The following is a 55876-nucleotide window of genomic DNA, read 5'->3' on the forward strand; positions in this document are numbered from 1 at the left end:
CACAGGACCCGCGCGGCTTCGGCCCGCTGCACCTGGCCGCGCTGCACGGCCTGCTGCGCGTGGTGCAGAAGCTGCTGCACGCCGGCGCCGACCCCGACCAGCGCGACACCCTCAACCGCAGCGCGCGCGAGATCGCGGTGATGCGCGGCTTCATCGACATCGCCGCCGAGTTCACCCCGGCCGCGCCGGGCAACCACGTGTCGATGGCGCGCTTCCTGCGCGAGCAGCGCTAGCGCGTTGCACGCACGGCTCTTGTAGATCCGAGCCCGCTCGGATCGCTTCTGCGCCTTCCGAGGCGATTCGCGCAGGCGCAGATCTACAGATCGGCTTCGCGCCGGATCCACCTGCACCACCAGAACGGATACTCGTCGATCCGTTGAACCAAACCACGCCGCAGCGGATTGGCGACGATGTAGCGGGCCTGCGCAGGCAGGTCGTCATCATTTCGTAGTCGATGATCGTAGAAGCCGGCTTGCCAGAGTGGCTCGCACGAGCCTGCGCTTGCCCTGATGGTTCGTGAGCTGCGCGACTTCATGGCTTGCACGCATCCACTCAAGGTTCCGAGCCGCAACTGGAACAACCAATGCACATGGTCCGGCATCACGACCCATGCGAGCGATTCTGCGCCTTTGCATGCAGCCAGCTCTGCAATTACCGGGCGTGCCTGATCGACATTGCCCAAGTACGGTTTGTGCCGATGGGTCACCATTGTCACGGCGTAATAGGCGCCTATTTCCGACATGCGGCCACGGCGAAGTGTGGGATTGGTCATGCCGACAGCTTCGACCGGGCGCCGGGTTGGCGGGATCGGCGCAGTCCAGCAGCGGCCGTAGGAAAACGCCCAACCCTGTAGATCCGAGCCTGCTCGGATCGCTTTACTTCAACAACGGCGAGGCAATCCGAGCAGGCTCGGATCTACAAGATCAAGGGCCAGTGGGCGTCGCGCCATTCGTTGCCGCGATCTCGCCGAGCACGCCCTCGCCTTGGTCGGCGTTGAACAGTTCCTCCAGTTCGCGGCGTGCGTCCTGGCTCGACTGCAGCAGCGCGTCGTCGTCGTCGTGCACCAGGTACTGCGCGTCGAGCAGGCGCTGGTCGTGCTCGCGGAAGCGCTCGGCGTGGTCGCGCGCAACGTCCGCCGGCAGTCCCAGTTCGGCCAGCACCGCCTCGCCCAGACGCAGGCTGCTGTGGAACGTCTCGCGCATGGCCTTCACGCCCAGGTCCATCAGCTGCCACGCGTGGCGGCGATCGCGCGCGCGCGCGAACACGCTGGCGTCCGGGTACAGCCGGCGGATCACGCGCACGGTGCGCAGGTTTTCCTCGACCCCGCCGATCGCGACCACGAACACCTTGACCTGCGCCGCGCCGGCCGAGCGCAGCAGCTCCGGCCGCGCCGGGTCGCCGTAGTACACCGGGTTGCCGAAGCGGCGCACGAAATCGACCTGATCGGCGCTGTGCTCGATCGCGATGAACGGCGTCTTCTGCGCGACCAGCAGGCGCGCGACGATCTGGCCGAAGCGGCCGAAGCCGGCGATCAGCACCTGCGGGTGGTGGTCGGGGATCGCGTCGAACGCGCGCGGCGGTTTCGGCGCGGGATTGGCGGCGAGCAGCCGCGCGATCGCGATCAGCAGCAGCGGCGTCAGCGCCATCGATACGCCGACCACCGCCACCAGCCGGTCGCGCATCGCATCGTCGATCAGCCCGGCGCTCAGCGCCTCGCCGAACACCACAAATGCGAACTCGCCGCCCAGCGCCAGCACCGCGCCCAGTTGCAGCGCTTCGCGCCGGTCGAGCCCGCCCGGGCGCAGCCCGACCGCGAACAGGATCGCGAACTTCACGCCCATCAGCACCACCACCAGCGCGGCGATCAGCCCCGGTTCGGACAGCACCCGCTGCAGGTCGATGCTCATGCCCACGGCCATGAAGAACAGACCCAGCAGCAGGCCCTTGAACGGGTCGATCTGCGCCTCGAGCTCGTGGCGGAATTCCGAATCGGCCAGCAGCACGCCGGCCAGGAACGCGCCCAGGCCGGCCGACAACCCGGCCAGCTGCATGATCCAGGCCGCGCCGAGCACGGTCAGCAGCGCCGCGCCGGTGAACACCTCGGGCATCTGGGTGCGCGCGACCGCGCGGAACACCTGGCGCAGCACGATCCGGCCGCCGACCACCACCACCGCGATCGCGCCCAGCGCCTTGGCCACCGCCTCCCAGCCCAGGCCGCCGCCCTCGGCCGAATGCGCCTGGCCGAGCAGCGGGATCGCCGCCAGCAGCGGGATCGCGGCCAGGTCCTGGAACAGCAGGATCGCGAACGCCAGCCGCCCGTGATCGGTGGTCAGGGATTTGCGTTCGGACAGCAACTGCAGGCCGACCGCGGTCGACGACAGCGCGAGGCCGAGCCCGACCACCAGCGCCGCTTTCCAGCCCAGCGCCTCGGTCGACAGCACACCGCCGAACATCGCCAGCGCCCCGAGCGCGAGCGCGCTGAGCAGCACCTGCGCGCCGCCGGCGCCGAACACAGGCTTGCGCATCACCTTCAGGCGCGCCGGCGACAGCTCCAGGCCGATCACGAACAGCATCATCACCACGCCGATCTCGGACGCGGCCAGCACCGGCTCGGCGTTGCGCACCACGCGCAAGCCGTACGGCCCCAGCACCACGCCCGCGGCCAGGTAGCCGAGCACCGCGCCCAGCCCGAAGCGCCGGAACACCGGCACCGCGATCACCGCGGCGAGCAAAAACACCAAAGCCAGTTCGAGACCGCCGCCGTGCATGCACCACCTCCGTGGCCGCGATTATGGTCCCTGTCGCCGGCCGCGACCGGCTCGCGGTGCAGATCGTGCCCGGCTATGCTCCGCCGACATCACCACAGGGAAACGTGTCATGGGGAAGCGGTTGTGGATGGGACTGGTACTGGCCTGCTGCGCCGGCGCTGCGTGGGCCAATGGACCGGCCGCGGTGCGCAAGCAGATCGAGTCGAGCCTGTTGGTCGAAGGTTCGATCGACATCAACGCCGACGGCAGCGTCGCCGGGTACGCGCTTGAGCGCGAAGCGGAGTTGCCCAAGGGCGTGGTCGGGGTGATCGGCGCGGCGGTGCCGCACTGGCGCTTCGAGCCGGTCGCGCTGGGCGACGGCAAGGTTCGCGCGCGCACCAACATGAGCCTGCGGCTGGTGGCGAAGCAGCTCGACAAGGACAGCTTCACCCTGCAAATTCGCGGCGCGCAGTTCGCACAGCCGGAACGTCCAGGCGAGTTCGTCAGCAGCAATGGGCTGCCACCGCCGGTGTACCCGTCGGAGCTCGGTGGCCGTGGCATTGGCGGCGTCGTCTACGTGGTGGCGAAAGTCGGGCGCGATGGGCGCGTCGACGACGTGGTGTCTGAGCAGGTGAACCTGTTCACCATCGGCAACGTTCGCGAGATGGCCCATTGGCGCGAGCTGCTGGTGCGCGCCACGCTCACCGGCGCGCGGCGCTGGACATTCAATCCGCCGACCAGGGGCGAAGATGCGGATGACTCACATTGGCTGGTGCGGGTCCCGGTCAGCTACACCCCCTATGGGCATCGCGAGCCCAAGTACGGCGAGTGGCAGGCCTACATTCCCGGGCCGCACATGGGCAACCCGTGGCACAGCGAAAAGTCCGGCATCAGCGCCGATGCGGTTGCCGGCGGCGGTGTCTACCCGCTCGACGGCGGTCCCCGCCTGCTGACGCCGCTGGGTGGCAGCTGATCTGCACATGGGACGGGGAACGCCTTCGGCTCAATCCTCCCCGCAAAGAAAAACGCCCCGCATTCGCGGGGCGTTTTTGTTACGGCGCTTGAACGCGCCTAGCGCTTCATCGAGCTGAAGAACTCGTCGTTCGACTTGGTCGCCTTCATCTTGTCGAGAAGGAATTCCATCGCGCCGATCTCGTCCATGCCGTGCAGCAGCTTGCGCAGGATCCAGATCTTCTGCAGCAACTCCGGCTCGATCAGGTAGTCCTCGCGGCGGGTGCCGGAGCGGTTGATGTCGATCGCCGGGTAGACGCGCTTCTCGGCGATGCGGCGGTTGAGGTGCACTTCCGAGTTGCCGGTGCCCTTGAACTCCTCGTAGATCACCTCGTCCATCTTGCTGCCGGTGTCGATCAGCGCGGTGGCGATGATGGTCAGGCTGCCGCCTTCCTCGACGTTGCGGGCCGCGCCGAAGAAGCGCTTCGGCCGGTGCAGCGCGTTGGCGTCGACGCCGCCGGACAGCACCTTGCCCGAGCTGGGCAGGACGTTGTTGTAGGCGCGCGCGAGGCGGGTGATCGAGTCGAGCAGGATCACCACGTCGCGCTTGTGCTCGACCAGGCGCTTGGCGCGCTCGATCACCATCTCGGCGACCTGCACGTGGCGGCCGGCGGGCTCGTCGAACGTCGAGCTGATCACCTCGCCGCGCACGGTGCGCTGCATGTCGGTGACTTCCTCGGGACGCTCGTCGATCAGCAGCACGATCAGGTGCACGTCGGGATGGTTGTGGGTGATGGCGGTGGCCATCTGCTGCATCATCATCGTCTTGCCGGCTTTCGGCGGCGACACGATCAGCGCGCGCTGGCCCTTGCCCTGCGGCGCCATCAGGTCGAGGATGCGGCCGGTGATGTCCTCGGTCGACCCGTCGGCGCGCTCAAGCTTGAACTTGCGGCGCGGGAACAGCGCGGTCAGGTTCTCGAACAGCACCTTGTTCTTCGACGCCTCGATCGGCTCGCCGTTGATGGTGTCGACGATCGACAGCGCGAAGTAGCGCTCGCCGTCCTTCGGGAAGCGGATGCGGCCGGACAGGTGGTCGCCGGTGCGCAGGTTGAAGCGGCGGATCTGGCTCGGCGAGATGTAGGTGTCGTCCGGGCCGGCCAGGTAGGACGCCTCGGCCGCGCGCAGGAAGCCGAAGCCGTCGGGCAGGATCTCCAGCACGCCGTCGGCGGCGACGCCTTCGCCGTGACGCGTGAGCACCTTCAGCACGGCAAAGATCACGTCCTGCTTGCGGGCGCGGGCGACGCCTTCGTGGATCTGCAGCTGCTCGGCGATGTCGAGCAGCTTGGCCGCCGGCATCCGCTTGAGGTCGCCTAGCGAGTAGACCGGGAAGCCCTCGGGCACGTTCGGGTGCGGGCGCGGGATGAACGGCTCGTTGCCGGCGTCGTCCTGCATGCCGCCTTCGCGCGGGCGGCCACCACCGCCACCGCCGCCGCGTTCGCGGTCACGGCGGTTGCGGAAGCGGTCGCGTTTGCTGTTGCCGCCGCCGCCGCGGTCGAAGCCGCCGTCGCGCGGGGCGTCGCCGCCTTCGCCGGCCTGGGCGTTGCCGCCGGGCTGGCGGTCAGCCTGGTTTCGATCGGCCTGGTTGCGGTCGGGTTGCTGGCGATCGGCCTGCTGGCGATCCGGATTGCCGCCGTTGCGCGGCTGGCCGCCGGGCTGGCCGCCTTGCGGGTTGCCGGCCGGGGCGGGCGCGTTGCCTACGCTCTGCGAGGGTGCGGGTGCGGGTGCGCTCGGTGCCGGCGGTGCGGCCGGTGCCGAAGGCGCGTGAGATTCGGAGCTGGCGGCCGGAGCGGCGTCGCGCTTGGCGACGCGCGGCTTGCGCACGCGCTTCTCGGCGATATCGCCAGCGTCGGGGGTGTTATCGGACAAGCGGGAATTCCTCGCTAAGCGGCGAGCGCTCGCGTCAGGCGAGCGGGACGTCTGGGGACGTGGTTATCAAGAGGGGCGCGGCGCCGAGTGGACCACCGGGGGCGCCGGGTAGCGCGAAACTAGCATCGCCACCGCGCCGCGGCAAGCGCGACCGGCAAGTCTGTTCACGTTGCCACGCGGGCCTTGCAGAGGATTTGTCGCCCGCCACCGCGGCGGGCGACAAACCCGGGTGGCGCTCAGAGCGCCTTGTCGATCATCTGGCTCAACTGGGCCTTGCCGACCGCGCCGATCTGGGTGTCCTGCACCTGGCCGCCCTTGAACAGCAGCAGCATCGGGATCGAGCGCACGTGGTACTTCATCGCGGTGGCGCGGTTGTGGTCGACGTTGACCTTCACGATCTTCGCCTTGCCGTGGTACGCCTCGGCCAGCTCGTCCAGTGCCGGCGCGATCATCTTGCACGGGCCGCACCATTCGGCCCAGAAGTCGACCAGGACCGGCTCGGCCGACTGCAGCACGGCGGCGTCGAAATCGGCATCGCCGACATGCATCACTTTTTCGCTCACGGGGGGCTCCTGCGTGTGGCGGGTGGGGTGCGACCGCCGGGCGGCGGGCGCCGCGGGCGATGGCGTGGGAATACGGGATGGGGATAAGGGTAAACTGGGGCGTTTCGCGGCGGCTTCAATGGGCGCTGCGCCTGTGGTCAGGACGAAACTGACCGACCCCGGCAGTCTGCATTTGCCGACGCCACCCACGCAAGCGCGGCCCCACATTGACATGTGCTGCGCGCGGGCCCCCAGTAAAAAGATGAATGACCGCATGAGCGACAAGCCCCTAACCGACATCACCTTCGACTCGTTCGGCCTGCACCCGAGCCTGCTCGCCGGCCTCGAAGCCGCCGGCTTCACTCGCACCACCCCGATCCAGGCGCTGACCCTGCCGCTGGCGCTGAACGGCCGCGATGTCGCCGGCCAGGCCCAGACCGGCACCGGCAAGACCCTCGCGTTCCTGGTGGCGGTGATCAACCGCCTGCTGACCCAGCCGGCGCTGGCCGACCGCAAGCCCGAGGACCCGCGCGCGCTGATCCTGGCGCCGACCCGCGAGCTGGCGATTCAGATCCACAAGGACGCGGTCAAGTTCGGCAGCCAGCTCGGCCTGAAGTTCTCGCTGGTCTACGGCGGCGTCGACTACGACAAGCAGCGCGAGCTGCTGCAGCAGGGCGCCGACGTCATCATCGCCACCCCCGGCCGCCTGATCGACTACGTCAAGCAGCACAAGGTCGTCTCGCTGCACGCCTGCGAGATGTGCGTGCTCGACGAGGCCGACCGCATGTTCGACCTGGGCTTCATCAAGGACATCCGCTTCTTGTTGCGGCGGATGCCGATCCGCACCGAGCGCCAGACCCTGCTGTTCTCGGCTACCCTCAGCCACCGCGTGCTCGAGCTCGCCTACGAGCACATGAACGAGCCCGAGAAGCTGGTGGTCGAGTCCGAGTACATCACCAACTCGACCGTGCGCCAGCTGATGTACTACCCGTCGGACGAGGAGAAGCTGCCGCTGCTGCTCGGCCTGCTGTCGCGCAGCGAAGGCGCGCGCACGATGGTGTTCGTCAACACCAAGGCCTGGGTCGAGCGCGTCGCGCGCGCGCTGGAGCGCGGCGGTTACCGGGTCGGCGTGCTCAGCGGCGACGTGCCGCAGAAGAAGCGCGAGTCGCTGCTGGCCAAGTTCCAGAAGGGCCAGCTCGAGATCCTGGTCGCCACCGACGTCGCCGCGCGCGGCCTGCACATCGACGGCGTGTCGCACGTCTACAACTACGACCTGCCGTTCGATGCCGAGGACTACGTGCACCGCATCGGCCGCACCGCGCGCCTGGGCGCCGAGGGCGACGCGATCAGCTTCGCCTGCGAGCGCTACGCGATGAGCCTGCCGGACATCGAGGCCTACATCGAGCAGAAGCTGCCGCGCGCGAACGTGGAACCCGAGCTGCTGGTGTCGTTGCCGCGCAAGCCGCGCGAGCTGCCGGAAGGCGCGGAAGGCGCCGAGCCCGAGGAAAGCATCGGCGCGATCTTCAAGGAAGCGCGCGAACAGAAGGCCGCCGACGACGCGCGTCGCGGCGGCGGCAGTGGCCGCTCCGGCAGCGGCCCGAGCCGCAGCGGCGGCCGCAGCGACGGCGCCCGCCGCAGCGAAGGTGGCCCGCGCAGCGAGCGCCCGCGGCGCGCGCCGGCCGCGAGCAGTGCCCCGGCAGCTGCGGACGCGGCGATCGCCGCGCCGGCAGTCCCGCGCCCGCCGCGCGCGGTGGCCGATCCGGCGGCGCCCCACGCCGGCAGTCCCGCGCTCGAGGGCGAGCACGCCCCGCGCAAGCGCCGTCGCCGTCGTGGCGGCAAGCGCATCGAAGGCGCCGACACGGCGGTACCGCTGGCCGGCAACGCGGTCGCCGCGGCAGCCAAGCCGAACGTGCCGGGCAAGACCACCCAGGTCGCTGCCAACAAGCCGGCCGCGAACAAGCCCGCTGCGCGCGCGACGGATCACGCGTCGTCGGCGGACGCCAAGCCGGGCCTGTTCGGACGCATCGGCCGCGGCCTGAAGTCGCTGGTCACGCGCGCGCCGCGTTCGCAGCACTGAGGTTCGCCGCACCACTGCGGTGATTCCGAGCGCGGGGAACCTGCTGGCTGCGTGCAAGCTGCAAAGCAGGTCCCTCGCGTTGCTGGGGTGGCAGTGGATGGAACCTCGGGCTGAACACGCTCCCGCCAGCCCCTGTCCCCAAGGGGGCCTATTTCGCGGCGTCTGACTGGTCCTGCTTCTCGGCCCCCGACCGGACTTGCCACGCGGCGTAGGAGCGGCTTCAGCCGCGAGCTTTTGGCGTCGATCCGCCGATTGGAAGGGCTCGCGGCTGAAGCCGCTCCTACAGAGCAGCGGCTCGCCGTGGTGATCCTTCGCAAGCGTTTCGATCGACGAATGGCCTGCGCCATTGCGCAATGCCGACTCGTCGCGCTGGCCATCGCCGCCGCCGCCGCCGATACTTGCCCGCAACCTCCACGGCCCGGTCATCGATGAGCGTCCTGCGCTTCGACAATGTCAGCAAGCGGTACTACGGTGGCCACGACGCGCTCAGCGAAGTGAGCTTCGCCGTCGCGCCGGGCGAGATGCTGTTCGTGACCGGCCATTCCGGCGCCGGCAAGAGCACGCTGCTGAAGCTGATCCACCTCAGCGAGCGGCCCAGCCGCGGCGCGGTACTGTTCGGCGAGAAGAACCTGCTCAAGGTGCGCGGCCGCCGCGTCGCGCTGCACCGCCGCGACGTCGGCGTGGTATTCCAGGACCACCGCCTGCTCGCCGACCGCAGCGTCGAGGACAACGTCGGCCTGCCGCTGCTGCTGCGCGGCCTGCGTCGCGGCGACATCGCCAAGCGCGTGCGGGTCACGCTCGACAAGGTCGGGCTGGGCGCGCGCGCGCGCGCCTTGCCCACGCAACTCTCCGCCGGTGAACAGCAACGCGTCGGGATCGCGCGCGCGATCGTCGGCGAGCCGCGCCTGCTGGTCGCCGACGAACCCACCGGCAACCTCGACCCGACCCTGTCGGCGGAGATCCTGGCGCTGTTCGAATCGCTGCCGGGCCTGGGCACCAGCGTGCTGGTGGCCAGCCACGACCTGGCGCTGGTCAAGCGCATGAAGAAGCGCGTGCTGGTGCTCAACCAAGGTCGCCTGGTCGACGACATCGCGCCACAGGACCTGGCCGGATGAACCGCGCAACCGACAACCCGATGCCGTCCCTTGCCGACACCGAGGTTTCGCCGATACCGCCACCGCGCCGAGGTCGATCGGAGCGCCCGCAATCGCGGCTGGGCACCTGGTTCGACCACCACGTCTACAGCCTGGTCGCGAGCCTCGGGCGGATGCTGCGCAAGCCGTGGGCGACCGCGCTGACGGTCGGGGTGATGGCGGTTGCGATCGCGTTGCCGCTGGGGCTGTGGGCGGCGCTTTCCAACGTGCAGCGGTTTGCCGGCGACGTGCAGCAGGCACGCCAGATCAGCGTGTTCCTGAAGCCGCAGGTCGCACTCGACCGCGCGCGCGTGCTCGCCGACACGCTGCGCGCGCGCGCCGACATCGCCCAGGTGGAGCTGCGCACGCCCGAGCAGGGCCTGCTCGAGCTGCGCCAGGCCAGTGGCCTGGGCGAGGCGATCTCGACGCTCGACGGCAACCCGCTGCCGAGCCTGCTGGTGGTCACCCCCAAGGGCGACGAAGCCTTGCTGGCCGCGTCGCTGCAGACCCTGCCCGAGGCCGACCTGGTGCAGCACGACGCCGACTGGCGCGCGCGCCTGGACGGCTGGCTGCGCTTCGGCACGCGCCTGGCGTGGGTGCTGGCGGCGTTGCTCGGACTCGGCGCGCTGCTGGTGGTCGGCAACACCGTGCGCGCCGACATCCAGTCGCGGCGCGAGGAGATCGGCGTGCTGCAGCTGCTCGGCGCGACCGACGGCTTCATCCGTCGGCCGTTCCTGTACCTGGGCGCCTGCTACGGCCTGGTCGCCGGCGCGCTCGCGTTGGGCCTGCTGACCGCGGCCGACGCCGCGCTGCGCGAGCCGCTGCTCGAACTGGCGCGCAGCTACGGCAGCGGTTTCGTGCTGCGCGGCTTCGACCTGCTGCGCGCGGGTGGGGTGGTACTGGGCGCGGGCGCGCTCGGCTGGCTCGGCGCCGGCGTCGTCACCGGCCACTACCTGCGCCAGACCCGGCCGACCCAGACGTGAGCGTTTTGATTCTCACCGTGACCACATCCCCATGACGATCGGCAGCCAGGACCTGCGTCACCTCGCCAACGCCGCGCCGCGGGTGATGGTCGTCGACGGCTCCAAGCTGGTGCGCAAGCTGATCGGCGATGTGGTCGCGCGCGAGGTCGCCAACGTCGTGGTCGTGCAATGCGGCAGCATCGCCGAGGCGCGCGAGGCGCTCGCGCAGGGCGCGGTCGACCTGGTCACCACCGCGTTGGCGTTGCCCGACGGCGACGGCATCGCCTTGGCGCGCGTGGTGCGCGAGGCCTCGGGCCAGGCCTACGTGCCGGTGATCGTGGTCTCCGGCGATGCCCAGGCGCACCTCGAGGCGCGCCGCTTCACCGAGGACGTCACCGACTACTTCGACAAGGCGCTCGGCCACAGCGCGCTGGCCGCGTTCATCCGCGGCTACGTGCAGCCGCAGGCGATACCCGGCGCGCGCGTGCTGTACGTCGAGGACAGCCGCGTGGTCGCGCTGGCGACCAAGCGCATGCTCGAGCGCCACCAGGTCAACGTGATGCACTTCGTCGGGGTCGAGGAGGCGCTTGAGTACCTGGAGAGTCATCGCGGCCAGGACGACCCGGGCGCCGACCTGGTGCTGACCGACGTCTACCTCAAGGGCGAACTCAGCGGCCACGACCTGCTCGACCGGCTGCGCAACAATTTCGGCTACGGCAAGCGCCGCCTGCCGGTGCTGGTGATGACCGGCGACGCCAACCCCGACAACCAGAGCGAGCTGCTGCGCGCCGGCGCCAACGACCTGGTGCTCAAGCCGATCGAGGAGCGGCTGCTGGTGACCAAGACGCTGTTCCAGCTGCGGTTGTCGCGCCTGCCCGAGCAGCGCAACCTGGATACCTGAGCGATGCGCGCCTGCAGGGCCGGGCCTGCTCGGCTCGTTGTCGCCACCGCCGAGCGAACTCGGCTTCACAGCGGGACGAGTGATGCCTGACGAGCGCATCAGGCTCGAGCCGTCGTGGAAGGCGCGCGTCGGCGACTACCTCGCGCGCGACGACATGCAGGGGCTGGCCGCGTTCCTGCGCCAGCGCAAGGCCGCGGGCGCGCAGGTCTACCCGCCCGCGGCACGGATCTTCGCCGCGTTCGAGGCCACGCCGTTCGAGGCGACCCAGGTGGTGATCCTCGGCCAGGACCCGTACCACGGCCCCGGCCAGGCGCATGGCCTGTGCTTCTCGGTGCCGCCCGGTGTCGCGGTACCGCCGTCGCTGCTCAACATCTACAAGGAGATCGAGCGCGACCTGGGCATCGCTCGCCCGGACCACGGCTGCCTGCTGCCGTGGGCGCAGCGCGGCGTGCTGCTGCTCAACGCCGTGCTCACGGTCGAGGCCGGCCAGCCCGGCGCGCACCAGGGAAAGGGCTGGGAGGGCTTCACCGACCACGTCGTCGAGACCCTGAACCGCGAGCGCGAGGGCCTGGTGTTCCTGCTCTGGGGCAGCTACGCGCAGGCCAAGGGTCGAGTCATCGATCAGCAAAAGCACCGCGTGCTCAAGGCGCCGCACCCCTCGCCGCTGTCGGCGCACCGCGGTTTCCTCGGCTGCGGGCACTTCTCGGCGGCCAACCAGTACCTGGCCCGCCGCGGCCAGCGGCCGATCGACTGGTCGCTGCCGCCCAGCGCCGCATTGACCCGGCCCTGACAGCGGAACTGCGACGATCTGGTCCCGGTACGCCGGGCCCCGGCGTTCCATGAACGCAACACTGCGGAACTTCCCGACTATTTAGCAGTCATATGGCGCGACTGCTAAGATGACGACCATGACCCAGATTGCCCTTACCAACGCCCTGATCCCCAACAACCTGCCGGTGCCGAGCGCGCTCGGGTCGCTGGACGCGTACATCGGCGCGGTGCACCGCATCCCGGTGTTGAGCGCCGAGGACGAGCAGGCCCTGGCCCGCCGTTTCCACGCCGAGGAAGACCTCAACGCCGCCCGCGAGCTGGTGCATTCGCACCTGCGCTTCGTGGTGCACGTCGCGCGCGGCTACAGCGGCTACGGCCTGCAGATCGGCGACCTGATCCAGGAAGGCAACATCGGCCTGATGAAGGCGGTCAAGCGCTTCGACCCCGACCAGGGCGTGCGCCTGGTGTCGTTCGCGGTGCACTGGATCCGCGCCGAGATGCACGAGTTCATCCTCAAGAACTGGCGCATCGTCAAGGTCGCCACCACCAAGGCGCAGCGCAAGCTGTTCTTCAACCTGCGCCGCAGCAAGAAGCGCCTGGGCTGGATGAACGACGCCGAGGTGACCGCGGTCGCCGCCGACCTCAACGTCTCCAAGCGCGAAGTGCTGGAGATGGAGTCGCGCCTGTCCGGCCGCGACATCGGCTTCGACGCGCCGTCCGACGAGGATGACGACCACGCCCCGCCGTCGCCGGCCGCGTACCTGCGCGCGCACGACGAGGACCCGTCGCAGATGTACGAGCGCGAAGACCAGGAAGACAGCCAGCTGGCACTGCTGCGCGAGGGCCTCTCCGGCCTGGACGCGCGTTCGCGCGACATCGTCAAGCGCCGCTGGCTCGATGCTGACAGCAAGATCACGCTGCAGGAGCTGGCCGACGAGTACGGCGTCAGCGCCGAGCGCATCCGCCAGATCGAGGCGAACGCGCTGAAGAAGATGCGCGCGTTGTTCGCGGCGTAAGCCGGCTGCGGTGGCACACACGCACGGCCCGGGCAACCGGGCCGTTTGCGTTTGCGGCGCGCGGACCGCGTAGGGCGGGTTTCAACCCGCCGTCGCCATACACGGTGCCCGGGAGGGCCGGGTGTCGATCCGTAAATGCGATTCCTCGCAATCTGGCGGCGGCGGGCCGGCAGGCTAAAACCGGCCCTACGGTTCGTCCGCTGCCTCGCGGCCCAGGATGATCCGCGCGTGGCGCTGGTAGCTCCAGTACGCCCAGGTCCAGTTGATCAGCACGATCAGGCGGTTGCGGAAGCCGATCAGGAAGAACACGTGCGCGATCAGCCAGAACCACCATGCCAGCACGCCGGACAGTCTGACGCCGCGCACGTCGACGACCGCGGCCATGCGGCCGATGGTGGCGAGGTTGCCGAAGTCGCGATAGCGGAACGCCGGCGCCGGTTGCCCCGCGAGCCGCGCGCGAACGGCGTGGGCGACGTGCGCGCCCATCTGCTTGGCCGCTGGCGCGACCCCGGGCACCGGCCGGCCGTCCTGCTGCACGCTGGCGAGGTCGCCGGCGACGAACACCTCGGGATGATTAGGGACGCTGAGGTCGGCGCCGACCTGCACGCGCCCGGCGCGGTCGCGTGGGGCATCGAGCAGCGCGCCCAACGGTGATGCGGCCACGCCCGCCGCCCACACCACCGTGCGCGCCGGCACCGGCATGCCATCGCCGAGCACATAGCCGCGGCCGTCGATCGCGCTAACCGGGGTGCCGGTGACCACCTCGACGCCGAGCCGCTCCAATTGCCGCCGCGCCTTGGCCGAGAGCGACTCCGGGAACGAGGCCAGCACCCGCGGCCCGGCTTCGAGCAGGCGGACCCGGGCCTGCGCCGGATCAATGTTGCGGAACTCGTGCTTGAGCGTGTGCCGCGCGATCTCGGCCAGGGTGCCGGCCAGCTCGACCCCGGTCGGGCCGCCGCCGACCACGGCGAAGCTCAGCCACGCCGCGCGCTCGGCCGGGTCGTCGCTGGCCTCGGCGCGTTCGAACGCGAGCAGCAGGCGCCGGCGCAGGGTCAGCGCATCGTCGAGCGTCTTCAGGCCGGGCGCGTGCGCGGCCCATTCGTCGTGGCCGAAGTAGGCGTGGGTCGCGCCGCTGGCGAGCAGCAGATAGTCGTAATCCAGATGGCTGGGGTTCGCGTCAGCGGCCTCCGCCAGCGTGATGCGGCGCGCTGGCGCATCGATCGCGGTGGCCTCGGCCAGCCGCACCTCGACATTGCGCTGCTTGCGCAGGATGTGGCGCAGCGGCGCGGCGATGTCGGGCGCCGACAGGCCCGCGGTCGCGACCTGGTACAGCAGCGGCTGGAACAGGTGGTGGTTGTGGCGGTCGACCAGGGTGATGCGCACCGGCGCGGTGGCCAGCGCGCGCGTCGCCCACAGGCCGGCGAAGCCGCCGCCGACGATGACGACATGGGGAATGACGGCGTCGCCATGCGTTGGATTCAAGCTCACACCCGCGTTGCAAGGCCGAAGCCGGAAGCGCAGATTGTCGCGCATCAGCGAGGAAGGACGGCATGCCACTCGCACGATGGCGCAGGCGGATCGCAGGGGGCGTGGCGGTGCTGGCGGGCACGTTGCTCGTGCTTGCCGGGGTGGCGCTCGGGCCGATGAACCGGGTGCTGCGCGACCGCGATCGCAACGTGGTCCTGCTGGCCTGGGACGACCAGGCAGCGCGGCTGGTGGTGAACGAATCGGTGCACGCGCCGCTGCAGCTGGATGGGCCCTACGTGCGCCGCCTCCGACCCGGGTACGTGGAAGTCATGCGGGTCGTGCGGGGCGGTGACGGCTGGGATGCGGAGCGACGGCTCCTGCACGAGTCGGCGGCCGTTGCAGTCGAGGTCGACAATCCGCCGCGCACGCGCTTCGAGGTCGCGCTGCGCGCGCCGGCGGTGCCGCCGCCGGACGTGGTCGCGCAGCCGGCGAGCCTGCTGCTGCTGTCGGATCTGGACGGCGACTTCGATGCATGGACGGGCCTGCTGCGCGCGCAGGGAGTGATCGACGATCGCCTGCATTGGCGATTCGGTGCCGGCCATGTCGCGATCGCCGGCGACTTCATGGACGAGGGGCCCAACATCCTCCCCCTGCTGTGGCTGCTGTATCGCCTGCAAGGCGAGGCGGAGCAAGCGGGCGGGCGCGTGCACCTGGTGCTGGGCAACCACGAACTGCTGTTGCTCGCCGGCCGCTTCAGGGACGCGCCGCAGCGGCTGTTTGCCAGCCGCGATGCGTTCTTCGACGGCGACAGCCGACGCATGTTCGCCGTCGACACCGTGCTCGGCCAATGGCTGCGTGCGCAGCCGGTGGCGCTCAAGCTGGGCGACACGCTGCTGGTGCACGGCGGGGTCAGCGAGGTGTTTCTCGACGCCGGGCTCGACTTGGCCACGGCGAACCAGCTGGCACGGGCCGAACTGGACGTGGATCGGTCGCGCGTGAGCGCCGCGGCCGCGCCGGTGCTCGGCCGCCAGGGCCTGCCGTGGTACCGGGGCATGGCCGTGCCGCACGACCGCGGGCGCTCGCTCGAGGACGCGCCCTGCGCGCACCTGGACGAAGTGCTGCGTCGCTACCGCGTGCGCCGCGTGGCGATCGGGCACACCCAGGCGCCGCGGGTGATGCTGGAACAGCAAGGGCGGCTGCTGCGCCTGGACGTCGACCATCTGCGGCAAGGCGCGCAAGGGGCGTCGTTGGCGGAAGGACGCTGGTGGCGCGTGGATGCGCGGGGCGGGCGCGAGCCGCTCGACTGAGGCGGCATGTAGGCGCGATCCGCGGCATGCACCGGGCTGCGCTACGCTCGCCGGAAACCGACGCGAGGAGGGTTCCGATGGCCGCAGACGAGAAGCGCATTGCCTTGTTGATCGACGCCGACAACGCGCCGGCGGCGAAGATCGACGTGATCCTGGCCGAGGTCGCGCGCCACGGCGCGGCCAACGTACGCCGCGCCTACGGCAACTGGAAGAGCCAGAACCTGTTCGGCTGGGAGAAGGTGCTGCACGAGTACGCGATCCGGCCGATCCAGCAGTTCGCCTACAGCAGCGGCAAGAACGCGTCCGACATCGCGATGGTGATCGACGCGATGGACCTGCTGTACGCGCGCAACCTCGACGGCTTCGCGATCGTGTCCAGCGATGCCGACTTCACCCCGCTGGTGATGCGGCTGTTGACCGAGGGCGTGAAGGTCTACGGATTCGGCGAGAAGAAGACCCCCGATCCGTTCGTCAACGCCTGTTCCAAGTTCACCTACATCGAGGCGCTCGGGCAGCCCACCAGCGCCGGGCCCGCCGCGGCCACCCCGCCGAAGAGCGCGAAGGAACTGCGCGGCGACACGCGGCTGGTGCAGATGCTGCGCAGCGCAGTCGATTCGGCCAGCGGCGACGACGGCTGGTCGCACCTGGGCTCGGTCGGCAGCCAGGTCAGCAACCAGGCCTCGTTCGACTCGCGCAACTACGGCTATCGCAAGCTCAGCGACCTGATCGAGGCGACCGAGCTGTTCGAGGTCAGGCGCGATAACCAGATCGTGTCGATCCGCGACAAGGCGCGCGCCAAGGCCAAGACGGTGACGCCGCCCAAGCCAGCCAAATCCGCCAAGGCCGCCAAGCCGGCCGAGGGTTGAGGCCGCCGGCGATCCCCGTGCGGGCGTGGCTGCAGCCGTTAGCAAGTGGCTAACGCCCGCCGGCCTAGAATCCGTGGCATGCAGGGCGGTGCCACCATCGCCGGGATTGCGCGACGCAGCGTCATCGTCTTGCTGTGGTCGCTGATGTGCGCGGTATGCCTGCTGCCGTCGCCGACGCACGGAAATGGCGAGACAGGCGCCCAGGCCGCCGCGCGCCGCGCGATGGTGGCCGGCCTGCGCGCCGAAGCGGGAGTGCCCGGCATGCGCACCCATATCGACGATGACGTGCTCGCGGTGCTCGGCAAGGTGCCGCGGCACCGTTTCGTGCCGGCCAACCAGCAGCGCCACGCCTACGAGAACCGGCCACTGTCGATCGGCCAGGGCCAGACCATCTCGCAGCCGTACATCGTGGCGTTGATGACCTCGCTGGTGGCGCCGCAGGCCGGGCAGAAGATCCTCGAGATCGGCACCGGCTCGGGCTACCAGGCCGCGGTGCTGGCCGAGTTCGGCGCGCAGGTGTACACGATCGAGATCATCGACGCGCTCGCGGTGCAGGCGGCGCTGCAACTGCGCCACTACCCGAACGTGCAGACGCGGATCGGCGACGGCTACCACGGCTGGGCCGACGCGGCGCCGTTCGATGCGATCGTGGTCACCGCCGCGGCCGCGTCGATCCCGCCGCCGCTGGTCGCGCAGCTCAAGCCCGGCGGACGCATGGTGATCCCGGTCGGCAGCGTGTTCTTCACCCAGACCCTGATGCTGGTCGAGAAGGACATCGACGGCGACGTGCGCACGCGGCAGGTGCTGCCGGTGCGGTTCGTGCCGTTGACCGGGAAGCACTGAGCACGCTCGACGACGATCGCTTGCAGGAAGACCCTTGGCGGGACGCAGCCAAGCGAGCTCCATCGGATGCGCCATGCCTGAAAGCCGCATGCTCCCGTTCGCGATCGGCCTGCTGTCCGCGGCCGCGCTGGCTTACCAGTTGCTGCTGATGCGCTGGCTGGCGATCGCGCACTGGCATCCGTTCGCGGTGATGATCATCTCGCTCGCGTTGCTCGGGCACGGCGCCAGTGGCACCTGGCTGAGCCTGTGGCTGCGCGGTGCCGCGGGCGAGCGGCTGCAACGCCGGTTCGAGCGCGGCTTCCCGTGGTGCGCGGCGGGGTTCGCGCTCAGCGCGGTGCTGGCGTTGTGGCTGGCACAGACGATCCCGTTCAACGGCCTGGAGCTGGCGTGGAACCCGCGGCAGCTGTTGTGGCTGAGCGCGCTGTACCTGGTGCTGGCGTTGCCGTTCTTCTTCGCGGCCAGCTGTTTCGGGCTGGCGTTCGCGCGGCATGGCGCGCACATCCCGGCGTTGTACGGCGCCGACCTGCTCGGCGCGGGCATCGGTGCGTTGGCGGCGGTCGCGTTGCTGTGGCTGCCGGTGGACCGCGGCCTGGTGCTCGCGGCGGCCTGCGGGCCGATCGCCGCGGCCTTGCTGGTCCGGCGCTGGGCGTCGCAGCTCGGGCTGGTGCTGGTCGCGTTCAGCGTGCTCGCGCTGTGGCCGGCGCGCGTGCTGGCACCCACGCCGAACGAGTTCAAGGGGCTGAGCAAGGCGTTGCTGATGCCCGGCGCGCGCATCCTCGCGCAGCGCCATGGGCCGTACGGCTGGGTGGCGGTGCTTGACAGCCCGCGTATCCCGTTGCGCTACGCGCCTGGTCTCAGTCTGGACAACCACGACGAACTGCCGGCGCAACTGGGCGTGTTCACCGATGGCGATGGGCTGGCGCCGATCACCCGCCGCGGCGACGGCGCGCAGGCGTACCTCGGGCGGATGCTGTCGGCGCTGCCGTACCGCGTGCAGGCGTCGACGAAAACCGGCCCGCGCGTGCTGGTGCTCGGCGCCGGCGGCGGCCAGGAGGTGCTGCAGGCACTCGCGCTGGGCGCGCGCGCGGTGGACGCGGTCGAGCCGAACCCGCAGCGCCTGCGCCTAGTTCGCGACGACTACGCCGCGTTTGCCGGTGACCTTTACCGCGATCCGCGCGTGCGCGTGGTCCACGCCGAGCCGCGTGCGTTCGTGCGCCGCGCGACGCAACGCTACGACCTGATCGTGCTGGCCAGCGGCGAGTCGTTCGCCGGCGGCGGCGCCGGCGTGCAGGCGGCCGCCGAGCAGTACTCGCTCACGGTCGAGGCATGGCGCGACTACCTGTCGCGGCTGGCGCCGGGCGGGATGCTCGCTGCGACGCGCTGGAGCAAGCAGCCGCCGCGCGACGAACTCAAGCTGCTGGCCACCGCGATCGCGGCGCTGCGCGCGCAGGGCCTGGCCGACGCGGACGCGCGCATCATCGCGTTGCGCGGCTGGGATGCGAGCACCTGGCTGGTCAAGCGCGGCCGCTTCGAGACCGGCGAGATCGCGGCCGCGCAGGCGTTTGCCCAAGCCCAAGGCTTCGACCCGGTGCACGTGCCGGGGCTGCGCGGCGTCGCGGGCGAACGCTTCCACCAGCTCGATGGCGCGTACCTGGTCGAGGGCGCGCGGGCATTGCTGTCGCCGCGCGCGGCCGACTACCGGCGCGACTACAAGTTCGCGATCGCGCCGGCCACCGACGACCGCCCATACTTCGGCGATTTCTTCCGCTGGCGCAGCCTGCCCGAGCTGTGGCGGCTGCGCGAGCAGGGCAGTGCGGTGCTGCTCGATTCGGGCACCTTGCTGCTGCTCGCGACCCTGCTGCAGGCGCTGCCGCTGGCGTTGTTGCTGGTGCTGCTGCCGCTGCGCGCGTTGCCGCGCGCACCGTACGACGCTGCCAGCGGGCTGGTCCGCTGGCGCGCGGGCGGCTATTTCCTCGCGCTCGGACTGGCGTTCATGCTGGTCGAGATCGCCACGCTGTCGCGGCTGGCCTTGCTGGTCGGGCACCCGTGGCTTGCCGCGAGCGTCGGCCTGGCCGGGTTCCTGTGCTTCGCCGGCGCGGGCAGCCTGCAGGCGCAACGCTTGCTGGCCCGCGCGGACGCATCGGCGGGCAACGTCGACGCCGAACTGGCCGCGGCAGTGCGGCGCGCGGTGTTCGCGATCGCGCTGGGGCTGTTGTGGCAGCTGGCGGTGTTCGCGGCGGTGCACGAGGTTGGCGCGGGCTGGCCGGTGCCGGCGCGTGCACTGGCGGGCTTGCTCGGCATCGCGCCGCTCGCGGTCGCGATGGGGATGCCGTTTCCACTCGGCCTGGCGCGGCTGGCGCGGAGCGCACCGGCGTGGGTGCCGTGGGCGTGGGGGTTGAACGGCTGCGCATCGGTAATCGCCGCGGTGGCCGCATTGCTGCTGGCGATGCTGGTCGGGCTGCGCGCGACGCTGCTGTGCGCGCTGGCCCTGTACGCGTTCGCGGCGTGGCTGTGGCGCGCGCGTGTGTAGGGCGGGTTTTCAACCCGCCGTGGCCATGCAACGTGTGCCGGGATGCCGGATGTCGATCCGGGGTTGCGGTGCCTCGCAAGTTGGCGGCGACGGGACGGCGGGTTGAAAACCCGCCCTACGCGATCGCGTCGCGTCGCCTCAATAGAGGTCGGTCGGATCGACGTCGAGCGACCAGCGCACCTTGCGCGCCTCGGGCAATGCGTAAATCACCGGCAGCGCGGCATCGAGCGCGGCGTGCAGCGCGCGGCGGTCGGGCGACGACAGCAGCAGCTGCAAGCGCTGGTAGCCGGCGCGGCGCGGCATCGGCGCGGGCAGCGGGCCGTTGAGTTCGAGCTCCCCGCCGGCCGCCTGCAGCGCGGCGCGCGCGGCCTGCAGGAACGCGTTGGCGACATCGGCGTGCTTGGCTTCGGCGCGCATCAACGCCAGGTGCGCGAACGGCGGGAAGCCGGCCTCCTCGCGCTGGACGAGCTCGGCCTGCGCGAACGCGCCATAGCCGCCGGCCAGCAAGGTCATCAGCAACGGGTGCTGCGGGTGATGGGTCTGCAGCAGCACCTGGCCGGGCTTGTCGGCGCGCCCGGCGCGGCCGGCGACCTGGACCAGCAGCTGCGCGAGTTTCTCCGGGGCGCGGAAGTCGGCCGAGAACAGGCCCTCGTCGATCCCGACCACCGCGACCAGGGTCAGGTTCGGCAAGTCGTGGCCCTTGGCCAGCATCTGCGTGCCGACCAGAATCCCGGGATCGCGACCGAACGTGGCCAGCATCCCCTCGAGGGCGTCGCGGCGCTGGGTGGTGCCACGGTCGATGCGCAGCACCGGCACCTCCGGGAACCTCGCGTTGAGCGCTTCCTCGATGCGCTCGGTACCCGCGCCCTGCGACTGCAACGCCAGCCCGCCGCAATCCGGGCAGGCGTTCGGTGCCGGCCGGCGCGCGCCGCAGTGGTGGCACTGCAGGCGGCGCCCGCCGGCGTGCACGGTCATCGGCGTGCCCTGGGTCGGGGTGCTGCAGCGGTTGCATTGCGCGCTCCAGCCGCAGTCGTGGCACAGCAGCACCGGCGCGTAGCCGCGGCGGTTCTTGAACACCAGCACCTGGCCGCCGGCGTCGAGCGCGGCGCCGATCGCGGCCAACAATTCCGGCGACAGCCCGGCTTCGAGGGGGCGCTTGCGCACGTCGACCACGCGCACCGTCGGCGGCACCGCCACGCCGGCGCGCGCGCGCAGCCGCAGGTGGCCGTAGCGTTCGGCCTGCGCGTTCTTCAGCGATTCCAGCGACGGCGTCGCGCTGCCCAGGATGATCGGCACGCGCAGCGCCTTGGCGCGCACCAGCGCGAAGTCGCGGGCGTGGTAGCGCAGCCCGTCGAGCTGCTTGAAGCTGCCGTCGTGCTCCTCGTCGATGACGATCAGCCCGGCATCGGGCAGCGGCAGGAACACCGCCGAGCGGGTGCCGACCACCACCCGCGCCTCGCCGCGCGCGCACGCGGCCCAAGTGCGCGCGCGCTCGCCATCGCCCAGGCCCGAGTGCAGCGCGTGCACCGGCACGCCCAGGCGCGCACGGAAGCGCGCCAGGGTCTGCGGGGTCAGGCCGATCTCGGGCACCAGCACCAGCGCCTGCTTGCCGCGCGCCAGGCAGTCGGCGATCGCGTGCAGGTAGACCTCGGTCTTGCCGCTGCCGGTGACGCCGTCGAGCAGGAACGCCGCGAACCTGCCGCGCGCGGCCAGCACCGCGTCGATCGCGGCCCGCTGCTCGTCGTTGGGAGGCGGCCCCGGTTGCGGGCTCGGCGCAACCCGCGAGGCCGGCACCGCGACGCGTTCGGCCAGGCCGCGCTTAGCCAGCGCCCGGGCGCCGCCGCGCCAGTCGTCGAGGGCGTCGTCCAGCGCCGGTTCGTCGCGCGGCCCGGCGTGCAGCAGCTCGGCCAGCCGCCGCGGCTTGCCCGGGCGCAGGCGTTCGCGCGCGGTGCGGCCGGCCTCGCTGAGCTGCCAGGCCCAGGCGTGGGTATCGGCCAGCGGCTCGCCGTGGCGCAGCAGGGTCGGCAGCGCGGTCGCCAGCACCTCGCCCAGCGGCGCGTGGCTGTAGCGCGCCAGCCAGCGCAGCGAGTCGAGCAGCTCGCCGTGCAGCAAAGGGGTCGGGTCGAGCAGGGCGCTGGCCGGCTTGAGCGTGGCCGGGGCGTCGCTGTCCGCCGCGCCGTCGCCGACACCCTCGGCCAGCACCCCCACGAGCACCTCCACAACCAGCCCGACCAGCTCGCGCGAGCCGAACGGCACCCGCACCCGGCGGCCGATGTCGGCCACCGACGCCGCGTGCCCGGCCGGCGGGCGGTAGTCGAACAGCCGCGCCAAGGGCACCGGCAGGGCGACGCGCCAGACGGGCTGGGGTGACTGAATGGGCGACGCTGGCATGGCCGAGAGTCTAGCGAGGCGAGCCCGCTTGCGGGCCTGCGTCAGTTGCGGGCCATTGCTCGCCATTGCGTGACAAAAGTCACGTAAGTGTCGGAGCCAAAAGAACATTCACGTTTATCCACACGAACTGTGGATAAGTCTGTGCATGCCGCGCCGGCACAACTGCGCGATGACGCTCCAACAAGCGTTGCCGCCATCTTGGTGAAAAAAGTGCCAACGAGGTTATTTCTATATATATCAGTTATTTAGCCGTGAAACACTGCTGTCATGCGGATTTTGGCCGGCGTGAAGAACCCGTAAATGACGGCGGCGTTACTGCTGTGCACAACCGGTTCTGGCGGCAAGCCGCGCCGCGCTTCGCGGAGCAGGATTTCGGGCGATGTCAAGCGGGGTTTTTCCCGGGATTGGCGCGCATGCGGTGGCGTATCCGCGGCGCCGCGGGGGCGGTGCCGTCGGTCGGCCTCGCTATGATGGCCGGCATGCCGAAGCACGCCCGATGAGCTCCCCTTCCGTTGCCCCTCCCGCCAGCGCCCCGGCGGCGCTGGCGGCGTTCCTGCGCGGCGTCGAACGCCGCGGTGCGGTGCTGGCCGAGTTGCAGGCCGGCGATGCCGCCGCCGGCGATGCCGCGCTGGCCGCGGCGATGGCCGGGTTCCGGCCCATGGCCGCCGACCTGCCGATGAGCGAATGGCCGCGCGCGTTCTGGGTGCGCCTGCTGGCCGACCCGCGCCTGCAGCACCGGACGCAGGTCGCCCTGCCGCTGGACGCCACCGACCGCCTGGCCGAGCTCGGCAGCGGCCCGCGCGCGGCGCTGCTGCTGCGCCTGGCCGCCGGCCTCGACGAGGCCGCGGCCGCGCGGGTGCTCGGGATCGCCCAGCCGACCTACCGGCTGGCGCTGCAGCGCGCCCTGCCGCACCACGCCGACGGCCGTGCCGATCCGCAGGCCTGGCAGCGCCTGCGCGAGCAGGTGCATCGCCGGATCAAGACCCTCGCCCCCGAGCGCCTGCAGCGCCTGGCGCAGGCACGCGGGGCGGCGCTGCTGGGGCGCGCGCCCGCGGTGGCGGCTGCGGACGAGTCGTCCGCACCGGTCCGCCCGCGCCGGCTGCTGGGGCTGTTGTGGGCGTTGCTGGTGCTGTGCGCGGTGGCGTTGGCCGCGACGTTCTGGTGGCCCGCTGGCGGCCTGGACACCTGGCTGGGCGCGCGCATGGACCCGGACCAGCGGCCGGTGCGCTCGCGGCCGCTGCCACCGGCGCAGGCTCCAGCGTCGCGCTACGGCGTGCAGGCCGGCGCGGTCGCGCACCGCGACTTCGCGCTGCTGGTCGACCCCGAGGGCGAGGCGATCGCGCGCGAGCTGGATTACTACAGCTGGCTGGCCGCGCAGCAGGCCAACGGCGGCTCCATCGCGGCAACCGCGAGCACGGCCGACCCGGGCTCGACGCTGGCGTCGGGCATGCCAGCGGACGGCACTGCCCTGGTGCCAGCCCCCGCAGCCTCGGCGGAGAGCAACGATGCGCCGCGCTGACCGCCGCACCACGGCGCTGGCCGGTGCCGCGCTGCTGGCGCTGGCGCAACTGTCCGCGACCGCAGCACCGCCGCTGCCGGCCGAGTTCGACACCGTGTTGCCGCTGCTGCAGCCCGCACGGCGTGGCCAACTGCAGCAGCGCGCCGCGACCTGGGCGTCGTGGACGGCCGCCGAACGCGCGCGCTTCGCCGAGCGCGCGGCGGACTGGGATGCGACGCCGGCCGCGCAGCGCGGCGCGCGTCGTGAACGCTACCTGGCGTGGCAGGCACTGCCGGCGGCCGAGCGCACCCGGGTCACCCTCGCGGTTGCCGCCCACGCCGCCCTGCCGGCCGCGCAGCAGCAGGCGTTGCGGGCGCAGTTCGACGCGCTCGATGGCAGCACGCGGCGTGGCTGGCTGCTCGGCCCGGCGCTGGGCGCCGACTATCCCGCGCTGCAGCCGCTGCTCGCGCAGGTGCCGCCGGGCGAGCACGCGCCGCTGCTGCGCGCGCTGCGCGCGATGACGCCGCAACAACGCGCGGACCTGGCGATGCTGGTGCAGCGCACGCCGCCGCACGAGCGCGCGACCCTGCGCCGCGAGCTGCAGTCGACCTCGGCGGCCAACCGCGAGGCGTGGCTGTGGCAGCGGCTGGATCGGTAGAACGGGCTTCAACCGGGCCACCGCGCTGCCATCCCCGGCTCAGCCGAGCGCGTGCAACACCCGCCGCGTCGCCGTGAAGCGGCCGCCGAAGCGCGCCATGCCCTCGGCGCGCAGCCGCGGCGCGTGGTCGCGCAGGTAGGCGTCGAGCGCGGCCTGGTCGAGCAGCGTGTACTGCACGCACAGGCCGATGCGGCCCGCGTCGGGGGCCGGCTCCTGCACCGCGAACACGCGCGCGCCGGTGAACCCGGGCAATGCGCAGATCTCCTGCATGTGCGTCGCCAACCAGGCGCGGTAGGCGTCGGCGATTTCCGCGTCGATCGCGAGGTTGACCTCGTAGACCACCGCATCGCGCGCCGCTTCCCGCAATGCCCCGTTCACGCCGTCAACCCCGCAAACACCGCGTACACGATCGCGAACGTGACGAGCATGAAGTACACCGCGCCCAGCACCAGGTACTTGGGCACCGTCAGCCACCAGCCCTGCGCGTAGACGCGCTTCTGCATCAGCAGCAGGTAGATCGGCATCCACGCGTACAGCGCGACCTCGACCAGGTTCAGCGCTACCACCGCGCCGGCAACGAGCACGTTCTGCAGCGCGTTGACCAGGAACAGCGCCAGCAGCGTCAGCAGCAGGAACGCGTGGCTGTACAGCGCGACCACTAGGTGCTCCAGGTACAGGCGTCGGGTGCCGATGTAGAACAGCTTGAGCAGCAGCGCGAATATCGGCATGAGCACGAACAGCGCGGTCGGCAGCGCGCCCATGAACGCCTGCAGCCACTGGTCGGCGTCGTTGTCCATGCGTTCGATGTTGGCTTTCGCGCGGCCGATGCGCTGGTTGAGCCAGGCGTTGGCAAAGCCGGGCAGGCCGTCGATCCGCACCGGGTTGGAGGTGGGGTGCCAGGGCTTGTCATTGAACTGGAACGACTCGTCGCCGAACGGGCGCGCCGGCGGTCGTGGTTCTTCGGGCGCGGTCACCTCGATTATCCCCGACGCGGCTGGCGACCGACTCCCCGCGCCGGCATCCGGCCCGGCCCGCCGGGCCTCCTGGCGGAGCACGGCGATGCGCGCCGCGGCCTGGCCCTGGACTTGCGTCCGCGCCGTGGTCAGCGCGACGTTCACGCCCGGGACCTTGGCCCCGTCGGCCTCGGCCTGGCGGATATCGGCCAGCGCCGCGTCGCGGATCCGCTCCACCTCGGCAACTGTCTGCGCGCGACCGATGCTCGAGTTCTGGTCGTCGAACGTGATCGCATCGCCTTCCAGGTGCACGGTCAGCTTGCCGACGAAGAACGTCAGCAGGGTCAGGATCACGAACATCCGCATCGGCGCGATGTAGCGCACGCGGTGGCCGGCGAGGTAGGCGATCGCGGTGCGGCCGGGCACCAGCAGGTCGCGCAGGGTGCGGAACACGCGGCCGTCGAGGTGCCAGAACGACTCGAACACCTCCTCCAGCGCGTGTCCGGCATGGCGGATCGGGCTGTGCAGCGACTGCCCGCACTGGTGGCAGTAGTGGCCGTGCAGCACGGCGGCGCAGTTCTCGCAGTGGCCCGGTTCGGAGGGGGCGGATGCGGGCGCTGGTGGTTGTTGGTCTGGTTTCATTGGGCCCTTCCGTTCCAGGCGCCGTGATCGGCAACAGGCCGTCATCGGCAGCCCGCTAAGATAGCCACCCGCCACGACCCGGCGCCAGCGCCCGCCACCCGTCGCGGCCGCGCGGCCGCAGTCGCGCTCTGGTTGCATCGATGGCTTCGCCCGGCCTGTCCGACCCTTCCCCGCACGCGCCGTCGCTGCGCGCGCCGCGCGGCTCGTTCCTGCGCGAGTCGCGCACCACCGCGGTGCTCGCCGCGCCGCTGGTGCTTGGCCACGTCTCCACCGGCCTGATCGGGCTGATCGACAGCGTGATCGCCGGCCACCACGGCACCCAGACGCTGGCCGCGGTCGCGGTCGGCACCGCGCTGTTCTGGCTGCCGGTGGTGGTGCCGATGGGCACGCTGATGGCATTGCCGCCGACGGTCTCGCAACTCGACGGCGCCGGTCGCCGCGGCGAGGTCGGCGCGGTGTTCCGCCAGGCACTGTGGCTGGCCGCGGCGCTGGGCGTGGTGCTGTTCGCGTTCATGAGCGTGGCGGTCGACGTGCTCGCGCCGATGGGCATCGCCGCCGAGGTGGTGCCCGGCGCGCGCGCGTTCCTGCACGGCATCCGCTGGGGGGTGCCGGCGCTGACGCTGTTCTACTGCATGCGCTACCTCAGCGAAGGCCTGCACTGGACGCTGCCGACGATGCTGCTCAGCGCCGGCGGGCTGCTGGTGCTGCTGCCGCTGGGCTACGTGCTCACGTTCGGCAAGTTCGGCTTTCCGGAACTGGGCGCCGGCGGCCTGGGCATCGCCTCGGCGCTGATGCTGTGGGCGGAGATGATCGGCTTCGCGCTGGTGCTGCGGCGCGCGCGGCGCTTCGCCGACCTGCGCCTGTTCGAACGCTTCGACCCGCCGCGCTGGCCGGTGATCCGCGGCCTGCTCGCCACCGGCCTGCCGATCGGCGTCACCGTGCTGATGGAGGCCGGGCTGTTCATCGCCACCACGCTGCTGATCGGCCGCCTCGGCGACGTGCCGGTGGCCGCGCACCAGATCGCGATCAACGTCGCCAGCCTGTGCTTCATGGTGCCGATGGGGATCGCCGAGGCGACCACGGTGCGCGTCGGCCATTGCCTCGGCCGCGGCGACCGCGACGGCGTGCGCCGCGCCGCGTTCGCCGGCTACGCGATCGTGATCGGCACCCAGCTGCTGTCCGGCACCGCGCTGCTGCTGGGCAACGAGTTCGTGGTCGGCTTCTACACCCAGGACGTGGCGGTGGCGACGCTGGCCGCGTCGCTGCTGCTGTACGCGGCGGCGTTCCAGTTCCCCGACGGCGTGCAGGTGCTGTCGGCCGGCGCGCTGCGCGGGCTCAAGGACACGCGCATGCCGATGCTGCTGGCGGCGCTGGCGTACTGGGGGATCGGCATGCCGCTGGGCGCCGGGCTCGGCCTGGGCGTCGGCGGCTTCGTCGCGCCGATGGGCCCCAAGGGCATGTGGATCGGCCTGATCGCCGGCCTGTCGGTGGCCGCGGTGCTGCTGAGCACGCGCTTCATGCGCTCCAGCGCGCCGGCGGCGCTGTTGTTGCGTTCCCCGCCCGCCGCCCGCACTTCGTAGGGCAACCGCACCTGAAGCGCCCCTTGCACCGGAGCTGCAGGTTACGAATGGCGGATGACCCGCATGCCCCCCGCGGGTACGCTGCCGTTGACTTTTTGGAGTTTGTGCAATGAACGATTCACCCCGCCGCGGCCCCATCGCGCGTGTCTTCGTCGGCCTCTGGGACGCGATGAACTTCACCCGCCGGCTGGTCTTCAACCTGCTGTTCTTCGCGCTGCTGATCCTGTTCCTGGTGATGCTCGGCGCCGGCGACCGCGCCAAGCCGCTGCTTGACCGCACGACGTTGGTGATCGCCCCCGAAGGCGCGCTGGTCGAGCAGTACAGCTCCGACCCGGCGACGCGCGCGCTCAACAAGGCGTTCGGCGACGACGCCGGCGAGGTGCAGCTGCGCGACCTGCTGCGCGCGCTCGACGCGGCCAAGGACGACAAGCACATCGAGCGCGTGGTGCTGCACCTGGACCAGCTGCAGGGCGGCGGCATGGCCTCGATGCGCGAGGTCGCTGCCGCGATCGCGCGCCTGAAGGCCAGCGGCAAGCAGGTCGTCGCGTTCTCGGAAATGATGGACCAGAAGCAGTACCTGCTGGCCGCGCAGGCCAACGAGATCTACCTCGACCCGATGGGCGGGATGCTGCTCGAAGGCCTGGGCCGCTACCGCCAGTACTACCGCGAAGGCCTGCAGGACAAGCTCGGCGTCGACGTGCACCTGTTCAAGGTCGGCGAGTACAAGTCCGCCGCCGAACCCTACGTGCTCGACGCGGCCTCGCCCGAGTCCAAGGAGGCCGACCTGTTCTGGATGAACGACCTGTGGCAGCGCTACCTCGGCGACGTCGCCGCGGCGCGCAAGCTGACCCCGCAGCAACTGGCGCTGGGCATCGAGCAGCTGCCGGCGCAGCTGGCGGCGGTCGACGGCGACCTGGCCAAGTACGCGCTGCAGCAGAAGCTGGTCGACGGCCTGAAGACCCGCGAGCAGGTCGAGGACCTGCTGATCGAGCGCGGTGTCGCCGACGAGGACGCCGAGGGCGGTTTCCGCCACGTGTCGCTGGACGGCTACCTGGCCCACCTCAACCGCGCGCTGCAGGTCGCCGACCCGCGCCCGCAGGTCGCGGTGGTGGTGGCCGAGGGCGAGATCAGCGGCGGCGAGCAGCCGCCGGGCACGATCGGCGGCGTCTCCACCGCCGCGCTGCTGCGCGCGGCGCGCGACGACGACAAGGTCAAGGCGCTGGTGCTGCGCGTCGACTCGCCCGGCGGCGAGGTGTTTGCCTCCGAGCAGATCCGCCGCGAGATCGTCGAGCTCAAGGCCGCCGGCAAGCCGGTGGTGGTGTCGATGGGCGACCTGGCCGCCTCGGGCGGCTACTGGATCTCGATGAACGCCGACCGCATCTACGCCGACCCGTCGACAATCACCGGCTCGATCGGCATCTTCGGCCTGATCCCGACCATCCCGCGCGCGCTCGACAAGATCGGCGTGCACAGCGACGGCGTCGGCACCACGCGCTTCGCCGGCGCGTTCGACATCACCCGGCCGCTGCCGCCGGAAGTCGGCGCGGTGATCCAGTCGATCATCAACAAGGGCTACCGCGACTTCACCGGCAAGGTTGCGCAGGCGCGCCAGCAGCCGGTCGCGCAGATCGATGCGGTCGCGCGCGGCCGGGTGTGGAGCGGCGCGCAGGCCAAGCAGCGCGGCCTGGTCGACGACCTCGGCGGCTTGCAGGTCGCGATCGACCACGTCGCCGCGCGCGCCAAGCTCGGCGAGTCCGGCGACTACCAGGTTCGCTACGTCGAGAAGACCGCGACCCCGTTCGAACGCTTCTTCACCGGCTTCGCGCAGAGCCGCCTCGGTGCGGCGTGGCTGGGCAAGTCCGACTTCGCGCGCGGCCTGCTGGTCAAGGCGCTGCCGCAGACCGCGGCCGACCTGCGCTTCCTCGAGGCGGCGATCACCCCGACCCAGGGCGTGCCGGTGAAGTCGCTGGCGTACTGCTTCTGCGAGCTGTAGGCCGCGTGGTGTGATGCAGTCATGGCGCCCGGCTCCGGCCGGGCGTCGTCGTTTGGGATCGCGCGGGAGCGCCAGAAGCAAATCCCCCTCAATCCCCCTTTTTCAAAGGGGGAAGCGCAGCGGATTCATCACTTCTCTGGGGAAGGATGATTCGGCGATTCCGTTGCTGGTCTCCCTCCTTTGAAAAAGGAGGGTCGGGGAGGATTTGCGGTTGCCGCCGTCAGCAATCAACGCCCCCGACGCGCGAATCCCTTCACCCGCCCGCCGCGTCGATCGCCGCGCGCTGCGCATCGGCCGCCTGCTGCACGTCGGCCTCGGCCGCCTTGGCCTTGTCGACCGGCGCCTGCATCGCCTCGCGCAGTTGCGCGTGCTGCATCGCCTGCGGTTCCACCGGGCGTTCCTTCTCCGGCGGTTGCGGTTTCGAACACGCGGCCAGCACGCACGCGAGCAACACGCCGGCAACCAGCATCGGCATCAACGGCACGGCGGCAAGCGCTCGCGGCATGGCGGCATCCTCGGACGGGGCGAGGCTATGCTACTCCGGCCGCGCGCGGCGGCGATTTCCCACAGGCACGTGCATGGACCCGAAGCGTTGGCGGCTGGACGGACACCTGGCCCTGGTCACCGGTGGCAGCGCGGGCATCGGCCGTGCGGTTGCGCGCGATCTGCTCGGCTTCGGTGCCGACGTGCTGCTGGCCGCGCGCGATGCCGCCGCGCTCGAGTCCACCCGCGCCGAACTGCTCGAGGATTTCCCCGAGCGCGAGGTGCAGGCGTTCGTCGCCGATGTCGCCGTCGACGAGCAGCGCCGCGAACTGCTCGACTGGGTCGAGGATTTCGGCGAGGGCCTGCACATCCTGGTCAACAACGCCGGCGGCAACCTCAACAAGCCGTCCACCGACTACAGCGACGACGAGTGGCGGCAGGTGTTCGAGGTCAACCTGTTCTCCGCGTTCGAACTCTCGCGCTACGCGCACCCGCTGCTGACGCGCCACGCGGCCTCGTCCATCGTCAACGTCGGCAGCGTCTCGGGCCTGACTCACGTGCGCACCGGCGCGCCGTACGGGATGAGCAAGGCGGCGATGCACCAGATGACGCGCAACTTCGCGGTTGAGTGGGCCGAGGACGGCATCCGCGTCAATGCGGTCGCGCCGTGGTACATCCGCACCCGCCGCACCTCCGACAAGCTCGCCGACCCGGACTACCTCGACGAAGTGCTGCTGCGCACGCCGCTGGGCCGGATCGGCGAGGCCGAGGAAGTGGCGGCCGCGGTCGCGTTCCTGTGCCTGCCGGCGGCGGCCTACATCACCGGCGAATGCATCGCGGTGGACGGCGGTTTCCTGCGTTACGGCTTCTGATCGGGCGCCAAACGCCGGCTTCGGGCGACTTTCCTGGGCCCGGACGGTGCAAACCACACGATTTAGGCCTTTTTCCGCTTGGCGCGGCCGCGGCATTGCCCTACATTCCGCTTGCCAAGCGGTTTTCAGGCACCTCATCCAATCGCGAACACGGGGAAAATTAATGGCTACGAAGAAAGCTGCAAAGAAGTCCGCGCCCAAGTCCGCCGCCAAGCCGGCCGCGCCGAAGGCGATCAAGGAAGCACTGAGCAAGTCCGGCCTGGTCGCGCACATCGCCGACGCCAGCGGCGTCGCCGCCAAGGACGTGCGCGCCGTGATGGCCGCGCTGGAAGGCGCGGTGGCCGGTTCGGTCAGCAAGAAGGGCGCCGGCTCGTTCACCCTGCCGGGCCTGCTGAAGATCACCGCGGTCAACGTGCCGGCCAAGGCCAAGCGCAAGGGCATCAACCCGTTCACCAAGGAAGAGCAGTGGTTCGCCGCCAAGCCGGCCAGCATCAAGATCAAGGTGCGCCCGCTGAAGAAGCTCAAGGATGCCGCGGCCTAAGGGCTGCCGGGTGCGGCAGGCCGTGGGCCGCCGCACCCTCCCAGTGTGATGACAAGGGCCGCGGATGCGGCCCTTGTCACGACTGGCGTTCGCGGCAATGGCCGATGTGCGGCGGTGCGCGGCGCGGCTACTTGCCGCAGGTGCTCTCGCGCACGATCCGGCCGATGCGTTCGACCTGCGCCTGCGCCGTGGCGCGGTCATCGACCTGGCCGAAACGCAAGGCCGATTCGAGTTCGCGCAGGCGCTGCTGCCAGCTCTCGCACAGCGCGCCGTCGGCCACCCGCTGGCAGCTGTCGTCGACCATCTGGCAGGCCGCCCCGGCGCCGCCGTCGGCGCTGCCGCCCAAGCCGGTGGTCTGCATCGGCGCGCAGCGTTGCGGCGGGTTGCCGTCGTCGTGCAGGTAGCGGTCGTTGTCGTAGGTCCGGCATTCGAACAGCGCCGGCGGCGGCAGGCGGTCGGCGTCGGCGATCGTGGCGACCGGCGCCTCCGACACACCAGCCGGCGCCGGCGGATTGGCCGCCGGCATCGGCATCACCGGCGCCACCGGCCGTGCGGTGACGAACGCCGGGGGCGTGGCCACGCTCGGCGCGGCCTCGATCACGCGCTTGTCCTGTTTGCTGCCCTTCGCGCACGGCACGTCGTTCTGCACGGTCAGCGCGCCGCTGGCGTCGGTGCAGCGGTAGATCACCACCTTGTGCTGGGCCAGCGCTCCGGCCGTCGGCCAGGCCAGCATGCCGGCCAGCAGTACGGGAAATGTCGCGCGCGGTATTGGGCAAGGCAGCTTCGGTCGCATCGGTCGGGGATCCTCAGTAGTCGCTGCGGCAATCGCTGGCCAGGCGTGCGTCGATGCCACGCTGTTCGACGGTGATCTGCGCGCGCTCGCTTTGCAGCGCGCTGTTGTAGCGGCGGTCGAGTTCGTAGCGGCGGTCGCTGAGGCGGCTGCAGACCTCCTGCGCGGGCAGCGGCTCGCACGGGTCGCGCACCCAGCTGCCCGCGGGGTAGACCGGCACCAGCAGCGGCGGCGCGGGCCGGCCCGGGCGGTCGAACGGCGGGCGCCGCATCGGCTCGCCGATGCGCACGTCGAAGCGGCCGTTGTCGATGCGTCCGCCGATGCGCGCCTGCAGCCCGCCGCGGTCGAAACGGTCGAAACGGTCGCGGCCGATCCATCCCGGGCCGCCGTACGCATCGCCGTAGGACCAGCCCGGCATCCAGCGCGGGGTGCCTTCGCCCGAGTCGTTGGTGTAGCGCGTGCCGTCGGGCGCCATGCATTCGTACAGCGGGCGCGGTGCCTGCACCACGATCACGCGCGTGGTCGCGGGCGCGGCCGGGGCGCGCGCGGGCGCGCTGACCGCGGCCGGCGCCGGGCGGCGCGGCGGATCGGTGGGTCGCAGCATCTGCCGGGTCTGCTGCTGCTCGCCTTTGCGGCAGGGCGTGTCGCGCAGGGTCAGGCGGCCGTTGCCGTCGGTGCAGCGGTAGATCGTCACCTGCGCCGCCTGCGCGCCGATGATCGTCGCGGGCATGGCCACCGCGAACAGGGCGGCGGCAAGCAGGCAGCGGGCATGGGCGCGGGGCATGCGCGCATCTTGCGCGCGCGGCGTGGCAGCGGGAAGCGCGGGCCCGGCCGGCTTTCGCCACGGTTCAGCGCGAACGCGCGTCGGCGCGCTGGTCGAGGCCACGGCCGCTGGCGTCGCCCGCGCGGCAGGTCGGGTCGTCGATCGCTTGCGAGTTCAGCGCGTGCTTCGGGAGTCATCCGGCGTGGCGCCGGCGTCGCGGGCTCACCAGCGCAACGTGGCGCCGCTGCGGGCATCGCAGATCGCGGTCGGCGCCGTCAGGCCGCCGGTCTCGCCGTCGGTGATTGCATCGAGCCGGGCGAGCAGGGCGGGGTCGAGCGCGTCGCGAGCGAATGCCGGCGGCTGGCCGCTCAGGTTGGCGCTGGTCGACACCAGCGGGCCGCCAAACGCGTCGCACAGCGCGACCACCACCGGGTGCGCGCTGACCCGCACCGCAACGCCGCGGTGCTCCCCGGTGATCCAGTGCGGCACGCGCGCGCTCGCCGGGACGATCCAGGTGTTCGGTCCGGGCCAGCTGGCCAGCACCGCGCCGCGGCGATCCCCCGGCAACGCCTCCCAGTCGAGCAGGCCATCGAGTTGCGCGACGCCGCCGGCGACCAGGATCAGGCCCTTGTCGACCGGGCGCTGCTTGATCGCGAGCAGGCGGCTGACCGCGGCTTCGGCGAACGGGTCGCAGCCCAGTCCCCAGACCGCTTCGGTCGGGTACGCGATCACGCCACCGTGGCGCAGGGCGGTGACCGCGGCGGCGAGGGCGGGCGAGCGGGGCATGGCGGGAGGATAGCGGCAACGACGCCCAACGGGCTGCGTGACACAGTGCCGAGCAAGCTCGGCACCATGGGGCGGCCTACGTCGCGGCTTTCTTCGCGACGGCTTTCTTGCTGGCCTTCTTTGCGGCGGCTTTCTTGGTCGCCTTCTTGGCCGTCTTCTTCGCGGCCTTCTTCGCCGGGGCTTTCTTGGCGGGCGCTTTCTTCGCGACCGCGGTCTTGGCGGCCTTCTTGGCCGGCGCCTTTTTCGCCACCGCCTTCTTGCCAAAGCCCTTGCGCATCGGTTTGCCGGTCTCTTCCATCAGCTTGACCACTTCCTCCAGCGTCAGCGACGCCGGCTCGCGGTCCTTGGGGATGCGGCCGTTGAGCTTGCCGTCGCTGATGTACGGGCCGTAGCGGCCGTTGAGCACCTGGATGTCGCTGCCGTCGAAGCTCTTGATGATGCGGTTGCGCGCGATCTCTTCCTTTTCCTCGATCAGGAACACCGCGCGCGCGAGGTCGACCGTGTACGGGTCGTCCTCCTTCTTCAGCGATGCGTACACGCTGCCGCGCTTGGCGAACGCGCCGAAGCGGCCGATGCCGACGCTGACTTCCTCGTCCTTGTCCAGGCCGAGCTTGCGCGGCAGCTTGAACAGCTCCAGCGCGTCCTCGAGCGAGATCGTGTGCATGCTCTGGCCCGGACGCAGCGAGGCGAACGTCGGCTTCTCCTCGACGCCCTCGGCGGTGCTGCCGATCGCCGCGTACGGCCCGAACCGGCCCAGCCGCACGCTGACCGGCAGCCCGGTCTTCGGGTCGGTGCCCAGCTCGCGCGCGCCGGTGGCGGCGTTGCGGTCGACCGACTCCTTCTTCTCCTCGACCAGCTGCTTGAACGGCGCCCAGAAGCGCTCCATCAGCGGGATCCATTCCTCCTCGCCACGGCTGACCGCGTCGAGCTCGTCCTCGAGCTTGGCGGTGAAGTCGTAGTCGACGTACTGGGTGAAGTGCCCGCTGAGGAAATTGCTCACCGCGCGGCCGACATCGCTGGGACGGAAGCGGCGGTTGTCGAGTTCGACGTACTTGCGGAACAGCAAGGTGGCGATGATCGAGGCGTAGGTCGACGGCCGGCCGATGCCGTATTCCTCGAGCGTCTTGACCAAGGACGCTTCCGAGAAGCGCGGCGGCGGCTCGGTGAAATGCTGGTCGGTGTGGATGCGCTCGAGCGGGATGCGGTCGCCGGTCTTCATCGCCGGCAGCTTGCGGCCCTCGTCGTCCTCGTCGGCGGTCTTGCTGTCCTTGCCTTCCTCGTACACGGCGAGGAAGCCCGGGTCGACCACGGTCGTGCCGGATACGCGGAAACTGTGCTCGCTGCCGGCGGCCAGGTCGACCGACACGGTGTTGAGGGTGGCCGGCACCATCTGGCTGGCGACGGTGCGCTTCCAGATCAGCTCGTACAGGCGGCGGGCGTCGTCCTCGAGAAAGCGCGAGACCTGCGCCGGGGTGCGCAGCGCCGAGGTCGGGCGCACCGCCTCGTGCGCTTCCTGCGCGTTCTTGGACTTGGTCTTGTAGACGTTGGGCTGGTCGGGCACCGCGCGGGTGCCGTAGTCGCGCGCGATCACGTCGCGTATCTCGGTCACGGCCTCCGCCGACAGCGCTACCGAGTCGGTACGCATGTAGCTGATCAGGCCGACCGTGCCTTCCTCGCCGATCGCCACGCCTTCGTACAGCTTCTGCGCGACCTGCATGGTGCGCTTGGTGGTGAAGCCGAGCTTGCGCGCGGCCTCCTGCTGCAGGGTCGAGGTGGTGAACGGCGCGGCCGGGCGGCGCTTGCGCTCCTTGCTGGTGACGTCGGTGACCTGCAACGCGCCATTGGCGGCGGCCACGATGCGCTTGCGCGCGCTTTCTGCGGTGTCGCCGTCGGTGATCGTGAACTGCTCGAACTTCTTGTTGTCGAGCTTGGTCAGGCGCGCGGTGAACGCCTGCGACGGATGCAGGCACTCGGCCTCGATCGACCAGTACTCGCGGGCGATGAAGGCTTCGATCTCCTCCTCGCGCTCGACGATCATGCGCAGCGCCGGCGACTGCACGCGGCCGGCGGACAGGCCGCGCTGGACCTTGCGCCACAACACCGGCGACAGGTTGAAGCCGACCAGGTAATCGAGCGCGCGGCGCGCCTGCTGCGCATCGACCAGGTCGCTGGCGATGTCGCGCGGCTTGGCCATCGCTTCCTTGATCGCGCGCGGGGTGATCTCGGTGAACACCACGCGCTGCAGGGTGCGGTCCTTGAGCAGGCCGCGCTCGCGCAGGATCTCGGCGATGTGCCAGCTGATCGCCTCGCCCTCGCGGTCCGGGTCGGTCGCCAGAAACAGGTGCTCGGCGCCCTTGGCGGCCTTGGCGATCGCGTCGACGTGCTTCTCGTTCTTGTCGATCACCGCGTAGGTCATCGCGAAGCGGTTGTCGGGGTCGACCGCGCCTTCCTTGGGGATCAGGTCGCGGACGTGGCCGTAGGAGGCCAGGACTGTGAAGTCCTTGCCGAGGTACTTGTTGATCGTCTTGGCCTTGGCCGGCGACTCGACGATCAGGAGGTTCTTGGCCATGGGGGCGTGGCTCCGCGCGGCCACCGGGGCCGAGCTGTGGTGGTGGCCGGTCACGGCGCCGGTTTTCGGCAGGCTCGTTCGCGGCAGGCAGATGAGGCGACGCCCGCGGCATCGGACCGCGGGCGTTCAGGGATTTCCTTATTTAGTGGAATCACGCCACGGCGGCGGCTGTCAAGCCCGGCCTGCCGGGAGGCGGCCGGAAACTGCCGAAGGGAGTGCCCGCGGTGGCGTCAGGGCCTCAATGGACGGGCTCGGGCTCGTCCTCGAACATCTGGGTTTCCATCCAGGCGTAGGCGGCCTCGCTGCCGGGCTGGTTGAACAGCACCATCAGCACCACCCACTTGAGGTCGTCCAGGTCGAGCTGGTCTTGGTCCAGCGCCATCGCGCGGTCGAGCACCAACTCGCGCTGGCCGGCGTCGAGCACGCCGTGCTGCTCCAGAAACAGCAGGAAGCCGCGGCATTCGACGTCGAGCTTGTCGAGCTCGGGGCCGAAGTAGACGCGGGTCGGGCCGTCGGCGCGCTTCGGGCTGGCGCTGGGGCGTTGCTGGGCCAGCGCATCCAGCCACTCGATCGCCTTGTTGATCTCGGCCGGGCTGAACCCGGCTTGCCCGAGCTCGTCGAACAGCGGGCCGCTGCGCAGTGAATCGCGGTCGCGGACCAGGTCCGCATCGTCGGTGAAGTAGTGCTCGAACAGGTACAGCAGGACGTCCAGAATGCTCTCTTTCATTTCCCTCGGCCTGCGCCGCACGCGGCGCGGTGGGCAGAACTTGTAGACAAACCGCCGTTAAGTGCCACGATCGCGAAGCTAAAATCGCCCAACTTAACCCTTACGGAAGTACCGGCCGTGTTCCATTGCAACCCGGCCATCAAGCTCCATGAGCAGCAGCATGGAGGACAGGTTGGCGGGCGTCAATCCGGTGCGTTGCGCGAGCTGATCCATACCGGTTGGGTCATGGCCTAGCGCGGCCCACAAGTTCTTGTAGTCGGGATCTGCTGGCGGCCCAAGGGGCTGAACCGCCGGGCCAATCCCGTGGCCGCTTGAGATGGGGTCGACCAGGCGTTGCTGCAAGTCGCCGGCCAGTTCGGTCGCGATCGTGGCCAGCGCCGCGATTACTTCGTCGGCCGACTCGACCAGCCCGGCACCGTCGCGGATCAGTCGGTGGCAGCCGCGGCTGAGCGGGTTGTGGATCGAGCCGGGCACGGCGAACACCTCACGCCCGGCCTCGGCCGCGAGCCGGGCGGTGATCAGCGCTCCGGAGCGCGCGGCCGCCTCGATCACCACCATGCCCAGCGACAGCCCGGCGAGGATCCGGTTGCGACCCGGAAAGTGTCCGGGCTTGGGGCCGGTGCCGGGCAGGTGCTCGCTGACCAGCGCGCCGTGGGCCGCGATGCGGGCGTGCAGGGCACGATTGCTGGCCGGGTAGGCGATATCCGGGCCGGTGCCGAGGACGGCGATGGTGAGGCCGTCGATGGCCAGCACGGCGGCGTGCGCGGCGGTATCGATCCCGGCCGCCAGCCCGCTGCTGACCGCCAGCCCGGAGCCGGCCAGCGCGCGGGCGAACGCGGCCGCGTTGTCGCGCCCGCCCGGGGTCGGCGTGCGGCTGCCGACCACCGCCACCGCCGGGTGCCACAGCCGCGCCGGATCGCCGGCGACGAACAATGCCAGCGGCGGGTTGGGGCTGCGCCGCAGCAGGGACGGGTAGTCGGGGTCGTGCCAGCCGAGCAGGTGGTGGTTGCGGTCGGCCAGCCACGCGCGGCCGCGCATCAACGACGCGGTGTCGGGCGCGCGCAGCGCGGCGATCTGGGCGTCACCCAGGCCGAGCGCACGCCAGCTCGCCACGCCGGCCGCCAGCGCCGCCTCGGGCACCGGATACGCCTCCAGTAGCTGCCGACGCGGTGCGGACGCGCCGCCGCAGGCAATCAGGGTCAGCAGGGCGTGGTGGCGGCTCGCGCGGTCGGCATCGGTCATCGCCGCAGCGTGGCCCGGCCACGACGACGGCGCCCTCGGGCGCCGTCGCGTGTGCGGGTAGGAAAACCCCTATTGATTCGGTGCCGAATCAATACCCCCACCCTTGCCCTCCCCCGCGATGCGAGGGAGGGGAAAAGGAAGGCCCTCGGACCAAGTTCGAGTGCCGCGTCCAAGAAGTCAGTTGGTGGCGTCGGGATGCTTGAGCTCGTAGCCGACGCGGGTCGGGCGGATGCCGTCCATCACCAGCGCGTAGCTGACCTTGTCGAAGGTGCGGAACACCATCAGGTGGCTGGCGAACTCATCGGGCAGCCGCACCTTGCCGCTGCGGGCGACGGTGTCGTGGCTGCGGTCGAAGCCGGCCTGGACGCGGTCGACCGCGGTGCTGCCGACGCGCCAGCTCGAGAACACGGTGCCGTTGTCGACGCCGTCGCGGGCGCCGAGCGACAACGCGACCACGTCGCGCGGGCCGCCGCTGGTCAGCATGTCGGCCACGGCCAGCACCTTGGCCTTGCCGTACGCGGTGGCCTGCTTCGGCGGGTGCGGGAAGAACTGCAGGTCGTAGGGCTGGGCCTGGACCGGGATCAGGCGGTCACCGACGTGGACCTCGCGGCCGGAGTCGTCGAGCACCAGGGTGCTGACCTCGTTCGGCGCGACTTCGCCGCGGCTGATCGTGCCGCTGTTCTGCTGCATCAGCTCGTAGCCGAGGAACTCGCCCTTCGACGCCGGGGTCAGGTGGCTCCACATCTGCTCGATCCCGGCGATGCTGCGGCCGCGGAAGTCGAGGTCGTTCTGGCGCTGGCCGGACACGTCGCAGCAACGATCCGGATCGAGCGCGTTGTAACGCTGGGTCGGGCGCACCACCGCGTAGCGCTGGCCCGGCTGGGCGCCGGCGAGACCCTTGATGTAGGCGACCTGGCCCTTGGTGCTGAGCAGGCGGTCCTCCTCGAGGCCGACCACGTAGGGCAGTTGCTCGAATTCGTCGACCACGCGCAGGTTCTTGAGGAACGGCTCGACCTGCGACAGCGGGATGCCGGTGATCGGCGCCTCGGCGCGCGGGCCTTCCTGCACCGCGACGCGGTCGAGGTAGGCCAGCGAGATCACGTCGCCCGGGTAGATCAAATGCGGGTTGGCGATCTGCGGGTTGGCCTGCCAGATCTCCGGCCACAGCCACGGCCGCTTGAGGAACTTGCCGGCGATGTCCCACAGCGTGTCGCCCCGCTTCACCACGTAGGTGTCGGGGTGGTCGCCGCGCATCTCGGCGGCAACGGCGTACGTGGCAACGGTGAGCAGCGCAGCGGTCAGGACCGTGCGGATCGGATTCATCATGGCGACCATCTACCTGTTTTCCCCTTGCAGGTGCGCTCCCCTGGCAGGTGTGCCGCGTGCGCTGGTCACGAGGGAGCGCCCGAACTATAGCCCAGAAGCCAAGCGCGGTTGCAAGCGTTCCGGCGGGTTTGCGGCGTTACAATTGCGCCGCCGCTTGCGGATGTGACCGATGCCCCCATTTGGAGGGTAGGCCTGCACATTCCGGGCGTGCCGCGCCGAGCCGCACACGCGCGAAGCCGGCGTATCGCCCGGGTGCGGTGACGCTGCGCTCCCTCACTGCGAGGTGTCCGCCTCGCACGTGACCCATACCGCACCACCAACCGACCGCTGACGCCATGGCCCTGCTTCCGATCCTCGAATTCCCCGACCCGCGCCTGCGCACCGTCGCCGTGGCGGTCGATCCCGCGCGCGTCACCACGCCGCAGTTCCAGGCCCTGCTCGACGACATGTTCGAGACCATGTACGCCGCGCCCGGCATCGGCCTGGCCGCGAGCCAGGTCGACGTCCACCAGCGCTTCATGGTCATCGACGTGTCCGAGAACAATGACACGCCGCGGGTGTTCATCAACCCCGAGATCACCGCGCGCGATGGCGAGCAGGTCTACCAGGAAGGCTGCCTGTCGGTGCCGGGGATCTTCGCCGACGTCACCCGCGCCAACCAGGTCACCGTGACCGCGCTCGGCCGCGACGGCCAACCGTTCGAGCTGCAGGCCGACGGCGTGCTGGCGGTATGCATCCAGCACGAGATGGACCACCTGCTGGGCAAGCTGTTCGTCGACTACCTGTCGCCGCTCAAGCGCGAGATGGTGCGCAAGAAGCTGGCCAAGCAGCGCCGGCTCGCGAGCGACGCGGCCTGACGTTCCGACCACCGCGACGCGGCGCGGCGCGGCGCGGCCGTCCACCCGCCGCCGCCATGCGCGGCGTCCGGAATTTGTTCGAACACCCTGATCGAACCTCCTGCTCGAACCACGCGGCGGTGTTCCACCGTCACCGCGACATCCGGCGGTTCCGACCGCCCCACGGAACCCGCCCATGCCCCTGAGAATCGTCTTCGCCGGCACCCCCGACTTCGCCGTGCCGTGCCTGCGCGCGGCCGCGCAACGCCATGAAGTGGTTGCCGTCTACACCCAGCCCGACCGTCCGGCCGGCCGCGGCCGCGAGCTGGCGCTGTCGCCGGTCAAGCGCGAGGCGTTGCTGCGCGGCCTGCCGGTGCTGCAGCCGGACAATTTCAAGAGCGGCGTGTCGAAGGACGCGCTGCGCGCGCTCAAGCCGGACCTGCTGGTGGTGGTCGCCTACGGGCTGATCCTGCCGCAGTCGGTGCTCGATATCCCGACCCACGGCTGCTGGAACGTGCACGCCTCGCTGCTGCCGCGCTGGCGCGGCGCCGCGCCAATCCAGCGCGCGATCCAGGCCGGCGACGCGCAGACCGGGGTGTGCCTGATGCAGATGGAGAAGGGGCTCGACACCGGCCCGGTGCTGCTGTCGCAGTCGCTGGCGATCGGCGAACAGGAAACCGGCGGCCAGTTGCACGACCGGCTCGCCGCGCTCGGCGCGCAGGTGCTCAGCGACTGCCTCGGCCTGCTGCGCGCCGGCATCCGCCCGGTCGCGCGGCCGCAGCCCGAAGCCGGCGTGACCTACGCGCACAAGCTCGACAAGGCCGAGGCCAAGCTCGACTGGTCGCAACCGGCGGCCGCGCTCGCGAACCAGGTGCGCGCGTTCAACCCGTGGCCGATGGCCGAGGCGGTGCTCGCCGGCGAGCGCCTGCGCGTGCACGGCGCGGTCGCGCTCGACGAAGCCCACGGCGCCGCGCCGGGCACGCTGCTGCGCGCCGGCCGCGATGGGCTGGATGTCGCCTGCGGCGTTGGGGTGCTGCGCATCCGCGTGCTGCAGCGCGACGGCGGCAAGGCGATCACCGCCGCCGATTACCTCAACGGCCGCGCCGACCTGAGGCAAGCATGAGCGCGGTTGCCAGCTCCGGCGCCGCGCCGCGTGCGATCGCGGCCAACGTGCTGGACGCGGTGCTGTACCGCGGCCGCTCGCTGAAGGCCGAGCTCGCGGTCGCGCTGCCGCCGCTGCTGGATCCGCGCGATCGCGCCCTGGTCGAGGCGATCTGCTTCGCGGTGCTGCGCCAGCCGCAGCGGTTCCAGGCCGCGCTCGACAGCTTCCTCGCGCGGCCGCTGCCCAAGCGCGACGCCAAGGTGCGCGCGCTGCTGCTGGCCGGGTTCGCGCAGCTCGATCCGCTGGGCTTGCCCGCGCATGCCGCGGTCGCGGCGACGGTCGAGGCGGCGCGCATGCTCGGCCACGAACACCAGGCCGGCCTCGTCAACGCGCTGCTGCGCCGCGCCCAGCGCGAAGGCCTGCCGGCCGGCGACCCGCACGCGCACTGGCCGCAATGGCTGCGCGCGCAACTGCAGGCCGACTGGGGCGACGAGGCCGAGGCGGTCCTCGCCGCCAGCGCCATCGCGCCGCCGATGTGGCTGCGCGTCAACGCGCGCCGCGGTAGCCGCGACGACTACCGCATACGTCTGCAGGAAGCCGGCATCGAGGCAGTCGTCGACCCCGCCCTGGCCAATGCGTTGCGCTTGGACACGCCGCAGCCGGTGGCCGCGCTGCCCGACTTCGAAGCCGGCGCGGTGTCGGTACAGGACGCGTCCGCGCAGCTGGTCGCCGATGCACTGGCATTGAAGGGCGGGGCGCGCGTGCTCGACGCCTGCGCCGCGCCCGGCGGCAAGGCTGCGCACCTGCTCGAACGCGACCCCGAGCTGCAGCTGGTCGCGGTCGAGATCGACGCCGCGCGCCTGCGCCGGATGCGCACCGGTTTCGCGCGGCTCGGACTGGCCGGACGCGGGCGCCTGCTCGCCGCCGATGCCACGGCGCTGCCGACCTGGTGGGACGGGGTGCCGTTCGATGCGGTGCTGCTGGACGCGCCGTGCTCGGCCACCGGCATCGTGCGCCGGCAGCCGGACGTGCTGCTGCACCGGCGCGAGTCCGACCTTGCGGCCTTGACCGCGCTGCAGGCGCGCCTGCTCGATGCGCTGTGGGCCACGCTCGCGCCCGGCGGCACGCTGCTGTACGCGACCTGCTCGATCCTCAAGGCCGAGAACGACGCGCAGGTCGCGGCGTTCCTCGCGCGCACCGCCGACGCGGCAATCGAGCCGCTGGATGCGCGTTTTGGCCGGGCGGTATCGGTCGGTGGCCAGCCTGCCGGGCACCAGCGCCTGCCCGGCGAGGGCGGTGGCGACGGGTTCTTCTACGCGCGTTTGCGCAAGGCCTGATTCGCAAACGCGCCGCGCGGCGTAACGCCCGACCTGGCTCGTCGTAGTCGCCGCCGCGCTGGGTGTCGCCGCTCAGCGGCGCCAAGTCACTGGGCCCCGCCTTCGCGGGGATGACGAGCAACCGCAATACGCAACTGCACGGCACGGCACAACGAAACGACAGCAACAGCGCCGGCACGGCAACGCAACCCTGATTCGCTGCCGGAAGCGCGCGCGGCGATCTTTCGCCGCGGGCCACGGCATAAGTCCAGCGTGTCGCCGCTATCATCTGCGGATGCTGAAATCGGCCCACTCCCGCGACACCTGGTTGTTCTGGATCGTCGCCGTGCTCGTGCTCGGCGCCGGGCTTGGATTGCGCGATCCGTGGCCGGCCGACGAGCCGCGCTTCGCGCTGGTCGCCCAGCAGATGGTCGCCAGCGGCGACTGGCTGTTCCCGCACCGCGGCAACGAGCTGTATTCGGACAAGCCGCCGTTGTTCATGTGGCTGCAGGCCGCGGCGTACACGGTGCTCGGCAACTGGCGGGTCGCGTTCCTGTTGCCATCGCTGCTGGCCGCGCTGGCCACGTTGTGGTGCGTGGTCGATCTGGGCCGGCGGCTGTGGACGCGTCGGGTCGGCCTGTACGCGGGCTGGGCGCTGCTGTTCGCGCTGCAGTTCACCTGGCAGGCGAAGAAGGCGCAGATCGATCCGCTGGTGGTGTTCTGGATCACGCTCGCCAACTACGGCCTGCTACGGCACGTGCTGCAGCGCCGCGACGCGGTCGGCGCGCTCGGCCTGCGACCCACCGGAACGACGCCGGAGGCGATGACGCCGCACTGGCCGATGTGGATGCTCGGCTGGACCGCGGCGGCATTGGGCACGATCAGCAAGGGCGTCGGCGCGATCGCGCTGCTGATGCTGGTCCCGGCGGGCATCGCCTCGCTGCGTGGCTGGGGCGCGCGGGTGCATGCACGCGATCCGCGGTTCTGGCTCGGCCCGTTGGCTTTTGTCGCCGCGGCAGCGGTGTGGCTGGTGCCGATGGTGCTGGCCGCGCTGGGCAGCGGTTCGCCCGAGTACCGCGCCTACATGGATGACATCCTGCTGCGGCAGACCGCGAAGCGGTACGGGGCCTCGTTCGACCACCACCAGCCGCTCTGGTACTTCTTCGAGGTGATGGCGACGATGTGGTTGCCGGCGATGCTCGCATTGCCGTGGGCGTTGCCGGCGTGGCGGCGCCGGCTGCGCCGGCGCGACGCGCGCTACCTGCTGCTGCTGGCGTGGTGGGCGCTGGTGCTGGTGTTCTTCACCATTCCCGACGGCAAGCGCGACATGTACATCCTGCCGGCGTTGCCGATGGCCTGCCTGGCGCTGGCGCCGCTGCTGCCGGGGATCGTGCGCAAGGTGGGGGCGCAGCGGCTCGCGTTCGGTTTCAGCGCGCTGCTGGCCGGGGCGCTGCTGCTGGCCGGGCTGGCGGCGTGGTTGGGCGATCCCAGCTTCGAGCGGCAATTCGTCGCCAAGCGCGGCCTCGAAGGCGTCGCACCCGCGCTGGCCGGCCTGCTGGTCGCGATCGGGGCCTGGGGCGTGGGCTGCCTGCTGTGGTTCGGGCGCCGGCGCTCGATCGCGGCCACGCTAGCGACCCTGGCCGGGCTGTGGGTGCTGCTCGGCCTGGTCGGCATGCCGCTGCTCAACGATTCCTCGTCGGCGCGCGGATTGATGACTGATGTCGGGCGTCGCATCGGCCCGGACGCGGAGCTCGGCCTGGTCGCGTGGCGCGAGCAGAACCTGCTGCGCGCCGACCGCCCGGCGGCGACGTTCGGCTTCAAGGTGCCGTTCGACGAGCAGATGCGCCGTGGGCTGGCATGGCAGGCGCAGCAACCGGCGCGGCGCTGGTTGCTGGTGCAAGAGGTGGTGCTGGCCGCATGCGTCGATCGATCGCGCGCGGTGCACCTGGGCCACACCAACCGCCGCGGCTGGTGGCTGGTGCCGGGCGAGGCGGCGCGCGGCTGCCGTTGATCGTCAGCGGTCGGGGGTCGTTACCGGCTGCCCGTGCTGCAGCATCCACAGCATGATGGTCTTCTGGCGCACGTAGTTGGCGCGCACGTAGGCGTAGACCAGTCCGTGCCAGCCGTCGAGGAAGCCCAGCCGCAGCAGGTAACCGCGCCAGAACCGCCACGCCGGCGACAGCACCAGCTTGGCGACAGTCGCGCGCTTGCCGCGCGCGAAATCGTGCTCCGCCATCATCCGCGCATAGCGCTGGGTCTTGAGCAGCTGCTGCTCGAGCGAGCGGTACGGGTAGTGGATCAGGTCGCCGTGCAGGGTGCGCACCGGGCCGTCGACGCTCGCCGCCTCGTGCACTTCGCGGCTGCCGCGCCAGCCGCCGCGGCGGCGGTCGAACAGCCGCAGCACGCGGTCGGGGTAGGCGTTGCCGCGGCGCAGGAACTTGCCGAAGTACTCCGACAGCCGCGCGAAGCGGTAGCCCGCCGCATCGTCGAAGCCGCGATCGCGCGCCGCCTCGATCGCGCCGCGCAACGCGTCGCCGACGCGCTCGTCGGCGTCCAGGCACAGCACCCAGTCGTGCGTGGCCTGCTCGACCGCGAACTGCTTCTGGCTGCGGAAGCCATCGAACGGCCGCTGCAGCACGCGCGCGCCCAGTTGTTGCGCGATCGTGGCGGTGGCGTCGGTCGACTGCGAGTCGACCACGATCACTTCATCGCAGAACGCGAGCGAGGCGATGCAGTCGCCAATGCGGTCGGCCTCGTTGAACGTGATAATGCAGGCCGAGATCGGAACGGCCGCCCGCATCGCGCTCTCGCGCGTCGGCACACCCCGGGAGTCGGAAACGGATGCGTTGATGGCGGATTACCTCTTGTTCGCGAGCGAGCGCTACGCGCTGCCCATCCTGCAGCCGCTGGCCGATGCGTTGCAAGTCGCGGGGCACACCGCGCATGCGTGGCTGGTCGACGGTGCCGCCGGGGCGGCCTTGCCGGCGCCGGTGCGCATGGTCGGCCTGCACGAGGCGGTCGCACTGCGGCCGCGAGCGGTGTTCAGCGCCGCCAACTGGGTGCCGACCTTCGTTTCCGGCGCCAAGGTGCAGCTGTTCCACGGCTTCAACGTCGAGAAACGCGAAGATGCGCGCGGCCACTTCCGCGTGCGCGGCCTGTTCGACCTGTACTGCACGCAGGGGCCGGCGACCACCGCGCCGTTCCGCAAACTGGCCGCGCGCGCCGGGCATTTCGCGGTGGTCGAGACCGGCTGGCCCAAGCTCGATCCGCTGTTCCGCGACGACGGTGGCGAGTCCGCGCGCCTGCGCGCGCCGGCGGCCGGGCGCGAGGTGGTGCTGTTCGCCTCGACCTTCACCGAGCGGCTCAGCGCCGCGCCGCTGCTGTTCGACGCGATCGCCGCGGAAATCGCGCGCGGCGACCGCTACTGGCTGCTGACCCTGCACCCTAAGTGCGCGCCGGCGCTGGTCGAGCGCTACCGCGCGCTGGCCGGGCCGAACGCCGCGTTCGTCGAGACCGAGCAGCTGGTCGCCGCGCAGCGCGCCGCCGATGTGCTGCTGGCCGACACCACCTCGGTGGTCTCGGAGTTCGCGGTGCAGCGCAAGCCGGTGCTGACGTTCCGCAACCGCGCGCCGAAACCGCACATGCTCGACTTCGAGCAGGCCGCGCAGCTGCCGGCGATGCTGGCCCGGGCGTTCGCGCCGGATGCCGCACGACCGGCCGAGCTGGCGCGCTACGCCGATGCGATCCACCCGTACCGCGACGGGCGCTCGTCCGAGCGGGTGATCGCCGCGACCGACGCGTTGCTGCGCGGCGAGCTGGGCGCGCTGCAACGCAAGCCACTGGCGGCGATTTTTCGCGCCTGGCAGATCCGCCACGAACTGGGCTACTGGCGGCCCTGACGCCGGGCCGCGTGGCGCGGCGCGATCGGCCTCATCGACATCGGCGCTCAGCTCACCAACGCAGTCGACGGCGCGCCAACGTCCGCGCCAGCGCCGCGTACAAGGCCTGCGCGTCGGCCTCGGGCAGGAAGCGGATCCGCAACGGCGGTGACCACGCGCCGGCGCCGGCGGTATCCAGCCACAGCGTGGCGGTGCCGCAGCGGCGGTCGATCGGCGAACGCGTGAGCTGCAACGCCTGCAGCTTGTCGAGTTCGGCGAAGCGCCAGTGCCGCGTCCACCAGCCGCCGCGCACCGCGATCAATTCGTCGCTGCAGGCGTACGCAGCGCGCGCGGCGTGCTGCCGCGCCTTGTAGATCGACCACGGCAGCCACAGCAGCGCCAGCGTGCCCCAGCCGCCGAAGCGCCAGGCCAGTGCGGCCGTGACCAGCAGCGCGAACGGCACGTCCCAGACGAACAGCCGCCACCAGCTGCGCATCGGCAGCGGGCGCCACGGCAGTTGCGACCAGCCGGCGGCCGGCAGCAGGTGTTCGATCAGGCCGTCGCAGGCCTGCGGCGTGGCGATCGGCGCCAGTTCGCGCAGCGCGCGTTGCTGGTTCTGGTCCTCGGCCACCGCGGTGTCGACCTCGAGGCTGCGTCGCTTGAACACCCGGTGCAGCACGCCCTCGTGCAGCGTCCAGGCCTGGATGCGCCGGCGCGAGGCACTGGTGCGCCAGCGCCCCAGCAGGCCGCGTTCGACGGTGAGCCGGCGGCCGTGTTCGCTCAGCTGGAAGCCGTGGTACTGCAGCAGCGCCAGCAGCACCGAGAACAACCGCAGCGCCAGCACAAACAGCGCCATCAGGCTGATCGCCGCCAACGCGTACTCGGGCGGGCCGAAGTGTTGCTGCCCGGCCCAGCCGAACAGAGCCGCGCCCCAGGTCTCGAACAGGTTCGGGATCAGCCGCGGGCTGAATTGCGAGGCGCCGGCCACCGCCGCGCCGACCACGATCATGCCGCGGTTGGAGACCAGTCCCAGCCGCAGCACCTCCGTCGGCGGCAGCGACAGCAACGGCGTGGCGAGGTCCGCCTCTTGCGTTTCGCCGTCGGCGGCAACCGCGGCGCCGCGGCCACGCTGGCGGACTAGGGTCTCCAGCGCGATCGCGTCGGCGAGTTTCAACACGCGCATTTCGGCTTCGGGCTTGTTGCCGCCGGCCGACTCCAGGCGTACCTCGGCGACCCCGAACAGCCGGTGCAGCAGCGACTGCTGCAACGCGACGTTGTGGATGCGCGCGAACGGGATCACCCGCACGCTGCGCTCGAATACCCCGCTGCGCACCACCAGCGCGTCGCCGACCACGCCGTAGCGGTAGGTGAAGTACTGCCACAGCGAGAACACCGCCAGCGCGCCGACGCCGATCAGCGGCCACAACTCGTTCCGGTCGCCGCGGCCGAACACCAGCAGCGCCACCAGCGGCAGCACGAACTGCTTGAGCTGTTGCACCAGCACGAACAGCCACGACATCGGGTGCAGGCGGCGCTCGGCGTCGGCGGACGTGGCGGTCGCCGGTGCGGGCGCTGGCGCGACGGACGAATCAGGCGTCATCGTGGTCGATCTGCCGCGACAGGCGCTCGCGCAGGCGTTCGGCGTCGTCGGCGTCCAGGTGCGGCACGGTCACCGCGCTGTGGCGGGTGCCGGCGGTGTGCACCACCAGCGTTGCCAGCCGCCGGCTGCGCTGCAGCGGGCCGCGCTTGAGGTCCAGGTGCTGCACGCGCGTGGCCGGGACCCGCGTCTCGCGGAACCACAACTTGCCGCGCCGCACCGCCAGGCCCTCGTCGTCGTGGCGCCAGTAGCTGTGCTTGTAGCGCTTGAGCCCGAGCCAAGCGCCGAGCGCCACGCCGAGCAGCAGGCCCAGGCCGGCGCCAACGGGCGACGGCAGCAGGTCGCTGAAGCGCGCCAGGAACAACCCCGCGGCGCCGCCCGGCAGCGCCAGCAGCAGGTGGCCGAGCACGAACAGGCTGCGCGCGCGTGGCGGCGATCGCTGCCAGTCGGCGGCGGTGGGTGCGGCGACGGCGACGCGGGTGGCGTCGAACGGATCGGTCATGGGCGCGGTTTCCGGTCGGGCAAGGGCAGGTCAGGCGTGGGTGCGCGTTCGAGATCGCGCTCGAGGTAGGGGGTGACTTCCCCCGAGCCCGGCGGCCGCAGCGTGTAGCGCTTGTAGGTCCACTGGTACTGCGCCGGGTCGCGACGGGCGATGCGTTCGACCGCGGCGTTGAGCGCGGCCACGCTGGCCTGGGTGTCGGCGTCGGCGATCGCGGCGGGCGCGGCCTCGATGTGCAGCGCGAAGCGCGGACCGTCGCGGTCGCCGGCGTCGATGCGTTCGCAGTAGGCGAACAGCACGGCCGCGCCGCTGCGTTGCGCCAGCCGGCCGAGCAGCGACATCGTCAGCGCCTGCACGCCGAAGAACGCCGCGAACTCGCCATCGCCGGCCTTGGGCTGCTGGTCGGGCAGGATCCCGACCACGCCGCCGCGGTTGAGCAGCTTGAACAGCTGCCGTACCGCGGCGCCTTCGGCGCGCACCTGGGTGACGCGGTCGCTGCCGTCGGCCTGGCGCGTGTCGGCACGCACGCGGTTGAGGAACGCCTCGCCGACCGCCGAGTCCGGCGCGCGGTACAGGATCGCCAGCGGCGTGCGCATCGCCAGCCACTGGTTGAGCAGTTCCCAGTTGCCGTAGTGCGGTGCGGCGACGATCACCCCGCGGCCGGCCGCGAGCGCCGCGTCGAACAGCTCGACGCCATGCTGCTCGCGGATCAGCGCCAGGTTCTCGGGGTGCGGCCGCGTCCACAGCCGCAGCGTTTCCAGCGCCTGGCGTGCGGTGGTGCGCAGGACCGCGCGCTGGTGTTGCGCGCGCTGGCCCGGCAGCAAGTCGGGGTAGGCCAGTTCCAGGTTGCGGCGCGCGACGCGGCTCTCGCGCGCGTCCAGCCGCAGCCACAACGCGGCGATGGCATCGCCGAGCTTGAGCAGCCACGGCCACGGCAGACGCGCCAGGCTGGCGGCCAAGAAGTGGAGCAGGCGGGCGATCAGGTCGGTCATGCGCTGGCGAGTGTAGCGGCTGCCTTCGTGGCGCCGCGCCGGGGTGCGACCGTGCGCGCCCGCGCGACCTGCGGGCTCGGTGCGAGTCGTTCCCGCGCAGGCGGGCTCTGGCTCTTTCGTCGGTGAAGCCGGCCATCGATGGACTTGGCGCTTGAACTTCGAGGAAGCTTTGAAGCCAAAAACCTTGAGCAAAGGCGAACGTCCCTGGATGCTCGCCTGCGCGACGATCAGACCGAGCCTCGACCACCACCCGGAACCCGACACCATGCTCGCCCTGATCCAGCGCGTCACTCAAGCCCAGGTCCGCGTCGACGGCGCCACCGTCGGCGCCATCGGCCCCGGGCTGCTGGCCCTGGTCGGGGTCGAACCCGGCGACGGCGACGCGCAGGTGATGCGAATGGCCGAGCGCCTGCTCGGCTACCGGGTGTTCGACGACGCCCAGGGACGCATGAACCTCGGCCTGGCCGATACCGGCGGTGGCCTGCTGCTGGTCAGCCAGTTCACCCTGGTCGCCGACACCGCCAGCGGCATGCGCCCGGGTTTCAGCACCGCGGCGGCGCCGGAACTGGCTGAACCGGTCTTCAACCGGCTGCTGGAACGCTGCCGGCAGCGCCGCGCCGGGGTGGAAAGCGGCCGCTTCGGCGCCCATATGGTCGTCAGCCTGGTCAACGACGGCCCGGTGACCTTCCTGCTGCGCGTCTGATCCGCTCCGCCCGCCTCGTCACCCTAAGGTGGCGGTTCGGGACGAACCAGGGCGCCGGCTGGTATAATAGTTGGTTCACCTTCCTCACATAAGCGCGGTGGCGCAGCCCATGGCCAACGAACGTCAGCCCCCTCCGTCCGATATCAAGCTCTTGATCAGCAAGGGTTTGGAGCAGGGCTACCTGACCTTTGCCGAGATCAACGATCACCTCCCCGACGACCTCGTCGACGCGGAGCAGATCGAAGACATCATCAGCATGATCAACGGCATGGGCATCGAGGTGCACGAAGTCGCGCCCGATGCCGACACGCTGCTGCTCGCCGGCACCTCCAGCAGCGGCCGCGAGGTCGACGACACCGCGGCCGAGGAAGCCGCGGCCGCGCTGTCGGCGATCGATGCCGAAGGCGGCCGCACCACCGACCCGGTCCGCATGTACATGCGCGAGATGGGCACGGTCGAGCTGCTGACCCGCGAGGGCGAGATCGCCATCGCCAAGCGCATCGAGGAAGGCCTGGTGCAGGTGCAGGCCTCGCTGGCCTCGTTCCCGGGCACGATCGCGCACGTGCTCGAGGGCTACGAGCTGCACAAGGCCGGCAAGAAGCGCCTGGCCGAGATCATCGTCGGCTTCCTCGATGCCGAGGAAGAGATCGCGCCCCCGGCACCGGTGGTCGTGGTGCCCGCCGCCGAGGCCGATGACGACGAGGTGGAAGTCGATGCCGTCGACGAGGAAGCCGTCGAGGAAGGCCCGACCGGGCCCGATCCGCTCGAGGTCGCCGCGCGCATGGATTCGATGGCCGCCGACTACGCCAAGTTCGTCAAGGCGCACGCCAAGTACGGCCCGAGCCACAAGTCGGTGCTGAAGCTGCGCGAGGACATGGCCGCGGTGTTCATCACCTTGAAGCTGCCGCTGGGCCTGACCGACACCCTGGTGCGCAACCTGCGCGACGCGGTCGCCCGGATCAAGGACCACGAGCGCCGGATCCTCGACCTGTCCACGCGCGTGGCGAAGATGCCGCGCAAGGACTTCATCCGCGCCTGGGACGGCAACCAGACCAACCTGGAGTGGGTCGACGAGCTGCTCAAGCGCAAGCAGAAGTGGTCCTCCGGCCTGCGCGACGTGCGCGAGCAGATCATCGACGAGCAGAAGGCCACGATCGCGCACGAGCAGACGATCCTGGTGACCCTGGCCGACATGAAGGACATCAGCCGTGCGATGGCCTACGGCGAAGCCAAGGCGCGCAAGGCCAAGAAGGAAATGGTCGAGGCCAACCTGCGCCTGGTCATCTCCATCGCCAAGAAGTACACCAACCGCGGCCTGCAGTTCCTCGACCTGATCCAGGAAGGCAACATCGGCCTGATGAAGGCGGTCGACAAGTTCGAATACCGTCGCGGCTACAAGTTCTCGACCTACGCAACCTGGTGGATCCGCCAGGCGATCACCCGCTCCATTGCCGATCAAGCAAGAACGATCCGCATCCCGGTGCACATGATCGAGACGATCAACAAGCTCAACCGCATCAGCCGGCAGATGCTGCAGCAGTACGGCCGCGAGGCGACGCCGGAAGAGTTGGCGAAAGAGATGGACATGCCCGAGGACAAGATCCGCAAGGTCATGAAGATCGCCAAAGAGCCCATTTCGATGGAGACCCCCATCGGCGACGACGAGGATTCGCATCTGGGCGATTTCATCGAGGACACCAACGTCATGTCCCCGGTCGATGCCACGGTCGACATCAACCTGTCGGAAACCGTGCGCGACGTGCTCGCCGGCCTGACCCCGCGCGAGGCCAAGGTGCTGCGCATGCGCTTCGGCATCGACATGAACACCGACCACACCCTCGAGGAAGTCGGCAAGCAGTTCGATGTCACCCGCGAGCGCATCCGCCAGATAGAGGCCAAGGCGTTGCGCAAGCTGCGTCACCCGAGCCGCTCGGAACAGCTGCGCAGCTTCCTCGACATCGATTGATCGCCGCGTAGTTCGCGACACCCGAAGCCCCGCCCGCGCGGGGCTTCGTTTTTTTGGTGGTGCGGTGTTGCCTTCGCAGGTCGCGCGCGCAACCGGCAGGAACTCACTCCATCGAATAGAAGAACTGCTCGTGCACGATCTTGCCGTCGCGCACGCGGTACACGCAGATCTCCTCGACTGGCATGCGCCCCATGTCCTTGTAGGTGGCATCGATGGCCATGGCCACGCTGAACCACGCGTCGGCAACGACCGGATCGCTGACGCTGCCGCCGTGGATCTCGACGATGTTCTGCGCCCACTTGCGGCCCTTCTCGCGGATCTCGTCGAGCCCCTTGGCATCGCCCAGCGCGCCGGGCGGCAGGCCGGGCATCTCCAGGCTCACCGCGTCCTCGGCGTACAACTCGTCCTGCGCCTGTTCGTACTTGCCTTCGCGGCACAGCGCGACCAGGCGATCGGCAACTTGCTGGGTGTTCATGGCGTGGCTCCGGGGAAGGAGCAAGCAGCCTACTCCCGCGCCGCTAACAGCCTGTTATCAGCACGGGTCCGATCCGCAAACGCGTGCGCCGCTGCCGCGCGTGTGCACAGGCCCGGCCCGCAAGCGGCTGCGGCGCGGCTGCTAAGATGCGCGGCCTGCGGGCCTATAGCTCAATGGTTAGAGCAGAGGACTCATAATCCTTTGGTTCCAGGTTCGAGTCCTGGTGGGCCCAATCCGTCGCAAGTAACTTTCGTCACGCGCGGCGGCGCGTTGGAGGTCCCTCACAAGCGCGTCGAGCCCCTGCGCGGTGGGCCAAGATCCTTCGCAAGCAGGTTTCGTCCGCGCGGCGGCGCGTTGGAGGTCCGTCACAAGCGCGTCGAGTCGTTGCGCGGTGGGCCTAAATCCGTAGCAAGCAAATCCGCCAGTAGCGGCGACAGATCCGGCTCCCGCAGCAGCGCCTTGCGCACCGCCCGTTCCTCGGCCGGCGGCAACGCCACCCGCCATTCGACCTGGCCCGCGACCAGCGTCGCCAGCGCGATGCCATCGCGCCACAGCACGCGGGCGCCGAGTTGGCGCGGCACCTTGCCGCCCGGCAGCACGGTGCCGAGCAGGTTGAGCGGATCCAGCGCCGACAGGCTGCGCAGTTCGCCGTCGGGGGCGCGGTTGCGCACGTGGCGCAGCGCGCCGATCGCGTCGGGCAGCGCGAACTGTTCGCCGGACAGGCCGGCGAAGAAGCGGCCGCCGCGGATCTCGCCGCGCGCCTCGAGCCGGTGGTAGACGCGCAGCAGGTCGCGCCACGGCGGCAGCCACGCCGCTTCGCGCTCAAGCAGGCGCCAGTACACGACGCCGTAGCGGCGCAGCAAGGTGCGCGCGACGTGCTCGATGGCGTCGGGGTCGGGCTTGCGGTCGCCGTTCGCGCTGTCGCCCGGCTGGCCTTCGGGCGCGCGGCGGGTCAGGGTCCAGCGGCCCGCGTCCTCGATCCCGAACAATGCCGCGCGGCGGCCACGCCTCGCGAATGCCGACGGCCGCTTCGACTGTGGCACCAGCAGCGCGCGCAAGCCGGCGAAACTGTCGCAGTGCACGCGGCCGCGCGCGACCAGTTCGGCCAGCGCGTCCTCCAGTTCGGTGCGCAGCAGGTGCGCACCGGCGACGAGTTCGTCGAAGAACAAGGCGCCGTGCTCGGCCAAGGTATCGGCCACGCGTTGCGCGCGCGAACTCAGCGCCGGCTCCGCGTCGCGGCGGCCCGCGCTCAAACCGCTCCAAGTGGCGAGCTGCCGGCGTGGCAGCAGCACGATCGGGGTGCTGCGCACCGGTCCGGCGCGGCCGCTGCCGGCATCGCTTGGCGCCGCATCGCGCAGGCGAGTCCAGGTGATGCGGCCGGCGGTGCACAGGTCGTCGAGCCACGAGATCGAGTAGTCGGTCACGCGCGCCGGCAACAGCTCGCTTTCCCACGCCGCGGCCGGGGCCTCGAAGCCTTCCAGCTGCGCCAGCACGCCGGCCAGCGCTTCCGGGCCGCTGACCCGGGTCGCCTGCGACACGCGCTGCCAGTCGAATAGGAAGCGCACGAAGTCGCGCGGCTCGACCGGCTCGATCTCGCGCCGCAGGCGGCCGATGGTGTAGCGATGGATGCGCGCGAGCAGGTGGCGTTCGCACCATTCGTCGCCGCCGCCGTCGGCGTGCGAGCCGGTGGTGAAGCGCCCGCGCATGACGTAGCCCTCGCCCTCCAGGCGCAGCAGTGCGGGGTCGATCTCGGATCGCAGCAAGCCCATCGAAGTCGCCAGCGTTGCAACGCGCATCGGGCCAAGGCCGCTCAGGCGCGAGCGCAGCAGTTCGCGCACGGCGTCGTCGCGGCTCCATGCCACCGCGGCGAACTCCGCCGGCGCGGTGATCGGCGGTTGCAGCGCGGCCTCGGCGAACAGCGCCTGCAATTGCGGCAGGCGTTCGGCCGCGACCCACAGTCCGTCGCCGACCTGTACGCGGGTCGCGCGCGCGTCCGCCGCCAGTTGCTGCAGCCATGCGGCCCAACCGCCGTTGTCGCTGGCTTCGGCCGCGGTGACGAAGCCGAGTCCGGTCAGCGCCTCGTGTACCTCGTCGGCGTTGCGTGCCTCGGGCCAGGCTTCCGCGCGCACCGCCTCGATCGCGCCCGGGTCGAGCCGGGCGAGGTCGCCGGCATTGTCGCTGTCGGCATAGCGCCGGCTCATCACCGCCTGGGTGCGGCGCTCCTCCAGCGGCGCATCGTCGAGGAATGCGTAGGGCTTGGCGTTGAGCGCCTCGGCCGCGAACGGCGAGGGCGCGGTCAGGTCGCGCGCGACAATCGTGATTGTGCCGCTTTCCAGCCGGCGCAGCACCGCCAGCCAGCCGTCGGCGTCCATCGCCTCGTGTAGGCAGTCGTGCAACGTCTGCGCGACCAGCGGATGGTCGGGGACCTCGCGCTCGCCGACCAGGTTCTCCGCGCACGCGACCTGGTCCGGGAACACGGTGGCCAGCAGGTCCTCGCTGCGCATGCGCTGCAGTTGCGGCGCCACCTTCTTGCCGCCGCTGAAGCGAGGCAGCGCGAGCCCGGTGGTCGCGTTCCAGCGCCAGCGCACGCCGAACAGCGGCGCGTCGAGCAGGGCCTGCACCAGCACGTCGCGGGCGGACGACGAGTGCAGGTACCGCG

General features: G+C 71.0%; 46 protein-coding genes, 1 tRNA gene and 1 pseudogene (2 of these 48 cut by a window edge). 26 read left to right on the forward strand and 22 right to left on the reverse strand.

The window, feature by feature from the left end; translation table 11 throughout:
- Positions 1-233, forward strand: partial view of an ankyrin repeat domain-containing protein gene (locus ACFQZQ_RS05620; protein ID WP_386811720.1) — the 3' end only. The gene continues 3073 nt to the left of window position 1, outside the view; 233 of the gene's 3306 nt are visible here — the last part of the coding sequence; its start codon lies beyond the left edge, outside the window; its stop codon occupies positions 231-233.
- 83 nt (positions 234-316) lie between these two features.
- Here the strand turns inward: ACFQZQ_RS05620 and ACFQZQ_RS05625 are convergent, their stop codons facing one another.
- Positions 317-772, reverse strand: a complete 456-nt coding sequence (locus ACFQZQ_RS05625) for an REP-associated tyrosine transposase (RefSeq protein ID WP_386811721.1) — start codon at positions 770-772, stop codon at positions 317-319.
- Between the two features lie 151 nt (positions 773-923).
- The gene (locus ACFQZQ_RS05630; RefSeq protein WP_386811723.1) at positions 924-2768 is read right to left on the reverse strand and encodes a monovalent cation:proton antiporter-2 (CPA2) family protein; all 1845 of its coding nucleotides are present in this window, start codon (positions 2766-2768) and stop codon (positions 924-926) included.
- Between the two features lie 109 nt (positions 2769-2877).
- On the opposite strand from ACFQZQ_RS05630, the gene ACFQZQ_RS05635 reads away from it, so the two are divergent.
- On the forward strand, positions 2878-3720 hold the full coding sequence (locus ACFQZQ_RS05635) for a hypothetical protein (protein WP_386811724.1): 843 nt from the start codon (positions 2878-2880) through the stop codon (positions 3718-3720).
- Between the two features lie 98 nt (positions 3721-3818).
- Here ACFQZQ_RS05635 and rho read toward each other — a convergent pair whose 3' ends face one another.
- A complete protein-coding gene (rho, locus tag ACFQZQ_RS05640; protein ID WP_386811726.1) occupies positions 3819-5624 on the reverse strand; it encodes a transcription termination factor Rho in 1806 nt (601 codons plus the stop codon).
- 236 nt (positions 5625-5860) lie between these two features.
- Positions 5861-6187, reverse strand: coding sequence for a thioredoxin (gene trxA, locus ACFQZQ_RS05645; RefSeq protein WP_386811728.1), 327 nt, complete (start codon positions 6185-6187; stop codon positions 5861-5863).
- Between the two features lie 253 nt (positions 6188-6440).
- Here trxA and rhlB point away from each other — a divergent pair, with 253 nt between their 5' ends.
- From rhlB to rpoH, 6 genes are all read left to right on the forward strand, one after another.
- Positions 6441-8243, forward strand: a complete 1803-nt coding sequence (gene rhlB, locus ACFQZQ_RS05650) for an ATP-dependent RNA helicase RhlB (RefSeq protein ID WP_386811729.1) — start codon at positions 6441-6443, stop codon at positions 8241-8243.
- Positions 8244-8671: 428 nt separating this feature from the next.
- Entirely contained in the window at positions 8672-9358 is a 687-nt protein-coding gene (gene ftsE / locus ACFQZQ_RS05655) for a cell division ATP-binding protein FtsE (RefSeq protein ID WP_386811730.1), read from the forward strand.
- Positions 9355-10359 carry a permease-like cell division protein FtsX gene (ftsX, locus tag ACFQZQ_RS05660; RefSeq protein ID WP_386811731.1) on the forward strand — a complete coding sequence of 335 codons (1005 nt, stop codon included), beginning with the start codon at positions 9355-9357 and terminating at the stop codon, positions 10357-10359. The genes ftsE and ftsX overlap by 4 nt, the downstream gene beginning before the upstream one ends.
- A gap of 31 nt (positions 10360-10390) precedes the next feature.
- The gene (locus ACFQZQ_RS05665; protein WP_386811732.1) at positions 10391-11239 is read left to right on the forward strand and encodes a response regulator; all 849 of its coding nucleotides are present in this window, start codon (positions 10391-10393) and stop codon (positions 11237-11239) included.
- Between the two features lie 82 nt (positions 11240-11321).
- The gene (gene ung, locus ACFQZQ_RS05670; protein WP_386811734.1) at positions 11322-12029 is read left to right on the forward strand and encodes a uracil-DNA glycosylase; all 708 of its coding nucleotides are present in this window, start codon (positions 11322-11324) and stop codon (positions 12027-12029) included.
- A gap of 118 nt (positions 12030-12147) precedes the next feature.
- A complete protein-coding gene (gene rpoH, locus ACFQZQ_RS05675; protein WP_386811735.1) occupies positions 12148-13026 on the forward strand; it encodes an RNA polymerase sigma factor RpoH in 879 nt (292 codons plus the stop codon).
- A 186-nt stretch (positions 13027-13212) separates the two neighbouring features.
- Here rpoH and ACFQZQ_RS05680 read toward each other — a convergent pair whose 3' ends face one another.
- On the reverse strand, positions 13213-14508 hold the full coding sequence (locus ACFQZQ_RS05680) for an NAD(P)/FAD-dependent oxidoreductase (RefSeq protein ID WP_386811737.1): 1296 nt from the start codon (positions 14506-14508) through the stop codon (positions 13213-13215).
- Positions 14509-14576: 68 nt separating this feature from the next.
- Between ACFQZQ_RS05680 and ACFQZQ_RS05685 the strand changes: the two genes are divergently transcribed.
- From ACFQZQ_RS05685 to ACFQZQ_RS05700, 4 genes are all read left to right on the forward strand, one after another.
- Positions 14577-15800 (forward strand): metallophosphoesterase, encoded by a 1224-nt coding sequence (locus ACFQZQ_RS05685; protein WP_386811739.1) that lies wholly within the window; start codon positions 14577-14579, stop codon positions 15798-15800.
- A 77-nt stretch (positions 15801-15877) separates the two neighbouring features.
- Positions 15878-16666, forward strand: coding sequence for an NYN domain-containing protein (locus ACFQZQ_RS05690; RefSeq protein WP_386811741.1), 789 nt, complete (start codon positions 15878-15880; stop codon positions 16664-16666).
- Between the two features lie 78 nt (positions 16667-16744).
- The gene (locus ACFQZQ_RS05695) at positions 16745-17509 is read left to right on the forward strand and encodes a protein-L-isoaspartate(D-aspartate) O-methyltransferase (protein ID WP_386811742.1); all 765 of its coding nucleotides are present in this window, start codon (positions 16745-16747) and stop codon (positions 17507-17509) included.
- Between the two features lie 73 nt (positions 17510-17582).
- A complete protein-coding gene (locus ACFQZQ_RS05700) occupies positions 17583-20039 on the forward strand; it encodes a spermidine synthase (RefSeq protein WP_386811743.1) in 2457 nt (818 codons plus the stop codon).
- 138 nt (positions 20040-20177) lie between these two features.
- On the opposite strand, the gene ACFQZQ_RS05705 is transcribed toward ACFQZQ_RS05700, so the two are convergent.
- Complete coding sequence (locus ACFQZQ_RS05705; protein WP_386812545.1) at positions 20178-22415, reverse strand: primosomal protein N'; 2238 nt, start codon at positions 22413-22415, stop codon at positions 20178-20180.
- 511 nt (positions 22416-22926) lie between these two features.
- On the opposite strand from ACFQZQ_RS05705, the gene ACFQZQ_RS05710 reads away from it, so the two are divergent.
- Positions 22927-23949, forward strand: a complete 1023-nt coding sequence (locus ACFQZQ_RS05710; RefSeq protein WP_386811745.1) for a hypothetical protein — start codon at positions 22927-22929, stop codon at positions 23947-23949.
- Positions 23936-24586 carry a DUF3106 domain-containing protein gene (locus ACFQZQ_RS05715; RefSeq protein ID WP_386811746.1) on the forward strand — a complete coding sequence of 217 codons (651 nt, stop codon included), beginning with the start codon at positions 23936-23938 and terminating at the stop codon, positions 24584-24586. The genes ACFQZQ_RS05710 and ACFQZQ_RS05715 overlap by 14 nt, the downstream gene beginning before the upstream one ends.
- Positions 24587-24625: 39 nt before the next feature.
- Here the strand turns inward: ACFQZQ_RS05715 and ACFQZQ_RS05720 are convergent, their stop codons facing one another.
- Entirely contained in the window at positions 24626-24964 is a 339-nt protein-coding gene (locus ACFQZQ_RS05720; RefSeq protein WP_386811748.1) for a DUF4286 family protein, read from the reverse strand.
- Entirely contained in the window at positions 24961-26181 is a 1221-nt protein-coding gene (locus ACFQZQ_RS05725) for a DUF3667 domain-containing protein (RefSeq protein WP_386811749.1), read from the reverse strand. Before ACFQZQ_RS05725 ends, ACFQZQ_RS05720 begins: the two co-directional genes overlap by 4 nt.
- 140 nt (positions 26182-26321) lie before the next feature.
- On the opposite strand from ACFQZQ_RS05725, the gene ACFQZQ_RS05730 reads away from it, so the two are divergent.
- Positions 26322-27761: an MATE family efflux transporter gene (locus ACFQZQ_RS05730; RefSeq protein ID WP_386811750.1), complete on the forward strand. Its 1440-nt coding sequence runs from the start codon at positions 26322-26324 to the stop codon at positions 27759-27761.
- A 109-nt stretch (positions 27762-27870) separates the two neighbouring features.
- Positions 27871-29754 (forward strand): signal peptide peptidase SppA, encoded by a 1884-nt coding sequence (gene sppA, locus ACFQZQ_RS05735; RefSeq protein WP_386811751.1) that lies wholly within the window; start codon positions 27871-27873, stop codon positions 29752-29754.
- 253 nt (positions 29755-30007) lie between these two features.
- Here the strand turns inward: sppA and ACFQZQ_RS05740 are convergent, their stop codons facing one another.
- Positions 30008-30259 (reverse strand): hypothetical protein, encoded by a 252-nt coding sequence (locus ACFQZQ_RS05740; RefSeq protein ID WP_386811753.1) that lies wholly within the window; start codon positions 30257-30259, stop codon positions 30008-30010.
- Between the two features lie 73 nt (positions 30260-30332).
- On the opposite strand from ACFQZQ_RS05740, the gene ACFQZQ_RS05745 reads away from it, so the two are divergent.
- Positions 30333-31109, forward strand: a complete 777-nt coding sequence (locus ACFQZQ_RS05745) for an SDR family oxidoreductase (RefSeq protein ID WP_386811754.1) — start codon at positions 30333-30335, stop codon at positions 31107-31109.
- Positions 31110-31272: 163 nt separating this feature from the next.
- The gene (locus ACFQZQ_RS05750) at positions 31273-31650 is read left to right on the forward strand and encodes an HU family DNA-binding protein (protein WP_386811755.1); all 378 of its coding nucleotides are present in this window, start codon (positions 31273-31275) and stop codon (positions 31648-31650) included.
- 127 nt (positions 31651-31777) lie between these two features.
- Here ACFQZQ_RS05750 and ACFQZQ_RS05755 read toward each other — a convergent pair whose 3' ends face one another.
- From ACFQZQ_RS05755 to ACFQZQ_RS05785, 7 genes are all read right to left on the reverse strand, one after another.
- Entirely contained in the window at positions 31778-32443 is a 666-nt protein-coding gene (locus ACFQZQ_RS05755; protein WP_386811757.1) for a DUF4124 domain-containing protein, read from the reverse strand.
- A gap of 13 nt (positions 32444-32456) precedes the next feature.
- Entirely contained in the window at positions 32457-33224 is a 768-nt protein-coding gene (locus ACFQZQ_RS05760) for a DUF4124 domain-containing protein (RefSeq protein WP_386811758.1), read from the reverse strand.
- A gap of 201 nt (positions 33225-33425) precedes the next feature.
- Positions 33426-33989, reverse strand: a complete 564-nt coding sequence (locus ACFQZQ_RS05765; RefSeq protein WP_386811760.1) for a Sua5/YciO/YrdC/YwlC family protein — start codon at positions 33987-33989, stop codon at positions 33426-33428.
- Positions 33990-34065: 76 nt separating this feature from the next.
- Positions 34066-36558 (reverse strand): DNA topoisomerase I, encoded by a 2493-nt coding sequence (locus ACFQZQ_RS05770; protein ID WP_386811761.1) that lies wholly within the window; start codon positions 36556-36558, stop codon positions 34066-34068.
- A gap of 238 nt (positions 36559-36796) precedes the next feature.
- Positions 36797-37285, reverse strand: coding sequence for a DUF494 family protein (locus ACFQZQ_RS05775; protein WP_386811762.1), 489 nt, complete (start codon positions 37283-37285; stop codon positions 36797-36799).
- Positions 37286-37378: 93 nt separating this feature from the next.
- Positions 37379-38527: a DNA-processing protein DprA gene (gene dprA / locus ACFQZQ_RS05780; protein WP_386811763.1), complete on the reverse strand. Its 1149-nt coding sequence runs from the start codon at positions 38525-38527 to the stop codon at positions 37379-37381.
- 177 nt (positions 38528-38704) lie between these two features.
- On the reverse strand, positions 38705-39853 hold the full coding sequence (locus ACFQZQ_RS05785) for a LysM peptidoglycan-binding domain-containing protein (protein ID WP_386811765.1): 1149 nt from the start codon (positions 39851-39853) through the stop codon (positions 38705-38707).
- 335 nt (positions 39854-40188) lie between these two features.
- On the opposite strand from ACFQZQ_RS05785, the gene def reads away from it, so the two are divergent.
- The 4 genes from def to ACFQZQ_RS05805 all read left to right on the forward strand — a co-directional run bounded on the left by def (position 40189) and on the right by ACFQZQ_RS05805 (position 45118).
- Positions 40189-40710, forward strand: coding sequence for a peptide deformylase (gene def, locus ACFQZQ_RS05790; RefSeq protein ID WP_386811766.1), 522 nt, complete (start codon positions 40189-40191; stop codon positions 40708-40710).
- 181 nt (positions 40711-40891) lie between these two features.
- Complete coding sequence (gene fmt / locus ACFQZQ_RS05795) at positions 40892-41812, forward strand: methionyl-tRNA formyltransferase (RefSeq protein ID WP_386812546.1); 921 nt, start codon at positions 40892-40894, stop codon at positions 41810-41812.
- Positions 41809-43128 (forward strand): 16S rRNA (cytosine(967)-C(5))-methyltransferase RsmB, encoded by a 1320-nt coding sequence (gene rsmB / locus ACFQZQ_RS05800; protein ID WP_386811768.1) that lies wholly within the window; start codon positions 41809-41811, stop codon positions 43126-43128. The genes fmt and rsmB overlap by 4 nt, the downstream gene beginning before the upstream one ends.
- A gap of 274 nt (positions 43129-43402) precedes the next feature.
- Positions 43403-45118 carry an ArnT family glycosyltransferase gene (locus ACFQZQ_RS05805; protein WP_386811770.1) on the forward strand — a complete coding sequence of 572 codons (1716 nt, stop codon included), beginning with the start codon at positions 43403-43405 and terminating at the stop codon, positions 45116-45118.
- Positions 45119-45121: 3 nt separating this feature from the next.
- Here the strand turns inward: ACFQZQ_RS05805 and ACFQZQ_RS05810 are convergent, their stop codons facing one another.
- Positions 45122-45907, reverse strand: a complete 786-nt coding sequence (locus ACFQZQ_RS05810) for a glycosyltransferase family 2 protein (RefSeq protein ID WP_386811772.1) — start codon at positions 45905-45907, stop codon at positions 45122-45124.
- Between the two features lie 46 nt (positions 45908-45953).
- Here ACFQZQ_RS05810 and ACFQZQ_RS05815 point away from each other — a divergent pair, with 46 nt between their 5' ends.
- Positions 45954-47006, forward strand: coding sequence for a CDP-glycerol glycerophosphotransferase family protein (locus ACFQZQ_RS05815; RefSeq protein WP_386812547.1), 1053 nt, complete (start codon positions 45954-45956; stop codon positions 47004-47006).
- 52 nt (positions 47007-47058) lie between these two features.
- Here ACFQZQ_RS05815 and ACFQZQ_RS05820 read toward each other — a convergent pair whose 3' ends face one another.
- The 3 genes from ACFQZQ_RS05820 to ACFQZQ_RS05830 are packed head-to-tail and all read right to left on the reverse strand — an operon-like array spanning position 47059 to position 50073.
- Entirely contained in the window at positions 47059-48585 is a 1527-nt protein-coding gene (locus ACFQZQ_RS05820) for a PH domain-containing protein (protein ID WP_386811773.1), read from the reverse strand.
- Positions 48575-49084, reverse strand: a complete 510-nt coding sequence (locus ACFQZQ_RS05825; protein WP_386811775.1) for a PH domain-containing protein — start codon at positions 49082-49084, stop codon at positions 48575-48577. The genes ACFQZQ_RS05820 and ACFQZQ_RS05825 overlap by 11 nt, the downstream gene beginning before the upstream one ends.
- A complete protein-coding gene (locus ACFQZQ_RS05830; protein WP_386811776.1) occupies positions 49081-50073 on the reverse strand; it encodes a lauroyl acyltransferase in 993 nt (330 codons plus the stop codon). Before ACFQZQ_RS05830 ends, ACFQZQ_RS05825 begins: the two co-directional genes overlap by 4 nt.
- A gap of 265 nt (positions 50074-50338) precedes the next feature.
- Between ACFQZQ_RS05830 and dtd the strand changes: the two genes are divergently transcribed.
- Entirely contained in the window at positions 50339-50776 is a 438-nt protein-coding gene (gene dtd / locus ACFQZQ_RS05835) for a D-aminoacyl-tRNA deacylase (RefSeq protein ID WP_386811777.1), read from the forward strand.
- A 109-nt stretch (positions 50777-50885) separates the two neighbouring features.
- Positions 50886-52742, forward strand: coding sequence for an RNA polymerase sigma factor RpoD (rpoD, locus tag ACFQZQ_RS05840; RefSeq protein WP_386811779.1), 1857 nt, complete (start codon positions 50886-50888; stop codon positions 52740-52742).
- Positions 52743-52845: 103 nt separating this feature from the next.
- Here the strand turns inward: rpoD and ACFQZQ_RS05845 are convergent, their stop codons facing one another.
- Positions 52846-53217, reverse strand: coding sequence for a SnoaL-like domain-containing protein (locus ACFQZQ_RS05845; RefSeq protein ID WP_386811780.1), 372 nt, complete (start codon positions 53215-53217; stop codon positions 52846-52848).
- 159 nt (positions 53218-53376) lie between these two features.
- Between ACFQZQ_RS05845 and ACFQZQ_RS05850 the strand changes: the two genes are divergently transcribed.
- Positions 53377-53449: transfer RNA gene (locus ACFQZQ_RS05850), tRNA-Ile, on the forward strand.
- Between the two features lie 133 nt (positions 53450-53582).
- On the opposite strand, the pseudogene ACFQZQ_RS14855 reads toward ACFQZQ_RS05850, so the two are convergent.
- Positions 53583-55876, reverse strand: a pseudogene (locus ACFQZQ_RS14855) (Lhr family helicase) (its annotated part continues 376 nt past the right edge of the window); the annotation flags it as partial.

The sequence above is a fragment of the Lysobacter koreensis genome (assembly GCF_042677045.1).
Lineage (GTDB): Bacteria > Pseudomonadota > Gammaproteobacteria > Xanthomonadales > Xanthomonadaceae > Lysobacter_K > Lysobacter_K koreensis.

What these genes read in the sequence shown, in the direction of transcription:
- ACFQZQ_RS05625 (WP_386811721.1), bottom strand. Translation starts at nt 772, where the DNA reads ATGACCAATCCCACACTTCGCCGTGGCCGCATGTCGGAAATAGGCGCC.
- ACFQZQ_RS05630 (WP_386811723.1), bottom strand. Translation starts at nt 2,768, where the DNA reads ATGCACGGCGGCGGTCTCGAACTGGCTTTGGTGTTTTTGCTCGCCGCG.
- ACFQZQ_RS05635 (WP_386811724.1), top strand. Translation starts at nt 2,878, where the DNA reads ATGGGGAAGCGGTTGTGGATGGGACTGGTACTGGCCTGCTGCGCCGGC.
- rhlB (WP_386811729.1), top strand. Translation starts at nt 6,441, where the DNA reads ATGAGCGACAAGCCCCTAACCGACATCACCTTCGACTCGTTCGGCCTG.
- ftsE (WP_386811730.1), top strand. Translation starts at nt 8,672, where the DNA reads ATGAGCGTCCTGCGCTTCGACAATGTCAGCAAGCGGTACTACGGTGGC.
- ftsX (WP_386811731.1), top strand. Translation starts at nt 9,355, where the DNA reads ATGAACCGCGCAACCGACAACCCGATGCCGTCCCTTGCCGACACCGAG.
- ACFQZQ_RS05665 (WP_386811732.1), top strand. Translation starts at nt 10,391, where the DNA reads ATGACGATCGGCAGCCAGGACCTGCGTCACCTCGCCAACGCCGCGCCG.
- ung (WP_386811734.1), top strand. Translation starts at nt 11,322, where the DNA reads ATGCCTGACGAGCGCATCAGGCTCGAGCCGTCGTGGAAGGCGCGCGTC.
- rpoH (WP_386811735.1), top strand. Translation starts at nt 12,148, where the DNA reads ATGACCCAGATTGCCCTTACCAACGCCCTGATCCCCAACAACCTGCCG.
- ACFQZQ_RS05685 (WP_386811739.1), top strand. Translation starts at nt 14,577, where the DNA reads ATGCCACTCGCACGATGGCGCAGGCGGATCGCAGGGGGCGTGGCGGTG.
- ACFQZQ_RS05690 (WP_386811741.1), top strand. Translation starts at nt 15,878, where the DNA reads ATGGCCGCAGACGAGAAGCGCATTGCCTTGTTGATCGACGCCGACAAC.
- ACFQZQ_RS05695 (WP_386811742.1), top strand. Translation starts at nt 16,745, where the DNA reads ATGCAGGGCGGTGCCACCATCGCCGGGATTGCGCGACGCAGCGTCATC.
- ACFQZQ_RS05700 (WP_386811743.1), top strand. Translation starts at nt 17,583, where the DNA reads ATGCCTGAAAGCCGCATGCTCCCGTTCGCGATCGGCCTGCTGTCCGCG.
- ACFQZQ_RS05710 (WP_386811745.1), top strand. Translation starts at nt 22,927, where the DNA reads ATGAGCTCCCCTTCCGTTGCCCCTCCCGCCAGCGCCCCGGCGGCGCTG.
- ACFQZQ_RS05715 (WP_386811746.1), top strand. Translation starts at nt 23,936, where the DNA reads ATGCGCCGCGCTGACCGCCGCACCACGGCGCTGGCCGGTGCCGCGCTG.
- ACFQZQ_RS05725 (WP_386811749.1), bottom strand. Translation starts at nt 26,181, where the DNA reads ATGAAACCAGACCAACAACCACCAGCGCCCGCATCCGCCCCCTCCGAA.
- ACFQZQ_RS05730 (WP_386811750.1), top strand. Translation starts at nt 26,322, where the DNA reads ATGGCTTCGCCCGGCCTGTCCGACCCTTCCCCGCACGCGCCGTCGCTG.
- sppA (WP_386811751.1), top strand. Translation starts at nt 27,871, where the DNA reads ATGAACGATTCACCCCGCCGCGGCCCCATCGCGCGTGTCTTCGTCGGC.
- ACFQZQ_RS05740 (WP_386811753.1), bottom strand. Translation starts at nt 30,259, where the DNA reads ATGCCGCGAGCGCTTGCCGCCGTGCCGTTGATGCCGATGCTGGTTGCC.
- ACFQZQ_RS05745 (WP_386811754.1), top strand. Translation starts at nt 30,333, where the DNA reads ATGGACCCGAAGCGTTGGCGGCTGGACGGACACCTGGCCCTGGTCACC.
- ACFQZQ_RS05750 (WP_386811755.1), top strand. Translation starts at nt 31,273, where the DNA reads ATGGCTACGAAGAAAGCTGCAAAGAAGTCCGCGCCCAAGTCCGCCGCC.
- ACFQZQ_RS05755 (WP_386811757.1), bottom strand. Translation starts at nt 32,443, where the DNA reads ATGCGACCGAAGCTGCCTTGCCCAATACCGCGCGCGACATTTCCCGTA.
- ACFQZQ_RS05760 (WP_386811758.1), bottom strand. Translation starts at nt 33,224, where the DNA reads ATGCCCCGCGCCCATGCCCGCTGCCTGCTTGCCGCCGCCCTGTTCGCG.
- ACFQZQ_RS05765 (WP_386811760.1), bottom strand. Translation starts at nt 33,989, where the DNA reads ATGCCCCGCTCGCCCGCCCTCGCCGCCGCGGTCACCGCCCTGCGCCAC.
- ACFQZQ_RS05770 (WP_386811761.1), bottom strand. Translation starts at nt 36,558, where the DNA reads ATGGCCAAGAACCTCCTGATCGTCGAGTCGCCGGCCAAGGCCAAGACG.
- ACFQZQ_RS05775 (WP_386811762.1), bottom strand. Translation starts at nt 37,285, where the DNA reads ATGAAAGAGAGCATTCTGGACGTCCTGCTGTACCTGTTCGAGCACTAC.
- dprA (WP_386811763.1), bottom strand. Translation starts at nt 38,527, where the DNA reads ATGACCGATGCCGACCGCGCGAGCCGCCACCACGCCCTGCTGACCCTG.
- ACFQZQ_RS05785 (WP_386811765.1), bottom strand. Translation starts at nt 39,853, where the DNA reads ATGATGAATCCGATCCGCACGGTCCTGACCGCTGCGCTGCTCACCGTT.
- def (WP_386811766.1), top strand. Translation starts at nt 40,189, where the DNA reads ATGGCCCTGCTTCCGATCCTCGAATTCCCCGACCCGCGCCTGCGCACC.
- rsmB (WP_386811768.1), top strand. Translation starts at nt 41,809, where the DNA reads ATGAGCGCGGTTGCCAGCTCCGGCGCCGCGCCGCGTGCGATCGCGGCC.
- ACFQZQ_RS05805 (WP_386811770.1), top strand. Translation starts at nt 43,403, where the DNA reads ATGCTGAAATCGGCCCACTCCCGCGACACCTGGTTGTTCTGGATCGTC.
- ACFQZQ_RS05810 (WP_386811772.1), bottom strand. Translation starts at nt 45,907, where the DNA reads ATGCGGGCGGCCGTTCCGATCTCGGCCTGCATTATCACGTTCAACGAG.
- ACFQZQ_RS05820 (WP_386811773.1), bottom strand. Translation starts at nt 48,585, where the DNA reads ATGACGCCTGATTCGTCCGTCGCGCCAGCGCCCGCACCGGCGACCGCC.
- ACFQZQ_RS05825 (WP_386811775.1), bottom strand. Translation starts at nt 49,084, where the DNA reads ATGACCGATCCGTTCGACGCCACCCGCGTCGCCGTCGCCGCACCCACC.
- ACFQZQ_RS05830 (WP_386811776.1), bottom strand. Translation starts at nt 50,073, where the DNA reads ATGACCGACCTGATCGCCCGCCTGCTCCACTTCTTGGCCGCCAGCCTG.
- dtd (WP_386811777.1), top strand. Translation starts at nt 50,339, where the DNA reads ATGCTCGCCCTGATCCAGCGCGTCACTCAAGCCCAGGTCCGCGTCGAC.
- rpoD (WP_386811779.1), top strand. Translation starts at nt 50,886, where the DNA reads ATGGCCAACGAACGTCAGCCCCCTCCGTCCGATATCAAGCTCTTGATC.
- ACFQZQ_RS05845 (WP_386811780.1), bottom strand. Translation starts at nt 53,217, where the DNA reads ATGAACACCCAGCAAGTTGCCGATCGCCTGGTCGCGCTGTGCCGCGAA.